Raw genomic sequence first — 43,101 nt, 5'->3', positions numbered from 1 at the left:
AATTTTTTCAAAATTCAAATATGATTCCTATAACTAATAACTAATAACTAATGACCAATGATTAATTTAAATCTTCTAATTTAATTCTGGGGTCAGCAGCTTTTAACATTAAGTCAGCAATCAAATTACCAAGAATCAATAAAACTGCACTCATCACTAAACTAGCCATAACTAAATATTGATCTTTTGCTAAAACTGCTTGTAAAGTCAACTTACCCAAACCTGGCCAATTAAAAAAGTTTTCTGTGATAAATGCACCACTTAACAAACTTGCTAATTCAAACCCCAACAAAGTAATTAAAGGGTTGATAGCATTTCGTAAAGCATGAACATAAATAACGCGGTTTTCTGGTAGACCTTTAGCACGAGCAGTCTGAATATAATCTTGCCGCAAAACATCCAATAATTGACCGCGCATAATCCGTTGTAAACCAGCAAAACTAGTAATACTTAAAGCAATTAACGGTAAAATTATATGCCAACTGATATCTAAAATTTTACCCAGCCAAGTTAGTTCAGCATGATCAATACTAGTCATGTTACCCACCGGAAATAGCGGGGTAGTGATTTGGGCTAAGAACAATAAAAATAAGGCAGTAATAAAACTGGGAACGCCTTGTCCAGCATAGCTTAAGACCTGTAAAATCTTGTCAGTGGGACGATTTTGTTTAACAGCAGCGAGAATACCCAGAGGAATAGCTATAGACCAGGTTATCAATAAAGAAGCGATCGCTAACAACAAAGTCGCTGGTACTCGTTCCCACAACAGGGAAGATACAGAACGTTGATAAATAAAACTTGTACCAAAATCACCCCTAGTAATAATTTGCCTCAACCAAAACCAAAACTGTTGCGGCCAAGACTTATCTAAACCAAATTGTTGCCGTATTTCTTCAATCCGTTCCGGGGAAATCTTCGGGTTTTGTCGTAGTGTATCCACATAATCCCCCGGAGACAACTTCATGATAAAAAACGACAAAGCCGATGCCAAAAAAATTGTCAACAGAGCTTGCAATAATCTTTTGATTACATAAACAAAAGTTTCATCTGTCACCAGCTTAATTAGCCAATCTCGACCCATCAGCAAAGAAATCTTTGTATTTGTCATTAGCTCAGTTATCAGTTGTCAGTTATCACTGTTCTCTATTCTCTCTTACACTGTCACCTGTCACCTGCCACCTGTCACCTGCCACCTGTTACTTGTCACCTGTTACCTGTTACCTGTCACCTGTCACCTGTCACCTGTTACCTGTCACCTGTTACCTATTCCTAATATTCAACTAGAGAGATAATTGGTGCATCGGGCAGATGTTTCCGTCCTTGCAAATCCCGTAGCTCGATGATAAACCCAAAGCCCACAAGTTCACAGCCAATTTTTTGTAACAACTTAGCCGTAGCACTTGCAGTTCCACCCGTAGCAATCAAATCATCAACAATCAAAACCTTGCTACCTGGACTTAAAGCATCCTGATGTACTTCTAAGCTGTCTGTACCATACTCTAGTTCATAATCAATACTGTGAACTGCTGCTGGTAACTTTCCTTTTTTGCGAATGGGAATAAAACCAGAACCTAATTTATAAGCCAGAGGTGCGCCAAAAATAAACCCCCGTGATTCCATACCCACAATACAATCTGCTTGGATTTCCAATTCAATACATTTTTGTGCTAAAAAGTCAATAGTGTAGCGTAAACCCTCTGGATCACGCAGTAGGGTGGTAATATCCCGAAATAAAATTCCAGGTTTAGGAAAATCTGGTATGTCACGAATCAGAGATTTTAAATCCATATTTGTCAGTAGTCAAGAGGTAAAACGCTAGAGCTAAAAGGCAAGAGGCAAAAGAAAGATAAATATTCTTTCTTCCTCAATCTCCAATTCCCTGAAAAATCGTACACTATAATGTCATCTTCTGGAGATTATTGCCCTCTGTTTCATGAATCATTGACAATAACTGAGAATTTAAACCAAGCTAGAGATGTATTTGTCCCGTTAACGTAGGTAGGTAGGTCAACTGATGCTTTAAAAGTTTCATTACAGTATACGGAAATCTTGGTATAACAAGAGTAAGTATTGTATATATTGGGATGTTGATGCCATAACCACAAGCCTAAGTTCTGGTTTGGCTATTTATCTTAAATTGTGTTTAATTTTGTTTTACTTATTTCACTCAGTTTGTTGGAATAGCACAAGGTATTTTAGAGAATGAATGTCTCCGCAAGCGTAACGTCATTGAATAGTCCAACTCCTGAAGTCATGCCGATGATTCTGGATACATTACCAGATCCGGCCATCGGTCCAAAGGGATGCCCTCGCAGAACCACATTGCAAATAGACCTAATGTTACTGGCAATTGAAGCTTTAGAGCTTGGGGGTTCTGAAGCCATTCTTGCCTTTGCCCAAGAATTAGACCTGACAGGAATTATTAAAAATCGGGTAAATTTATGGCGAATGCGAGCTTCTAATCCTTTGCGAAGAGCGCACAGCCGCCGTCCGTTGACTATCATAGAAGCAAAAGCTTTAGTCGTGATTGCTTGCTACATAGCGCGGCGATTAACGGTTGTCATCCGCCAGCTGCTAATGATATATCAGCAATTGTCTGAAAAGCAGATTCCACTAGAGCAAAATTTACGTCTAGCTAATTACCTAGAAAGGTTTAGAGCGCATTTTAAAAGCCGGATGAATGCCAAACGTTCTGTTTTAATAACATTAAACTCAGACGAAAAATTAAATGAACTGGCTATAGATTTATTAGCAAAATTACTATTCTGCACTGGTACAGCTGGAATGCAGCGTTTCTGGATTTCTCTTTTTGACGGTGAAGTAGAATGAATATTCAACGTAAGTACAGTTTACCTAATTGCACATTGCTGTTAGAGGGGTTAAGTGACGTAGCCATATCTACCAATTTTCAAGAACTGCGTCCAGAACTATCTATATTGGTAAATGCAGAATGCTATTTATCTAGTTATAGTCAACCTATAACCGGAGGTAGGGAATTTTTTGAAAGCTTGGTCAGGGCAGTAAGCGCCTATGCCCAAGAATTTTTAAGCACTGTACCCAACCCTCAAGCACACAACCATGAGTCAGAGTTAGTAGAGTTGCAAAAAATTGACAGCAACCGACATAGCTTAATTGTGCATTCAGAAATTACTGCTGATGGTTTGCAATCTCAATCAAATGAAGTTAAACAGTCATCTATTCAAATTGATTTGAATACAGTGCAGTTGTTTGATTTAGTCGAGGCGGTAGATCAGTTTTTTGCTGATACCCAAACCTTACCAGAGTTAACACTAGAACTACAACCTGTTACTAGGCGCTATGGTGGTGCTAGTCAAGTTTTATTGAAACAAGCAGTACCAGTAAGTGTGGGAGTATCAAGTTTGGCAGTAGCAGCGGTGGCTTTTAGTTTGATTCCACCTCCCCAGTTACGTCCACCCGAACCTCAGTTAGAGTCACAAACTGAGACTACAACACCCACAGTTTCACCGACACCAACAACTTCTCCTACAGACTCACCCACACCAACAACATCACCTACAGCCACAGCCACACCGATTATCAAAGATTTAGAAGCACTGCTAAATACAGTCCCAGAAATTACTGATCCTTCTCAACTACGTGCATTGAATCGGCAAGTATATAATCAAATTCACCCTGTTTGGAATAATCGCGAGGAAATTACAGAGGATTTAGTCTATCGCTTGGGTGTGGCCGCTGATGGTAGTATCATTGGTTATAAAGCCGTCAACAAAAATGCGAATGACGGCATAGAAAAAACTCCTCTACCAAAACTACTATACAACCCTACTAACCGTAGTATTACCAACGAACCCATCGCTCAATTCCGCGTAGTCTTTACTAGACAAGCTGTCTTGGAAGTTAGTCCTTGGCGTGGATATGCCAAAACACCAGAGGTAACTGGTGCCAAAATTACTGATTCCAGTACAGTCAAAGACTTAAACCAAAAGCTTTATAATACAATTCGCCAAAATTGGAGCGTTACACCTACCTTTAGCAGAGAATTAAAATATCGGGTAGCGGTAAACAAAATTGGTGTTATTGCTGACTATGAGCCACTCAACCAAGTCGCTTTTGACTTTTTTCGAGAAACACCTTTACCACAGATGTTCCAATCTGAGTACGGTTCTAATGCAGCTGCCCCTAATAACAAAGAACCTCTTGCCCACTTTCAAGTAATTTTTAAAGCTAACGGTACATTGGAAGTCAGCCCCTGGGAGGGATATAGGTAACTGGGGACTGGGGACTGGGGACTGGGGACTGGTGACTGGTGACTGGTGACTGGGGACTGGGGACTGGTGACTGGTGACTGGTGACTGGTGACTGGTGACTGGAAGGATGAATAACCCAATTACCAATTACCAATTACCAATTACCAATTTACTTAGTAATTCTCTTCATATAGTTTCCCCATAACTGAGCAGCTTGACCACTGCTACCAGAGGTGGGGGAATTATTGTCATTTCCTAGCCAAATGCCTGTTACAAGTTGCCGACTGGGAATAAAACCAATAAACCACAAGTCAACATTTTTATCAGTTGTTCCAGTTTTACCTGCTTCTTCTCCCAGTCCAATGGATGCACTACGACCAGTACCACTGGAAATTACCCTCTGCATCATATTAGTCATTGTATTGGCGATACTTGTTTTTAGCACTCGCTTATTACTATCTCGATCCTGGTCGTAGGAATAGACGACACGACAGGTCTTTAAATCATTGCGATCCTCACAATCACTACTGTCTAAAATTCTGCTAATAGCATGGGGACGATTCCATATACCACGATTGTTAATAGCGCCAAAAGCACCAGTCATTTCTAAAACATTGACTACACTTTGACCAAGAACTAAACCAGGAACACCTTCCAAAGAAGATTTAACTCCTAAACGCTGCGCCATTTCCACAACTTTATTTAATCCTACTTCTCTGGCAATTCTTAAAGCAATGGGGTTTTCTGAGAGTGCCAAGCTTGTGGCTACATCTAAACTACCCGCACCAGAGCGACAGGGTTTGTAAGTAAATCCCCCCCAAGGGAATGCAGCGCAGGAATAGGTTCTTGATGTTGGTATTCCTTGTTCTAAAGCAGCAGCGTAAGCAAAAATCTTGAAGGTAGAACCTGGTTGTCTTTGCGCTTGTACAGCCCGATTGAATTGGCTTTTTTTGTAATCGTTTCCCCCCACCATTGCCAAGATGCTGCCAGTTTTGGAGTCTAATGTCACTATTGCGCCTTGAGAAAACCGTAAGGTTGAACCAGCGTTACTTAGTGAATTTCGCAGGGCTGATTCTGCTTGGGCTTGAATTGCTTGATCTAACTGGGTTTCAATGATGTAGTTGCCTTCTCTTGCTGCTCCTTCCCCCAATATTGATTCCAGTTCCTGAAAAACGTAATTATAAAAGTAGGGGGCAACTGTTTGAGCTTGTCTTTCGCAAACTTTGGGACTAACTTGGACAGGGGAACGTCTGGCGCGGTTGGCATCTTCGACGCTAATTTTGCCCATGTCCAGCATCCGCCTAATTACACGATTGCGGTAATCTGCTGTATCCAATTTTCTTGGACTATCTCCACAAAAATTGAAGCCATTAGGTGCTGGTAAAATTGCTACTAGGGTTGCTGCTTCTGAGAGAGTTAATTCTTTGGCTGATTTTTCAAAGTAATATTTAGCGGCATCTTCAAAGCCGGAAGTATCCCCACCTAAAAACACTCGATTTAGGTAAGTGAGTAAGATATCATCTTTACTGTAAAAGGTTTCTAATTTCAGTGAAACAACTGCTTCACGCACTTTCCGCCCCAAGGAATCTTGTCTACCTACATAATCACGGAATAAACTGCGGGCAGTTTGCTGAGTAACTGTACTCGCTCCTTGTTGTACGCCACCTGTGCGGCTGTTGATTAATACGGCTCGCAAAATACCTAATGGATCAACTCCAAAGTGCCAGTAATAGCGACTATCTTCAGAAGCGACTACCGCAGCTGGTAAGTAAGGACCAAAGTCAGATAACTGTTTTAAGTCTACGTGAGCAATATTCCGGGGTTCTCTTAGTGGTGTAGAACCATCACGGGCATAAACGACTATAGGGGCGCTGGTGGCTGTAGGTAGGGGGCTGACAGAAAATTTTGTCCATTCTAGACCAATGGCTAGGGCAAATAAGGTGCTGACACCACCAACACCATAAAATCCCCATGTTGCTGCTTTAATATACCAGGCTGGCGGATCGATGTATTGCAGCCGTACTGAGGCAGCAAGTTCTGGTGGACCCAAGGTGAAAACGTCACCATGACGCAGTTCTAAAGATGTAACTCGTCGTTTGCCAATATAAATGCCATTGGTAGAATTTTCATCTTTGATGGTGAAGGTGGGAGTTCTTTGGCTGGAATCCCGTGATAGGGACAAATGTATTTGGCTAACTACTGGGTTGCGGACGACGATATCGCTAGATTTGGAACTCCGCCCTAATATGTAGCGATCGCCCAATAGGGGATATATTTCCGCTTTATCCGCCCCCGCATCCTGCACCCAGAGTTCTGGTACTTTGGCATTAGGCTTGAGCGCCAGTTTGGAAAAATCTACCCTGGCTTGAATGGTGTTTACTGCTTGCGTCAGTTGACCAAGTAAGGTTTGTGGCTTTTGCGGCGGTTGCGGGGAACTCATCGGCTATATCACATCACGGCTGTTGGTGAAGACAGAATCGCACGGATCGCAATTTTAATGCTAGTCTTACACCATTTTACTCGCAAGCTCAAAATAAATTCTTTGTACTGAATTATTTGAGTTACTTATTATACTTTGAGATACAAATAAAGTGAAATTAATCTGTGATTTTTTGCACTAGTTTCTCTATGGGAAAATGATTGTTATTTAAATCAAATGCTCATTTTATCTCAATATCAATATCTGTACAGATTCAACCACTATATCTAGTCTTGTATTCCTAAAAACTACTCTACAATAAACAAAAGATTTAAATGCTACCATCTTTAAATTCAACTATCATTAATACATGAAAATTACATCTTCCTTGAGGAAGATTTTGTCTAATCAATAGTTTGATTTAATTAGCGAATTGTTCCGTTGACCTTGAGGTTAATTTCAGAATGAAGGGAAAATCTCTGACCCTGATTGGTACAGCCATGACTTTAATGCTTACCAGCAATGTTGCTATGGCTGAATCAAGTAAATCTTTATTGACAGAATCGAGTGACTCATCTATGGGTTCGGCAGCGGAAATCAAAATGTCCCCAGAAGGAATGAAAATTCTCTGCAAACATTTCCCACTTAATTCCCGTTGTCCAAATGGTATACCACTGCATAATAATTTTCTAAGTCCTGCTCAAGCACCAGAAAGCAGTCCTGTTGAAAGCGATACTAATCTAGATACTACCACAGTACCAATAACGCCAACTACAGTATCACCTGAGAATTCTACTCAATTAACTCCAGCACCCTTGGTACCAACTACAGTATCACCTGAGAATTCTACTCAATTAACTCCAGTTCCAGAAAGTTCCTCTTTACAGGAATCTGGTAATTCAGGTAACAGCAGCGAACAAGTTCCTGTCAATATTTTGCCAGCAACTCCCCCATCTGGTATGTAAACCGGAATTATTTATAGCAGTCAACAATCAGCTTTTAAAAGTCTTGTCTAACAAAGATTCCAGAATTTAAGATTGTTTTCACTGCTGTGATGTTTGCTATAAATTAAAAACTGAGCATTCCTTAAGGAACAACTCTCGCTACGTTGATTTGTTCAACCAGGGAATTTTCCAAAACTTTGTATCAAAAAAATCTCTATTACTAAATCAGCGGATTTCTGAATATCAAGAAACCGCTGGTATTGGCGATAGAGATTTAAATCATTTTTAGTAACAGTATCTTATTAGCGTGATCTGTGACTAGACGTAGGTGTTTTTTGAAAAGATGCAATTAACAAGCAAATAATACCAATACTAATAAAAGAATCAGCCAGATTAAATACCGCAAAGTTAATGAGGCGAAAATCGATAAAATCAACGACGTAGCCTAATGCAAATCTATCAATACCATTACCTATTGCACCGCCTAAAATAAAACCATAACCTAACTGCTCCCAAAAGATTAAAATTGGTCCCCAGGATGCTATAGATATCAATATTAAACTTACCCCCAAAGATAGCCAGCGCAACCATTCAACCTTTCCACTGAAAAGACTAAAAGCTGCACCTGTGTTAGTGACATAGGTAAAGTGAAATATTCCGGGTAGTAGTGGTAGTGTTTGTCCTAAAGCAAAGGTTTTAACTACCCAGTATTTTGTCAGTTGGTCTGTAAAAAACGCAGTGAAAGCAACAATCCAAAAAAGGCGATTTTTTAAACGCATGGTAAATTATTTATTAGTCATTGGTCATTAGTCATTGGTCATTAGTTATGAGTTATTAGTTATTAGTCATTAGACAACTAATAATTGACGATTGACTAATAGAACATGATATGTCTTAGCACATAAGCTATGATGGTGACGGCACAAACCACAACTAATTGTCCTGGTAGTGATAACCAAGAATATTTAAGTATTGCTTGCATTAAAGGTAGATTGTCTGCAACTCTCCAGGGGAAAAGATAACTGATCACTAAATACGCAATACCGCAGATGTGAACAGTTAACAAACCGCAAAAACAGCTAAATGCTAGGGTTTCTAAACGAGGTCTGACTTTAAAGGCAAAATAACCGCAAATCCAAGCTCCGGGAATAAAGCCAAGCAGATAACCAAACTGGGATAGTTTAACATAACCGATACCGCCTCCTTCGGCAAATACAGGCAATAAGGTTAATCCCATGACTAAATACGCAATCTGCGAAAGCGCACCAGCATTTTTACCTCCTAAACAACCTACTAATAGCACCGCACCAATTTGATAGCTAACGCCTAAAGAAAGGGTTTTAATTCCTTGCTGACTCCAACTCCAAGGTAAGGTAGTGCCGTAGGCTTCTAGGAACGTGCCACCCATTGTTAGGAGTAAGCCAATCATGGACCATAATAATTGATTGGAAGCAGCAAACATTTATCAGGCAACAGGGGGAAATTCCCAAGGTAACACTAACAGCAACCAGTATAGGCGCATAATCTCAATGGCAGTCAGAATATTTTGGGTTTGACTATAAGGTTTACTTATAGGAACAGCCGGTAAGCGTAAAACTCAGCGGCTTTAGCCCTGAGATATAAGTGGCTTGTGTGACTTTAGTCACATTCATCTTTCTTGATTCAGTAATATAACCGTAATTTTGGCGAACTATCATATTATGTGAGTATAATTTTTAGCATAATCAAACAGCGAATCCCTAGAATAAATTTTGAATTTGTTAACCTTTTGTTTACCTAAAATTAAATATTTAACGGTATGTTAGAGGCGCTTATGTGGCAATTTACAAAATTTGGACAGCAATGCTATTACGTCAATTTTCCGTCAAAAATAATCGCCTGAGAAACTCAATCACCGTATTAGCACTGGCACTGGGTTTAGTAGCTTGCGGGGGAGAATCAAGCCCAGATAACACTGCTACTGACAATGGAGGAAATACCCAAAATACTACTGCCTCCAGTCCTACTAAGTTGGACTTAGGTGGAAATATTACATTGACTGGTGCTGGTGCATCTTTCCCCGCGCCACTTTACCAAACTTGGTTTGCTGAGTTGAACAAAAAATATCCAAGTTTGCAAGTTAACTATCAGTCAGTTGGTAGCGGTGCGGGTGTTGAGCAATTTATCCAAGGTACTGTAGACTTTGGTGCTAGTGACGTGGCAATGAAAGATGAGGAAATCGCCAAAGTACCCCAGGATAAAGGCGTGATCTTATTGCCTGTGAGTGCTGGTAGCATTGTTTTAGCTTATAACCTACCAGATGTTCCTGAACTCAAACTACCACGAGCAGTATATACTGATATCCTACTGGGTAAAATCAAGTCTTGGGATGATCCGGCAATTGCTAAAGCCAATCCTGAAGCCAAGTTACCCAAGCTGCCAATAGCTGTAATCTATCGTGCTGATGGTAGTGGTACTACAGGTGTGTTTACAAAACATCTCAGCGCCATCAGTCCAGAGTGGAAAACTAAAGTTGGTGAAGGTAAAAGTGTAAAATGGCCAGTAGGTGTTGGTGGTAAGGGTAATGAAGGTGTTACTGCCCAAATCCAACAAACTCAGGGATCAATTGGTTACATAGAATACGGCTACGCTAAACAAAGTAATCTGAAGTTTGCTGCTTTGGAAAACAAGAGTGGCAAAATTGTTACAGCTAATGAAGAATCAGCATCTAAAACTCTAGAAGCTGTAACCCTCCCAGAAAATCTCCGTGCCTTTATTTCTGATCCAGAAGGTGCAGATTCTTACCCCATTGTCACTTATACTTGGATTCTGGCTTATAAAAAGTATCCTGATGCGGCTAAAGCAAAGGCAATGGAAGCAACAATCGAGTATGCTTTGACTGATGGACAAAAACTGGCTGGTGAATTAGGTTACGTTCCTTTACCAGCAAATGTCGTGACGAAGGTGGCTGCTGCTGCTGATCAGATCAGTCCTGATTATAAAATTGCTGTTGGTGGTGCTACTAGTGCGAGTAAGTAGTTTCACTCTTTGATCGAGTCTCAAGATATCTAACCATTGAATTCACAAATCAGCTGGGAACCCTGATGAGTCCTTATGTGAGATTGAAAAGCAACGAAACAATAGTTTGAGTTTGAGTAAATCTGGTTCCCCTTCACATTTTTTCTGATTTTATTTTTACAGTCAGTATTCATGACTACAAATTCTCAAAATCTATCATCAGCAATTAAACAACGCTCTGAACTTGACAAATCTCTAGATCGGGGCTTTATTTGGTTGACACGCTTTTTTGCATTGGCGATCGCTGGTATACTCATCTGGATTTCCATACAAGTAGCTATTGGTGCTTGGCCTGCTATCCAAGAGTTCGGTTTGGGCTTTTTATTTAAAAGCAGTTGGAACCCAGTCAATGACACTTATGGCGTTTTACCAGCAATTTATGGAACTCTGATGAGTTCTTTTATTGGACTGTTAATAGCTATACCCATCGGTATTGGTACGGCCATTTTATTAAGTGAGAATTTTCTGCCATCTCAGGTGCGTTTGGTAATAGTATTTTTAGTAGAACTACTAGCGGCTATTCCTAGTGTGATCTACGGAGTCTGGGGAATTTTTGTTTTAGTCCCAATTTTAAATGATTTGGGTAAATGGCTACATACTCATTTAGGCTGGATACCATTTTTTAGTTCCCCACCTACAGGTCCAGGGATGTTACCCGCAGGAGTGATATTAGCAATTATGACTTTACCTATCATTACTGCTATATCCCGTGATGCTTTAATTTCTCTCCCTCCCAGCTTACGTCAAGCTGCTATCGGACTGGGAGCAACTCGGTGGGAAACAATTTTTCAAGTTCTCATTCCTGCTGCTTTTTCTGGTCTTGTCAGTGCAGTTATGTTAGCACTCGGCCGAGCTATGGGTGAAACAATGGCTGTAACGATGTTAATTGGTAATTCTAACAATATCAATATTTCTTTGTTAGCTCCATCTAATACCATTTCTTCCCTACTAGCAAATCAATTTTCTGAAGCTGGTGGTTTACAAGTAGCAGCTTTAATGTATGCAGCTTTAGTGTTGTTTATCTTGACTTTGGTAGTCAATATTCTGGCAGAATATATAGTTCTCCGGGTGAAGCGACTTTAGTCACAGCCGTTATCAGGATAATAATGACAAGTTTAAATTATAAAATCCTGATTATACAAGTGTTATCACTAACTGCTGACTGCTATATATTAGGTTGAATTATGACTTCTCTTTTTCCCACAAGCAGCCTGACTCGTTCCTCTACGTCTCCCCGCACCTTATTTAATACGGTGATGACCGTAGTAGCTTTTGGCTGTGGAGTATTGGCGCTAGTTCCCTTACTAGCTGTACTGTCCTATGTACTGTTTAAAGGCTTTAGCAGTCTCAATCTCGATGTATTTACCCAACTACCACCAGCACCTTTCAGAAAAGGAGGAGGTTTCGGTAATGCCATTTTGGGAACATTACTGATGGTTGGTATTGGCGCTCTTTTCAGTATTCCTACGGGGGTATTAGCGGCTATTTATTTAACAGAATTTAGCACTCCTAAGATTGCGAGAGGGGTACGCTTTGCTACTAACGTCCTGAGTGGAGTACCATCAATTATTGCTGGTGTATTTGCTTATGGAATTGTAGTTTTAACTTTAACTAAGCTCAACTTAGGCTCTTACTCGGCTTTGGGTGGTGGGTTTGCATTGGCAATTTTAATGCTACCAATTATTGTCCGCACCACAGATGAAGCTTTACAGTTAGTACCTCAAGATTTACGACAAGCATCTTTAGGGTTAGGAGCAACTAATTTTCAAACAGTCACTCAAGTAGTTTTACCAGCTGCTTTACCTGCAATTGTTACAGGATCTACTTTAGCGATCGCTAGAGCATCAGGAGAAACTGCACCATTATTGTTTACTGCGCTCTTTTCCTCTTTTTGGCCTAGTGGCTTACTCAAACCCACGGCTTCTCTGGCTGTCTTAGTTTATAACTTTGCCATTTCACCATTCCAAAATTGGCAGTCATTAGCTTGGGCTGCTTCTTTGATTTTGGTGTTGATGGTTCTGATTACAAGTATCATCGCTCGCTGGGCAACTAGGCAAAAGGCTTAACAAAACATCATCATTAAGATGCCCAAATCATCTTTACAACTTAACTCTAAACTATGGCTACTAATACTAGTACAATCAATGATACGGAATTAGTTTTACGTACAGAAAACCTCAACATTTTCTACGGCAATTTCTTAGCTGTACAAAATATTTGGCTAGATATCCCCAAAAACCAAGTTACGGCTTTTATTGGACCTTCTGGTTGCGGTAAGAGTACATTACTACGTTGTTATAATCGTCTAAACGACTTGATTGATTCTTTTCGTGCAGAAGGTAAGGTCTATTTTTACGATAAAAATTTGTATGCACCTGACATCGATCCTGTAGAAGTACGTCGTCGGATTGGGATGGTGTTTCAAAGACCAAATCCTTTTCCTAAATCAATTAAAGAAAATATTGCTTTTGGTGCAAAAATCAACGGCTATAGAGGCAATTTTGACGAATTAGTAGAACAGAGTTTGCGACAAGCGGCTTTGTGGGATGAGGTTAAAGATAAACTTAACCAAAGTGGTTTATCCCTATCTGGTGGACAACAACAAAGATTATGTATTGCTAGAGCGATCGCAGTTCAACCAGAAGTTATCCTCATGGATGAACCCTGTTCTGCTCTTGATCCTATTTCCACTTTGCGCGTTGAAGAACTAATTCACGAACTTAAACAAAAATACACTATCGTTATCGTTACCCACAATATGCAGCAAGCTGCACGGGTTTCTGATAAAACAGCTTTCTTTAACGTCAAAACCTCCGATAAAGGTGGACGTACAGGTTATTTAGTAGAATACGCCTCGACAGAATTAATTTTCAACAATCCACAACAAGAAGATACAAAAGCTTACATCAGCGGTAGGTTCGGTTAAATATAATAGTGATGTCACGGTTTCTATTTTGATGTGACAGCTATCTATTAAAAATAATCTACATCTACCTATCACTGGAAAATCTGTACAGTGATATTTTTTTATGCGTCTGTTGTTGATGTGTGATAGTTAGGGTGAAGAAGGTAGGATTGAAAATTGTGAGAATACAAATGGCTGTAAAGGCAGTTAAAATGCTGTTTCCACAATTAGTAAAAATGTTAAACTGAAATTCTAAATACAGAATCTAATCCTTAATTTTAACTATATTTTGAGGTTAACCGTGCGCTCACCTTCTCAAATCAGTATCCCAGAATCCGTAAATCACAAGCAGTCTCCTCTCTCTAGCTCGTCAGTTGTTACTCCTACAAGAGCTTCTGGCGGTTTTGCTTTGTTAGATAGTCTACTTCGTCATGGTGTTGAGTATATTTTTGGTTATCCCGGTGGAGCAATTTTACCGATTTATGATGACCTGTATAAAGTCGAAGAAAATGGCAGTATTAAGCATATTCTTGTGAGACATGAACAAGGTGCTTCCCATGCGGCTGATGGTTATGCCCGTGCAACTGGTAAAGTAGGAGTATGTTTTGGTACTTCTGGACCGGGAGCGACTAACTTAGTTACGGGTATTGCTACTGCTTACATGGATTCAATTCCCATGATTGTGGTTACAGGACAAGTGCCACGGGCTTCAATTGGTACGGATGCTTTTCAAGAAACGGATATCTACGGTATCACTTTACCCATTGTCAAGCATTCTTATGTAGTTCGCGACCCTAAAGATATGGCGCGAATTGTGGCGGAAGCTTTCCACATTGCCAGCACGGGCAGACCTGGACCTGTTTTGATAGATGTTCCTAAAGATGTGGCTTTGGAACAATTTGATTATGTACCTGTAGCACCAGGTTCTGTGAAGTTACCTGGTTATCGTCCCACAGTTAAAGGTAATCCCCGTCAAATTAACGCAGCTATACAGTTAATTAGAGAAAGTCGCCGTCCATTATTGTATGTGGGTGGGGGTGCGATCGCAGCTAATGCCCATACAGAAGTTAAACATCTGGCAGAATTATTTAATATTCCCGTCACTACTACTTTGATGGGTATCGGTGCATTTGATGAACATCATCCCCTCTCTTTGGGAATGTTAGGAATGCACGGCACGGCTTACGCTAACTTTGCTGTAACAGATTGTGATTTGCTCATTTGCGTCGGTGCAAGATTTGATGACCGGGTGACAGGTAAATTAGATGAATTCGCTTCCCATGCTAAAGTCATTCATATTGACATTGATCCGGCTGAAGTTGGTAAAAACCGTGTTCCTGAAGTTCCTATTGTCGGCGATGTCAAGAGTGTTTTAACTGATTTACTGCGGCGATGTCAAGACGCAAACAGAAAAACTACACCTGATCAAAACCAAGAATGGTTAAACTTAATTAACCGTTGGAAAAAAGATTATCCCTTGGTTGTGCCTCATCATGCTGATAGCATTTCTCCCCAAGAAGTAATTGTGGAAGTTGGTAGTCAAGCACCCAACGCTTTTTATACCACTGATGTTGGTCAGCATCAAATGTGGGCTGCCCAATTCCTCAAAAATGGACCCAGACGCTGGATTTCTAGCGCAGGTTTAGGCACAATGGGTTTTGGTGTTCCTGCGGCCATGGGTGTTAAAGTTGCCTTCCCCGATGAAGAAGTAATCTGTATCAGTGGTGATGCTAGTTTCCAAATGTGCTTGCAGGAATTGGGAACATTAGCACAATATGGTATAAATGTCAAGACCGTAATTTTAAACAACGGTTGGCAGGGCATGGTGCGACAATGGCAAGAAGCCTTCTATGGTGAACGTTATTCCTGCTCAAATATGGAAGTCGGGATGCCTGATATTGAGCTTTTAGCACAGGCTTATGGTATCAAGGGGATGGTGATTAGCAAGCGGGAAGAGTTGGCAGACAAAATCGCCGAAATGCTGGCACACAATGGACCGGTGATTGTCAATGTTCATGTTACCAGAGATGAAAACTGCTATCCAATGGTAGCTCCTGGTAAGAGTAATGCACAGATGTTTGGTTTACCTAAGCCAGCACCTACAGCTACGGTTGAACCAGTTTCTTGCAGTCACTGTGGTACAAAAAATCCACCTAACCATAATTTCTGCGCTGAGTGCGGAACTAAGTTGTAGTTAGATGCTATAGGGGTTTAGCAATGCTAAACCCTTACTCAATAATTATATATAAGATTCTTATTTAATTTGTTATGTACAGTTTTAGTATTGCTACAATATATTACGTTAAATTACGGCAATAGATACAAGTATTAATTGGGTCTAATATGTATAAAAATCATCTATTCCTGATTATATGAATCTCTTACTCAACCCTGCATTGACACTGAGTTATAACCAACTGAGCGCCTTTTCTGGTTTAGACAGTTCCTGGAATCTCTTCGATACGGCTTTTGGTACGCAGTATGATCGCACTGTGGCTGTAACGCTTCGTTCTCAATGGCAAGCAGGTGATTTTAGTCAACTTCCACAAATTGAGATTCTTGATAGCAGTAGCACGGTAACAATTACCAGCGCCATCTTACAGGCCACAGATGCCGATAGTTTTCCCGATCAACTGGTATATACCCTGACTGGCATCCCAACCGGAGGAAGCTTAAAACTAAATGGAACTTCATTGACAGTTGGTAGCACCTTCACTCAATTAGATGTCCTCCAAGGACTCGTCACCTACACCAATACTAACAACCTTGCAACTAACGATAGCTTTACCTTCAACTTTACAGATAACACCTTCGTTACCAAAGTTTCCGTAGGAATTAACGGATCACAAACTAACGGAGATTCTATTCTTCCAGGTATCTCCGCCAACGGACGTTATGTAACATTTCAATCTAATGCAACCAACTTAGTCAGTAGCGATACCAACAATGTTTCCGATGTTTTTATCTATGATCGCCAATTAGGAATCACCAAGCGCGTTTCCGTTGCCACGAATGGCACTCAAGCTAACAATGTATCAACTATCGAAACATCATCCATTTCCTCAGATGGTCGCTTTGTTCTCTTCCAATCCCTTGCCAGTAACTTAGTTAGTGGCGATACAAATAACGTTCAAGATGGATTTATTCGAGACACACAAGTAGGTACGACTAGCCTTGTCACCGTAGCTAATGATGGTAGTCAAAGTAATGGCTTATCATCAATTGGTTATTTATCTGATAATGGACGTTATGTTTCCTTTGTTTCAGATGCCACTAATTTAGTAAGTGGTGACACGAATAATGTCCGCGATGTATTTGTTCGTGATCGGCAAGTTGGAACAACCATTCGAGTTTCGGTTGCCTCCGATGGCACTCAAGCAAATGGAGTCTCAAATGGAGCCTACATGAGTCCAGATGGACGCTACGTTGTTTTTCGGTCTGATGCGACAAATTTGGTAGCTGGAGACACTAATGGATTTGCAGATATCTTTTTACGAGATTTGCTAACAGATACTACCACCCGTATTTCCAATGGCATCGGGGGTACTCAAGCTAATGGATCAAGCAATTTAGCGAGCATCTCTGCTGATGGTCGCTATGTGGTTTTTAGCTCTGATGCGAGCAACTTAGTTACTGGTGATACTAATGGCGTTAGGGACGTATTTCTGTATGATAGACAACTAGGACAAATTATTTTCTCTAGCATCCAAGGTAATGGAGTCACAGACAACCCTCGCATTTCTGCCGATGGTCAGTTAGTCACAGTTACATCCAGTGCAAGTAACGTCTTTAGCGTTGATACCAATGGGACTAGCGATGTATTTATTTATGATGCCGCTACAAAAACCATTGGGTTAGTCTCATTTAACAATTCTGAGGAGGTAGGTAATGGAGCTTCTGCCAACTTACGTTGAAAACCTTACCTTAACTGGAACAGCAGCAATCAACGGTACTGGTAATACAGGTAATAATATCCTCAAAGGTAACAACGCTAATAACATACTCTCAGGATTGAATGGTGATGACATCCTCTTCGGTTTCAATGGTAATGATACTTATGCTTTTGTTGCCAATACTGCTTTAGGAATTGACACTATTATAGAAACAACACCCGGAAGAATAGATACTATTGATTTCAGTGGTACTACTGCTGCTGTGAAGGTAAATTTGGGTGTCATCACATCACAAACTGTCAATAGCAATCTCAAACTCGTCCTTTCTGCTAACAACGTCATCGAAAATGCTATAGGTGGCACAGGAAATGACCGTTTCACGGGTAATTCACTGAATAATACCTTAAATGGTGGAAATGGAAATGATCAACTGCAAGGGTTAGCAGGTAATGATATTCTCAACGGTGGAACTGGTAATGATATTCTCAACGGTGGAACTGGTGATGATAATTTGATTGGTGAAATTGGTGATGATAATCTGATTGGTGGAACTGGTAATGATAGACTCTGGGGGGGAGCAGGTAATGATATTCTCAATGGTGGAACGGGTAATGATAAATATCTGTTTCAAAGTGATAGTGCCTTTAGTACCAGCTTAGGCGTTGATTACATTAGCGAGTTTGAAGCGGGAATAGACCAGATTGTATTAAGTAAAACCACTTTCAATGCCTTACCAATGCTGTCGGACAGGCTTTAACTGACTTTGCAGTTGTTGCTGATGATGAATTTGTAGACGCTAGTAATGCCCATGTTGTCTTTAGCCAAAGCACTGGTAGTCTATTCTATAACCAAAATGGTAACGTTTTGGGTGCAGCAGCAGTGTTTGAGTTTGCGCGTTTAGGTAATGTTGGTATAACTCTCGCTAGTAGTGATTTTAGCTTGGTTGTCTAGGTTTTGAGGATTATCTTGTCACAGAAACTCCTACCTGTATAGAGACGTTTCTAGGAACGTCTCTATAATATACTGCCGAGAGAACTATTTTTTGTGTTAATGTGATTATCAAAAAACTTAGGTACTGCAATAAAACCCTTGGATATCTATGTTAAAAATATTACTGTCTTATAAATGTATGAAAAAAAGTAACAGCCTCTGTGATTTTCTGCAATGATTTGGGAATCTAAGAAGTTAGCTCAATCAAAAGGATAATCATGTCTAAATCTGAGTTGGTTAAAAGCAGCAGCAGCACTCCAGTTAAGCTAGAAGCAGAGGTAGCGATCGCTATCATTGGGCTTTTTTCAGCTTCTAGTGAAGATGAAGGGATTATTTCCCCTGAAGAATACCCCTTACCAGAAATGCTAGAAGGTATTGATTTGTTTGAAAATTTCTCTGAGGAAGACTTTGACAAGTTAACAGCCAAAGTTAACGCCTTAATAGGGGAACAAAAAGTAGAGAATTTAATTCCTAGTGCGATCGCATCTTTAACAAAAAAGAGCAATCGTGAAGCTGCTTACATCACAGCTATCTTGATAGTGGGGATGGAAGAAGAGATACCAGAATCAGAAGAAGATTATCTCTTTGATCTTCAGGAAGTATTAAAAATTTCCGATGATCGAGCAGAAGAACTGATAGACGAAGTTTTCGAGGAATACGAAGAGGAGGAAGAGGAATAATTATTTGTTTATGTTCTGATCAGAAACTTCGATTTAAAAAAACTTAATACCCAGATCCCCAACTTATCAAAGAAATTGGGGATCAACTCCAGATAAATAAGTTTATTTAGCTCATGAGTCGCACATAATAGGATATCATGGGCTTTTTGTCTAGGGTACTTCCAAGAAATAAATTATCCAAATTAACATATCGCTAAAGCGAAAGCTACGCAAAATTACAAAATTATGATGAGGTTTAGCAGAAATAAAATGATTTCCCAAAGAATTTCTATGAGCTTGATTTCGCTATTTGTAAGCATTCAAATTGCTGTTAATCAACAAATCGCTCAAGCACAAACCCCAGAAGTAAAAACTACTGCAAAATATACTTGTCCTGCTCAAATAGAATCATCTATTAATTCTGTAATTAATCGTCCTTTATTTAAAAGAATGCGTTGGGGAATTTTAGTAAAACCCATATCGTCTCAAAAAACTCTTTACAATCGAGATGGGGAAAAATATTTTATTCCTGCTTCTAATACTAAACTTCTCACAACAGCAGCAGCATTACAAAAATTAGGGGCAAATTTTCGTATTCGTACTTCTGTTTATCAAGACATTAATGGTATTTTACGTGTTGTTGGTAGAGGAGATCCGAGCTTAAAAGATGCTCAATTAACAATATTAGCAAAACAACTATATCAACAAGGAATTCGGGAAATTGATCAGTTAATTGCTGATGATAGTTATTTTCAAGGTGAAGTTGTTCATCCTAGTTGGCAATGGGAAGATGTACAATTTTATTATGCTGCACCTGTGAATAGTTTAATTGTCAATGAAAATGCTTCTGTTTTAACTTTTTTACCTCAAAAAATTGGACAACCATTAAAAATTAAATGGGCTAATCCCCTAGAAGCATATAGTTGGGAAATCAAGAATGATTCTGTGACTACCCAAGAAAACGAACCAGGTTTTATAGAAGTTAACCGTGATTTAAAAGGACAGATATTAAGCATTAAAGGACATTTAGCTGTGAATGCAAAACCAGATATCACAGCCATAGCTGTTTTTGATCCTGTTAAAAATTTCTTACGACATTTCCAATTGAGTTTAGCAAAAGAGGGAATTAAAGTTAAGCAGACATCGCATATCAATGGAGGCAAAAATGAACAAGAAATAGCCGCTGTTGAGTCTCCAGTATTATCGGAATTATTAACAGAAACAAACGTCAATAGTAATAATTTGTATTCTGAAGCTTTACTGAAAACTTTAGGTAATCAACAAGCATTAGCAAAAAATCAAACTAGTTTTGATACTGGGTTAGAAGTGGTTAAATCAACTTTAACTGAATTGGGAATTGAAGCCAATAGCTATATGATTGTAGATGGTTCTGGTTTGTCTCGGAAAAATCTAATTAGTCCAGAAGCTGTAGTGCAACTTTTGCAAATCATGGCTAAATCTGACCAAGCAGAAGTATTTCGTGCTTCCTTACCTGTTGCTGGTGTTAGTGGTAGTTTAAAAAATCGGTTTCTGAATACATCTGCACAGGGAATTGTGCAAGCCAAAACAGGTACAATGATGGGTGTAGTTGCTCTATCTGGATATGTCAACGTTCCTAATTATGAACCTTTAGTTTTTAGTATTATCGTCAATCAATCTGAACAACCTGCAAGTGTTATTAGGAAAGCAATGGATGAAATTGTAGTGTTATTAACACAGTTAAAAAGATGTTAATTTATCTGAATCAGGATTTTCAGGATGTTGTTTGATGATTGTTGGGGGAGGAGTTTTTAAATTTGTGATATTTTAGAAATGTTATTATATTAGGAGTTACACATTGACCGAATACACCAAATATATATGGTGGTAAAAACCACATTTTTCGTAAGGGTTTAGCACTGCTAAACCCCTACAGAACGGGTATATTTACCATTAACATAATCATTAATCAAAAACTGAAACGACCTATTTCGGTAAAAGCATCCCATGATTATTTTGTAAAGTGCGTAAGTCCTATATATGATGTTTTTATATGATTTATGTGAGATAATTGTTAAAATTACGATTTACGATTTACGATTTACGATTTACGACTTAATTTACTAAGTATCTCATCCTGTAAATCCTTAAATCCTGGACATCCTGATTCAGACAATCATAAAGTCTCTGCATCAGAATTGTGAATATTTAAAAACGAACATACATATTTTAAGTAATTCAGTAAAAATACCGTATTCAATACATCCAGTATAATTGAGTATGAATATATATTGATATGTAAAAATCTAAACCTATGGCAACCATCAAACCCATCATTGATATATTTGATGTCAGCATCATCGAAGGTAACAGCGGTACAAAACAACTAGTTTTCTCCGTCACCCTAAACCAAGCAACTACCGAAACCATTAGCATTAGATATACTACCCAAGACGGCACTGCTACAACTGCCAACAACGACTACACAGCCGTTACAGGCACATTAAACTTTGCACCGGGAGAAACCTTTAAAACCTTTGCCATCACCATCAGAGGGGATGCACAAGTTGAGGCAAATGAAACCTTCAAAGTCAACCTGAATCTGCTTTCTGGACAGGCAATATTCAACAAAACCCAAGGTATAGGCACAATAGTCAATGATGATAAATCCTATTTTGGTTATAAATCCTTTGTCCAGTTTGGGACGAGTGATAATGATAATGCCAGAGGCATCAGCGCGGACAGTAGTGGCAATGTCTATGTGACTGGCTACACTTATGGCTCTCTACCAGGTAACACCAACCAGGGTGATTTTGATGCCTTTGTAGTCAAATACAACAATGATGGTACTCAAGCCTGGGTGAAGCAATTTGGTACTGCTGGTTATGACGAAGCCAACGGTATTAGTGCTGATAGTAGTGGCAATATCTATGTCTCTGGCAACACTTTTCGCAGTCTTGCTGACAATGCCTACATCGCCAAATACAACACCAATGGAACTCAAGCCTGGATCAAGCAGTTTGGCTCTAATAATAGTGAAGCCAGCAGCATCAGTACAGACAGCAGCGGCAATATCTATGTCGTAGGTCAAACGTCTGGCACTTTACCAAGCAATACCAATCAAGGTGGTGATGATGCCTTCATTGCTAAATACAATACCGATGGCACTCAAGCCTGGATCAAGCAGTTTGGTACGAGTAGTTATGAAGAAACTTCTGGCATCAGTACAGACCGTAGTGGCAACATCTGTGTCGTTGGTAATACCTCTGGGAGTTTGCCAGGTAATACCAATCAGGGCAATAGTGATACCTTTATTGCCAAATACAATAGCGATGGTACACAAGCCTGGGTGAAACAGTTTGGCTCAAACAGTATAGATGAAGCCAGAGATATAAGCACCGACAATAATGCTAATATCTATGTCACTGGCTGGACTAATGGCAGTCTGGCAGGGTACAGCAATCAGGGCTATTATGATGCCTTTGTTGCTAAATACAACGCTGATGGTACTCAAGCCTGGATCAAACAGTTTGGCACGAGTGATTATGACCTAGCCTATGGTATTAGTGCCGACAGTAGTGGCAATATATATGTTGTAGGTGAAACAGGTGGCACTCTACCGGGTAATACCAATCAGGGTACTGGTGATGCCTTTGTTGTCAAATATAACGCCGATGGTACTCAAGTTTGGTTAAAACAGTTTGGCACAAATTATGATGACGCAGCTAATGATGTCACTGTAGATGTTAGTGGTAATATTTATGTTACAGGCTATACTAGCCGTACTCTACCAGGCAATACTAATCAGGGTGGTGATGATGCCTTCATCGCTGTATTCGACAGCAACGGCAACCTGATATCACCCACCATCACCGTCCAAGCAACCGACAACCAAGCAGCCGAAACCCTCACTGGTACAACTCCCAACCCCGGAGTATTCACCCTCACCCGCACCGGCAACCCTGGACAAGCCATCACCGTCAACTACACCCTCACAGGCAAAGCCATCAAAGGTACAGACTATACCACCGTCAGCAATAACGTTACCTTTGCCGCAGGTAGCAGCACTGCCACAGTCACCATTAACCCCATTGATGACACCATCTACGAAGGTACAGAAGCCGTTACCCTCACCCTCAGCAATGGCAATAACTACTTTTTAGGAACTGCCAAAACTGCCACAGTCAATATCCGCGACAACGACAACGCACCTCCAGTTAACAAAGTACCCACAACCCAAACCATCAACGAAGATACAACCCGCATCTTCTCCACTGCTAACGCTAACGTCATCAGAATCAGTGATGTGGATGCAGGTAGCAAACCGGTCAAAGTCACCCTCACCACCAATAACGGTATCCTCAACCTCGCTTCCACTACAGGACTGACGGTAACAGGGAACGGTACAGGCAGCATCAACGCTACAGGTACGATATCTGCCATTAACACCGCCCTCAATGGACTTTTATTTACACCAACCGCCAACTTTAACGGTAATACCAGCATCCAAATAGTCACCAATGACCAAGGCTATTCCGGTGCTGGTGGGGCAAAAACCGATACTGACACTGTTGCTATTAGGGTAAATGCGGTTAACGATAGTCCAGTTAACACTGTACCCAGCAGCCAAACCATCAATCAAAATACATCCTTGGTTTTTTCCGCTGCTAACGCTAATGCTATCAGCATCAGTGATATTGATGCAGGTAGCAACCCGGTCAAAGTCACCCTCACAGTTAATAACGGTATCCTCAACCTCGCTTCTACTACCGGACTCACCTTCACTGGTAACGGAACAGGCAATCTTAATGTTACAGGTACAATATCTGCTATCAACACCGCCCTCAATGGACTGACTTTCACTCCTAGCAACAACTTTAATGGTGCTGCTAGTCTGCAAATAGTCACTAATGATCAAGGTTATTTTGGTGCGGGTGGGGCATTAACTGATACTGACACCGTGGCAATAACTGTCAATGCTGTTAGTCAGACTGTCACCACCACTCTCAACACAGATGTGATTAATACTGGTAACGGTGATGATACGGTTACTGCCAATTTTGAAGAATTACTGCAAAACGACCAAATTAAAACAGGTGCAGGAATTGATACCCTAGTTCTCAAAGCCGGAATTGCTACGAGTTTTATTAGCATCAACCTGAATAATGCCACAAATCAACTACAAAACATCACTGGAACTACTCTGTTAAACTTGGAAAAATTCGACTTTAGTGCTTTTGTAGGCATGACGGAATTTTACGGAGGTGCTGGTAATGACTTTATTAAAGCTGGTGCTGGTCAAGACTACTTAGATGGTGGCAGTGGTGACGACTCTCTCAACGGTGGTACAGGTGCAGATAACCTCATTGGTGGTCTTGGTAATGATATTTACACTGTCGATAATACAGGAGATCAAGTTTTAGAAGGTTTTAATGCTGGTATAGATACTATTCAATCTTCTGTCACCAGGACATTAGGCAATAATCAAGAAAATCTGATATTACTTGGAATTGCAAATATTAACGGTACTGGTAACACTCTCAATAATACGATTACTGGCAATAGTGGTAATAATGTGATTAACGGTGGTACAGGTACAGATACCATGATTGGTAGTTTAGGTAATGACACTTACACAGTTGATAATATTAATGATGTTGTCACCGAAAATGCTAACGCTGGTACTGATAGAGTTCAATCTTCCGTTACTTGGGCTTTAGGCAACAACCTAGAAAACCTGACCTTAACCGGAAGTGCTAATATCAATGGTACAGGTAACAACCTCAATAATACCATCATTGGCAATGGTGGCAGTAATATTCTCATCGGTGGTTTAGGATCTGATATCCTAACAGGTGGAGTGGGTAATGATTTCTTCCGCTTTAATAATTCCAGTGAAGGAATTGATACGATTAAAGATTTTACTGTAGGTAATGACGTAATTCAAATATCTGCAAGTGGTTTCGGTGGTGGTTTAGTTGTAGGTACGCTTTCTAGTTTTGCTTTCCGTTCTGGTGCAGGTATCACCACTGCCAATGATAGCTTACAGCGGTTTATTTACAATAATAGCAATGGGGCTTTGTTCTTTGATGCTGATGGTAATGGCGCTAGTTCGTCTAGTGTGCAAATAGCAACTCTTTCCGGGCTGCCGGGTTTGAGTGCTAACCATATCGTGACTGTATAAAATATAGCTATAATTCAACTTCAGAACCATAAGATCCCCGACTTCTTTTTTGAACTTGTCAATAAATGATGACTTGATGTTAGAAGTCGGGGATCTGTATATTGCGTTACAAAACAAAATTATTAGCCGCTTTGAATTGTTACAAAGGAGGTTTTTTTGGCGTTTGCTCAAGATATGAATCAAGTCAAAAGTGGGTAGTCTCAATACAGGAGGAATCAAACCATCCCTTGATTAATAAGAAAAACTTGTGAATATGATGAGTTGTCCACAGTTGAACTTTTAGGTATGCTTTCTCGGAAAAATAGCATCCTCTGCTGTAGTTATTCAGTAGCGATTGTTCATAAAGACTAACCAAGGGCTTAACAGCCATTCATAATTCTTGTAACTAGATATTCAAGAAGTTGAATTTGATAACTAATAACCGTTAGAACCATGAAACCAGAAGAATTTAAAAAAATTATAGGCTATTTTGTTGATGAATCTCAAGATCACCTGAACACAATCTACAAGGGTTTATTTCATCTGCAAAATACAATTGATAACCGAGATGAATTAGGTGAATTGTTCCGTGCTACCTTTTGTCTCAAAGGTGGTGCAGCAATGCTAGGATTTACGAGTTTACAGAAACTTGTATATCATTTAGAGGATTGTTTAAAGTTACTTCGTTATCCAATAATTGCCGATGAACCTCTACAATTATTATTTTTAGATATCTATCATGCAATTAAAAGGTTAGTTTTAGAAATAAAAACTCCTGCTGGTTTAACCGAAGCTAAAGTCAATGATATTACTTTGAATATCGATACTATTTTTACTATTCTCAATTCTCATTTATTGTTTTTGATTGATAAATCAAACTACAAAGCCAAAGTTACCAACACAGATGCCTGTCAAACCTGGGGTTATGACATACCATTAAAATTAATTCTACTAGATACTAAAACTTTTTTGTGTAGAACTTTTGCGGATTATTTTGCAGGATTACCTCATGTACAAATAATCAATGGCACTTTTGAAGACTTGCCTTTTTTTGATTGTGTAGTTACTGCGGCTAGTTCTTTAAATTCTGCTCAAAATAATAGCGATACCGCAATTCTTAAATTTTTCGGTGAAGATGTAGAAAAACTATTGCAAAAACATATTCAAGAAGAGTATTTAGGAGATCAACCTATAGGTACATCTTTAATTGTAGAAACAAATCATTCTTTACATCCTTTTATTGCTCATGCGCCTACTTTGAGAATGCAGATGTCTGTAGCTGGCAAAGATCATGTTTATCAAGGTCTGTGGGCAACTTTATTAGCTGTCCGCCAACATAATAGATTATACTGCAATTATATACAAAAACAGATTAATATAATTGCCGTTCCCGGTTTAGGAACTAGTCTTGGTTGTGTACCTATTGATGAAGTGGCTAGACAAATGTCTATGGCATATCAAAATTTTCTTTTCAGTCTTCGTCCCTTCCCAAATTCTTATCACCAAAAAAGTCAGGATTTATTTGCTTTTTCTTAAAAGCCCAAAAATAAACTTTTCTTAAATTTCGCTATTGTCAGCACTACAATTGGAAAGTATTAGTTTATTCTTGAATAATAAAGGTATTAGTAGTTGAAATTTATTTAACAAATGAATTTTTTAAATGAAATTGCAACTACCGCTGAATCAATTTTATAGTATTATGTTCCTCCTATGAACTCCAAATACACAAAAATTAAATTTCCTCTTTGGCATTATTTGAACCAACCCTTATTTAGTCGTGATGCTAAATTGATTTTGAATCCTCGTCAGTTCGCAATACTCTGGAGAATTCAACTTTTAGAACGGTGTTGGGCTAAACATTCCGATGCCAAAGGACCTCAACAGTCTTAGGTAATAGGTGATTGATCAATGGCAACTGAAAAGTATCTCAACTTAAAACAACGTCATACCCAGATCATCAATTTCTCAGAAAATAAGTTGGTGATCTGTCCCCTGAGTCTTTACAATTAACATAACTGATAACTTTTTTTAGCCTCGTCTACAGAATGGGGCTTTTTTCATTAAATAAAGCACTAATATTTATATCTGTGGTAAGTATTCAGCTATAGCAATCGTTCGTATCCAGATCCCCGACTTCACCAGAGCAATTTATCATTGATGGACACAATAAATAAAAGAAGTCGGGGAGATCTTATCGCCTTACCTGAATTCTTACTATCTTTGCTAAATTAGGCTTTTCTGCCCTCTACACCGGGGAGTTTGCCAAAGATTCTCACTTTTGATCATGCTAGATGCTATGAAATAACTGTAACCCTAAAAATACCACCAACGACGATCAAAATTTTGGGAATAGGAAAGGGGTAATTTATGGTAAAAACTGTTAAGCTGTTACTGCATGATGAATTGTTAATTTTTAATCATTAACTTTGAATTTTTAATTGCTTATGTCTTTTGTACCTTTGCATATTCATAGTGACTATAGTTTGCTTGATGGGGCAAGTCAACTACCAGAATTAGTAGATCAAGCGATCGCATTAGGAATGAAAGCGATCGCCCTCACAGATCATGGTGTCATGTATGGGGCAGTTGAACTAATCAAAATCTGCCGCAGTAAAACCATTAAGCCAATAATTGGCAACGAAATGTATATCCTCAACGGCAATCTTGAACAACAAGATCGTCATCGTCCTAAATATCATCAAGTTGTTTTAGCTAAAAATACTAAAGGTTATAAAAACTTAGTTAAACTCACCACAATTTCTCACCTCCAAGGTGTGCAAGGCAAAGGTATTTTTTCCCGTCCTTGTATTAATAAAGATTTACTTAAACAATATAAAGAAGGTTTGATTGTCACCAGTGCTTGTTTAGGTGGAGAAATTCCCCAAGCAATTCTCAGTAATAGACCAGATGCAGCCCGAAAAGTTGCTAAATGGTATAAAGAAGTATTTGGTGAAGATTTTTATTTAGAAATTCAAGACCACGGTTCACAAGAAGACAGAATTGTGAATGTCGAAATTGTGAAAATTGCCCGTGAATTAGGAATTAAATTTGTTGCTACTAACGACTCTCATTATATTTCTTGCTTTGACGTAGAAGCACATGATGCTTTACTTTGTATTCAAACTGGCAAGCTAATTAGTGAAGACAAAAGAATGCGATATAGCGGCACAGAATACCTGAAATCTGCCCAAGAAATGCAGATGCTATTTCGTGATCATTTACCCGATGATGTCATTGCCGAAGCAATAGCCACCACAGAAGAAGTAGCAGATAAAGTCGAGCCTTACCATATCATGGATGAGCCGAAAATTCCTACTCCTGATATTCCTTCTGGTCATACTCCTGACACTTACGCAGAAGAAATTGCATGGCAAGGACTATTAGAAAGATTAAATCGCAAATCCCGCAGCGAAGTAGATCAGGTTTATAAAGAAAGATTAGAATATGAATTAAAAATGCTGCAAAAAATGGGGTTTTCTACCTACTTTTTAGTAGTGTGGGACTACATCAAATTTGCGCGAGATAATAATATTCCTGTCGGTCCAGGACGTGGTTCTGCGGCTGGTTCTTTGGTTGCTTACGCCATGCGAATTACAAATATTGATCCTGTACATCATGGGTTACTATTTGAGCGATTTTTGAACCCAGAACGCAAATCAATGCCTGATATTGATACAGATTTCTGCATTGAAAAACGAGATGCAGTCATTGAATATGTAACTAATAAATATGGTGCGGATCGAGTTGCCCAAATTATCACCTTTAACCGTTTAACATCTAAAGCAGTATTAAAAGATGTCGCCAGAGTCTTAGATATTCCTTATGGGGAATCTGACAAAATGGCGAAAATGATTCCGGTTGTACGGGGAAAACCAACTAAACTCAAAGTCATGGTTTCTGATGAAACACCAGCACCAGAGTTTAAAGAAAAATATGATCATGATCCCAGAGTTCGTCATTGGCTGGATATGGCTATGCGAATTGAAGGAACTAACAAAACCTTTGGTGTTCATGCTGCTGGTGTGGTCATTTCCGCAGAACCTTTAGATGAAATTGTGCCTTTACAACGTAATAATGATGGTTCTGTAATTACCCAGTATTTCATGGAAGATTTGGAATCACTGGGTTTGTTAAAAATGGATTTTTTGGGTTTACGCAACCTGACACTAATTCAAAAAACCTTGGATTTAATTGAAGAAAGTAAGGGTTATCGGGTTGATCCTGATGAAATTACCCATCAAGAAAGAAAAGCCCAAAAAATATTAGCTAAAGGCGAACATAGCACTTTACCTAAAGATGTATCTAAAGCTTATGCGTTATTAGAATCAGGTGATTTGGAAGGTATATTTCAATTAGAATCTTCAGGAATGAAGCAAATAGTAAAAGATTTAAAGCCTTCTAATATTGAAGATATTTCTTCTATTTTGGCACTTTATCGACCAGGACCATTAGATGCAGGGCTAATTCCTAAGTTTATTAATCGCAAACATGGACGGGAACAAATTGAATATGAAACTGGAATTTTAGAACCAATATTAAATGAAACCTACGGAATTATGGTCTATCAAGAGCAAATTATGAAAATTGCTCAGGATATGGCTGGTTATACTTTAGGACAAGCTGACTTACTGCGTCGCGCTATGGGTAAAAAGAAAGTTACAGAGATGCAGAAGCAGGAAGAAAAGTTTATTGATGGGTCTACAAAAAACGGCGTAAGAAAGCAAGTAGCTGAAAAGTTATTTGCGGATATGTTGAAGTTTGCTGAATATTGTTTAAGTTATGAAACGGAAATTTTAACCGTTGAATATGGCTTTTTACAAATTGGGGAAATTGTCGAAAAAAGGATTGAGTGTAGTATTTTCAGTGTCGATAAAAATGGAAATGTTTATACACAACCAATTGCCCAATGGCATCATCGAGGAGTACAAGAAGTGTATGAATATTGTTTAGATGATGGTTCAAAAATTAGGGCAACAAAAGACCATAAATTTATGACTATTGAAGGGGAAATGTTGCCCATTGATGAGATATTTCAAAAGGGATTAGATTTGTTAAAAGTGGCAGGTTTACCGGAGTAAATACTCTGAGGTAAATAAAGTCTTATTTTCCTCATTCCCATACAGAGTATGGGAATGAATTTTCAAGGCTTTGCCTTGAGTGACAGCAGAGGCCGAGCCTCTGTGATGACATTCCCAGTTAAAAACTGGGAACGAGATCAAACGAGATCAAGCCTATATAAAGTTATTCCATAACAATCTACATTTATGCCTCTGTAATTTTAACTCCAAAGTGCCAATCTCCAGAGCGTGATAATGCTCAATAGCACAATAGAGAAAAATAGAAACGTGGATACAAAAGTTCTCATTTCTCCCCCAGAACTCTCTTATTTATTAACAGAAAAATCCTCGAAAGTTGTAATTGTAGATACGCGAAGTCCAGAAGAATATGCTATCTCTCACCTTTCCTGTGCTATCAATATTCGCACATTTTTTACTTATCTTTTGGATAACTCTTCACCAGAAGGATTAAGAAAATTACAAGAATATTTTGCGGAAATTATGAGCAAAGTTGGAATCTCTGGTACAGAAAAGTTAATTGTTTATGAAGATGCTTTAAATAAAGGCTATGGTCAATCCTGTCGAGCCGCTTTTTTACTTAAATACTTGGGTTGTCCTGAAGTATCTATTCTCCACGGGGGATATCAAGGATGGCTTGCTGCTGAATTAGCCACTACCAAAGAATTAACCACAACCGAAAGTAGCATATTTAGATTGCATACCAACCCTGATATTATGGTGACAAAAAATGAAATGTTGGCTGCAATTGACAATCCTGCAATTATCAAATTAGATGTCCGCGATCGCATAGAATGGCAAGGACTGAGTTCTTCTCCTTACGATCCAGATTTTTGTCCTCGCAAAGGGAGAATCCCTAACTCTGTGTGGTTAGAATGGCATCTATTGATGAATTCTGAGGCTAATATTCCCATGTTCCGCTCACCAGATGAAATCCTCAAAATTTGTCAGTCAGTGGGTATTAACTCAGATTCTATTGTCTATATTTACTGCTTTAAAGGTTCAAGGGCTGCTAATACACTAATTGCTCTGCAACAGGTAGGAATTCAAGCCAAAAATTATTTTGGTTCTTGGAATGAATGGTCTCGTGATTTCTCATTACCAGTTGATAACCGAGTCATTTAAGTTTTTAGATAAAAGTCTTTTGGGGTCAGACGGACAGGCTATTGGAATTAGGGAACACCAGAAAATAAATCATCAAATATTGTGGGATAGGCATCCTGTCCTTTATTAATTAGTGGGCGTTTAAAATTGACCGCAACTTAGCAGATCAAGCAATTCAACAAGACCAACAAATGGCTTACAAACTAGGACTTTCGGGTACACCTTCTTTCATCATCAATAGCAAGAATGTTACAAGTACAGTTCAGTTATCAGAAATTGAAAGTATCCTGACTGTAGAGAAATAATATAGCAACAGTCATCCGATTTTAGATTTTAGATTTGCAATTTTAGACAGACTACACCTACAAGGTAATGTAGTTGGAACTAAAAAAGTAATCCCAAGTCTAAAATCTCAAATTGGTACTATCAATAAATCTTGAGGTCATCAATGAGTCAGTTTAAATTTTGGTTATTACTACCTATTACCTTAGTAGTTGGTTATTCTCATCAAATACTGCAATCTCAACAATCAATAGAACAACCAACAACAGCAATATTTAAATCTCATGATTCCAGTTTGTTAGCCAAAGCTAGTTATCTCTCAACTTTGGAACAACAAGTCATTAATGAAACTAACAAAGTGAGAACAAATCCTCGCTCATATATACCCATTTTAGAAAACTATCGCCAACGTTTTCAGGGTAATAGAGTGAAGATTTCCAACAATACTTATTTAATTACTCAGGAAGGTGTAAAACCTGTTGATGAGGCGATCGCATTTCTTAAATCAGTACGTCCTGTAGGTTCTTTAAAAACATCTAAGGGAATGTCTTTAGGTGCTAGAGATCATGTCAAAGATCAAGGTCCAAAAGGTGCTTTAGGTCATGATGGGAGTGATGGTAGTACCCCTTTTACTCGCATCAATCGCTATGGTAGATGGCAAAAGACAGCAGCGGAAAATATCAGCTATGGTGTAAATAATGCTCAAGAAATCGTCATGCAGTTAATTATTGATGATGGTGTACCCTCACGAGGTCATCGCACCAATATTTTTAACCCTGCATTTAAGGTTGCTGGTGTTGCTTATGGTACTCACAAATCCTATAGAAATATGTGTGTGATTACCTATGCTGGGGGTTATATCGAAAAGTAAAAACTGGGGACTGGGGAATGAAGAATGAAGAATGAAGAATGAAGAATGAAGAATGAAGAATGAAGAATGGGCATTGGTAAAAATCTTGTCTTCCCCTCACGACAATGTAAAATACCTACCCTTGTGAGGGACTGGGGACTGGGTAATCAATTTTATTTTTCTCAATTACCAATTATGAATTATCAATTACCTCTTAACGTTTACATCCAAGGTGAAGGATTTCCCATACTCGGTTTACACGGACATCCGGGTACCGGAGGTAATCTTTCTGTTTTTACTAATCATCTATCAAAACGCTTCCAAACTTTTGCCCCAGATTTGCGCGGATACGGTAAAAGCCGCTGCAATCAAGATTTTGTCATGCAAGACCATTTAGAGGATTTAGAAGCCCTCCTAGACCGCTTTGGGATTGAAAAATGCTTAGTCTTAGGATGGTCACTGGGTGGAATTTTGGCGATGGAATTAGCACTGCGTTTACCACAGCGAGTCACAGGGCTGATTTTAGTCGCTACCTCAGCTAGACCTTGGGGGAATCATCCGCCTATTTCTTGGCAGGATAATCTTTATACCGGCGTTGCGGCGCTATTGAATTATATAAAACCTGGTTGGGATTGGAATATTGAAACTTTTGGCAAGCGATCGCTTTTTCGCTATCTAATCCAACAACATACACCCACAGCTTATAGTTACATTTCTAAGTCAGTCCTACAAGCTTATTTACAAACTTCTCAATACTCTACTCGCGCCCTCTATAGCGCCATTAAAGCCGGATACAATCGACTTCCAGACCTACAAAAAATAGAATGCCCCAGTTTGGTACTTGCTGGGGACCAAGACCGCCATATTACTGCTGATTCCAGCTTAGAAACAGCGCGACATCTCAAAAACTCTCACTGGCAATGTTACCCCCACACCGCCCATCTTTTCCCCTGGGAGATTCCCCAACAGTTGCTGGGTGATATTGACGTTTGGTTAGAAGCACATCCACAGGTAATTGGTAATTGGTAATTGGGGATTGGGGATTGGGGATTGGGGATTGGGGATTGGGGATTGGGGATTGGGGATTGGGGACTCGGAAATAGATATTAAAGTTATTCTCCCCTGCTCTCTTAACTGTCACCTGTCACTAAAAAATTGGGATGTTGTTCATCATTCCCAGAATTCACCCAGGAATGATGACAGCCTATGGATTTGTATTACACTTGACCGCTAAAGGCAGGCTTTACTTTACGGTCAATCCTTTCCCCCAAGTCTTCAGCAATAGTTAAAACAAACGGTTTGCACCGCTTGACATTGACTATAATTCCTTGCGCTCCTTCGATTTCCAAATCTTCTAAGTAGCCTTTGCTGGCCAAGGTTGCATCTACTGAGCTTAAAAAGGGACCGAAGTAATATGTACAACGAGGATTCTGGGTGACAATTTCCACCCACCAAGCCAAGCCTAGACCATTAGATGCGCTAATTAGCCCTTCTTTAAGGTTATGCCAAATGTTTTTCATGGTTTTCACCAATTTATAAACGTGTTATCGGGTGTAAAAGAATATGTTGGATTGATTTTGTTTTACATTTCTTTATACTCTTTTAGGTTTATTTTTTCAAAGAAAATGTGTGTAATTTATCAAGATAGTGGGTATTTAATGACCGTTGACGATAAATTTCATAAAGTGCCATCCCTGCTGCCACTGAAGCATTCAGGCTAGGAGTCTTACCCTGTAAGGGAATTGACACTAAAACATCGCAGGATCGTTGTGTCAACATACTCAGACCTTCGCCTTCACCACCAATTACCAAAACAACGGGTCCGCTGAATTTTACTGTATGCAGAGCTTCACTACCAGTGGCAGCTGTTCCGTAAATCCAAAAACCCGCTTCTTTGAGTTGTTCTAAAGAGCGGCTGAGGTTAACAACTCGAGCTACAGAAAAGTTTTCTAAAGCACCTGCGGCCACTTTAACAACAGTGGAAGTGATCCCCGAAGCCCTTCTTTGGGGAATGACTAATCCTTGTGCGCCTATTGCTTCCGCTGTGCGAATAATTGCCCCCAAGTTGTGAGGATCAGTGATGCCATCAGCAACAACAATCACGGGATCACTAACTGATTTGGCTTGAGTAATCAGATCCTCTAATTCCGTATAGTCATAAGGAGCAACTTGAGCAGCGATACCTTGGTGATTAGCCCCATCCGTAATTTGGTCTAAACGCTTAGGTTCAACTTCATCAATAACTGTGCCATTGTCTTTAGCTTGGAGAATCAAATGATGAAATCGAGGATCGTAGCGCAAACGAGTAGTAATCCAAAGACGGTTGAGATTACGCTGATTTTCCAATGCGCTTAATACTGGATGACGACCGTAGATGAGATCATTTTCTTCGGTCGATTTAATCTCCGTCAATTTGATCTCTAAAGATGGATGGGAAAATTGGCGAGATGGACGCGGTTTACCAGAAATGGGTTTGACTTCTGTCTTGCTTTGATTACGAATAGGATTGGCAATAACGCGCTTACCTTTGATTTTGATGGGTTGCCCACGTTTTGGTTCGCCAGCATGATTGATTTTTCTTGGTTGGTTAGTCATGAGATTATTGAATTTAGTGAATGGGTGAGCATAACGATTCCCTCAATTTAATGAACCATTAAGACTGTTTTTCCTATCGTGAGATTGAGCTACTTACTATGTCTCTAGATGGAGTTTTTGCAACAGTTCTGTTAACCGGGGGTAATCGGTGAGATATAAATAGCCAACTAAAGTTTCTAGACTAGTTGCCTGTTGATAAATTTCGGGATTAAGTCGCTTGGGGCGGCCTGTGGCAGCATTGCGACCCCGGCGGACAATTTCTAATTCGTTACTCCTTAAATGAGGAGTTAGCGATCGCAAATGTAGGGCTTGTGTTTCCGCTCTGACCTGCGCCACTACCAAACGATGGTAAATTTCTGGCCGTTGCTGTGGCCACAGAAAAAACATTCTAACATATAATTCGTAAATTGCATCACCCAGGTAGGCTAAGGCCGAAGGAGAAATTTGTTGCACTTGTGCCTGGGATATGGGTTGGGGTGCTTGCCCCGTGTTTACCAACAATGCTGGAGTATTTGATGAATCCGGCATTGCAGTTGCATCTTCTCCATTTTTAGCTTTTTCCTGCTGGGGATTCACCTGTTCATCATTCCTTGACCTACTAGCATTGGGAAGATTATATTTACGAACATTTATTTACTTATTTTTCGTGCAGTACGCCATCATAGCATACCTAGCATATTCAACACTAACAAATATTACTGAAATTATATATATTCTTGATCATGAAGAGGAGATGAAGGAGATAGAGAATTAATCTATTCTTTTTCTCCCTCACCTTCGGCCTCATCATCTAGATAGCCACATTAATTTTCTTTGCTCAAGCAATCAAGACGACTTAATGTTTTCTAGAGCCGCGTCAACTGTAGATTGTAAGGCAAGGAATTTCTCCAAGCGAACAAGCTTGACTGTTTGAGTAACGCGGGCATTAGTGACAATCTGCAAAGTGCCTTCGGCATTTTGAGCTTGCTTGGCTAATTGTACTAGCGCACCCAAGCCGGAGCTATCAACAAAGTCAATTTGTGAGAGATCCAAAATTATGTGCTTTGGACCTTCTTCAATTTTACCAGACAGAATCTTGCGAAATGTCGGCTCAGAAAAAGCGTCTAACAAACCGGTGAGGCGGAATAGCTGGCAGTTATCCCGGACTTCGCGAGTACCTCTCAGGCTCACCGTTAGATTCAGTGGTTCAGCAATAACTCCCTCCTCGTCCTCTTAACTGAAAGTAAACGCTCAAGTATAGATGGTTTTGACGTAAATTGTCTACGTTGGGGATTGGGGATTGGGGACTGGGGATTGGGGATTAGGGATTAGGGATTGGGAAAGACTCTTACCTATTACCCATGACCTATTACCCATGACCTATTACCCATTACCCATGACCTATTACCCATTACCAATTACCCATTACCAATTTTTACGTTACTTAAGCGATCGCTGTTTGACGTGCTGTTTGCATTTCTAGCACAAATTGCTCAAATAAGTAATCAGCGTCGTGGGGTCCGGGACTAGCCTCTGGGTGATACTGTACAGAAAACACAGGTAGAGACTTGTGACGTACCCCTGCAACAGTACGATCATTTAAGTTCAGATGACTAACCTCTACCACTGCTGATGGTAATGAATCCGGATCAATAGCAAAACTGTGGTTTTGGCTAGTAATTTCTACCCGTTGTTGTAAACCCGCAGGTTGATTTAAACCCCGATGCCCAAATTTCAGTTTAAAGGTTTCTGCGCCCAAAGCATGACCCAAAATTTGGTGTCCCATACAAATACCAAACATGGGTTTTTCACTTTCTAGCAGTGCTTTAGCGGTGCTAATGCCTTCTGTAACTGCGGCTGGATCACCAGGACCATTGGAAAGAAAAATCCCATCTGGATTATATTTAAGGATTTCTTCTGGTGGTGTATTGGCAGGAACAACTATCACCCGACAACCATAACTAGCCAAACGACGCAGGATATTACGTTTTACGCCAAAGTCTAAAGCAACAACGGTGAAAGTTTCGCCAATCTTAGCTACGGCTTCTGAGTTAAATTCCCAAGCTTCTGTAGTAGCTTGGGACCATTCATAAACTGTTGGGGTGGTGACTTCCCGCACCAGATTTAATCCTGTCATGTTGGGAGCAGCTTGCACCAGTTCTAATAATTCACTTTCATCCTGGATAGAGGTAGAAATACCGCCATTCATAGCCCCAAACATTCTTATTTTGCGGGTGAGGGCGCGGGTGTCTATGCCGAAAATACCGGGTACTTGGTGCTGTTTGAGGTAATCTGGTAAGGATTGTGTAGAGCGCCAGTTACTGGGTTTGTGACAGATATTGCGAGCGATCGCTCCCTTCACATGAGGTTTTGTTGATTCCTCATCTTCGGGATTAACACCAGTATTTCCCAATTCGGGATAGGTAAAAATCACAATTTGACCTGTATAACTTGGATCGGTCAATACTTCTTGATATCCAGTCATCCCAGTATTGAAAACCACTTCGCCAATTGCAGTTTCCATTGCACCGAAGGACCAACCGCGATAAGTAGTACCATCTGCTAGGACAAGTAAAGCCGGTATTGCATCAGATAAAGACATAAATAATAGGGAATTGGTAATTGGTAATTGGTAATTGGAGTAAACAACGGTTTCCTCTCTTCTATCATTTAAATTTAGTTCTTTAGAAGAGTACAAAATTATCGAATATGTTTCGCAACCAGGCACTACTATCCTCCGGCTTTACTTTTGGAATATGTTCGTAATTTAAACGCAATTCCTCTAAAGTATCAGATAGAACAGCCTGATAGCCGGGATCATCTTGCTCAATACAATCAAGAATTGTATCAACTAAGAAATCAATAGCATCAACACAAGCATCATAAGATTCTCTTTGGGAGGTAAGATTCAAAAAAAGCAAATAAATTTTTGCTTTGAGGATATCCAAAAACCCTGTAAATTCTTCCGTTGGCTCAATTAAAGAGTATGCGAAATCTCCTAAAGCATCATGTTGTTCAGAAGAAAAATTGCTCCACTGAGTCTTTATCTCCCTAGACGCTTTTTTAAAATATGAAGCATATTCATCAAACTTTGCAGCAGAACTAACCTTGTTGCCTCGAATTTGATAAATTTGCTCAAAATCAATTAAAACTGCGCTAGACATGGTTAATACATCTACTTATACATGAATGACAATCTTAAATATTTCTATATTCATCGGCAACGAAGAACCTTCCTGTATTTATTATACAATCCTTTACAAAAAGTAATACATTTGTATATAAAAATATAAAAAACTCCTATTTATTGAAAACTTTGATTTGAAAATCATTAAACCTGAACCATTTTTAATTGGGTGGGGACGCTACACTTGGAGAGAGCCAGGGCGGTTAACCTGAAAGTCATTATGCTTAAGTCTTTTTTATCCCGCACAGCCCTAATTTTTTTTTCCGGTAGTTTAGCGATTTTGACTGTTGCCTGTAGTGACAACAAACAGACAACTGGGTTTGGTGGTGATCGGCCATCTGCGCCTGTGGGCAATTTGGCAGCGATCAAGCCGCCAATTAAGCAGCCAAGATCATTACCAAGCAATCAAAAACCACAACTAGAACCACCATTAACAGAACCAAGTGCTTTAGAATTGGCGCTGGATAAAGCTACTGGTGCTGTGAGTATCAGTCAATCTGCCCAATCTCCAGATGATTGGAATTTGGTGGTGAGTAAGTTTGAGGATGCGATCGCATTGTTGCAACAGGTGCAACGAGATAGCCCCAATTTTCCCTTTGCTCAGAGAAAAATTGCCGAATATGATGGTCACATTAAATTAGCTAGACAGAACGCTAATGCCAATAAGTTAGCATCTCCTGTAGTACCAGATCAACAGGTAGTTGTTGCAGTTCCCAAACCAAAACCGAAAATACAACGTTATTCAAGTCCCAATTCTGGGAGAACAGTACAACCACTACCACCACCAGAACTGATTTTACCTTCATCGGAAACCCTCGCCTACAATAATCAGGTATTTGTAGTACCGATTAAGCGGCGAGTTGGTGGTACTCCCATTGTGGAAGTTACCTTTAATGGTAGGCAGCGTTTTGAGATGATTGTGGATACGGGCGCTAGTGGTTCTGTGATTACTCAAGAGGTAGCAGCGGCTTTGGGTGTAGTACCTGTGGGAATTGCCAAAGCTAACACAGCTAGTTCTAAAGATGTGGAGTTTGCGGTTGGCTATCTGGATTCGATGGAAGTTGGCGGGGTAACAGTAGGTAAAATTCCTGTGGCGATCGCTGGTGTAGAACTGGAAACGGGATTGTTAGGACATGACTTTTTTGGTAACTATGACGTTACTATCAAACGCAATGTCGTAGAATTTCGTCCCCAAACCCACTCAGATACTAATCCTTCAGGAATTCAACTAACTGTTCCAACTTTTTCCAGGGGCTACCGCTTTGTAGAATTTCCTTAGCGACGGCTACACCTTGAGCATGATTTAATAAGGGAACTACACCCGCTATTTGCAAGGCTAAGGAAGCATTTAGCGCCACTGCATCCTGTTGTGCCTGAGTTCCCTTTCCTTGGAGTACGTTGGTGAGGATTTCTGCATTTTCTTGCACATCCCCACCCTTTAAGGCTGTAATGGGTGCTGGTGTGATACCCGCTGCTTCTGGGTTGACGGTGGTTAACTGTACTTTACCATCAGATAAAACCGCCAAATCAGTTAGATCCCCTAAACCCGCTTCATCTAATTTTTCTCGCCCATGTAAGACTATTGCCTTTTGTGTTCCCAACTGGTTTAAGGCTTGAGCGATGGTTTCGATCAATTTGGGATCAAATACTCCAATTACTTGGCCAGTGGGACGCATGGGGTTTACTAAGGGTCCAAGTAAGTTAAATACTGTTCTCACTTTTAAATTTCGCCGCAATGGTGCAACGGCTTTAAGCGCGGGATGCCAGCCAGGGGCAAATAAAAAGGTAATTCCCACTGCTTTCACTGCTGCTTGTACTTTGTCACTGGCTGCATTCAAGTTAACGCCTAAAGCTTCTAAAACGTCAGCACTTCCGGTTAAACTGGAGGCGGAACGACTGCCATGTTTAGCTACAGGTACACCACCAGCAGCGGTGACAAAGGCCACGGCGGTGGATATATTAAATGTTGATGCCCCATCTCCACCGGTTCCGCAGGTGTCAACTAGGGGGATCGGGTTTTGGGTATTATCCCCAGAAGTCTTGATAGACAGAGATTTTAATACTTCTGCCATTCCTGTTAATTCTTCAGCAGAAATGCCTTTAAAGTGCAGTGCTGTTAATATTGCTCCCGATAGTTCTGGGGGGATGGTTTCGTTGATCCATCCTTGCATCAGTTCTGCTGCTTGGGTGCGGGATAATGATTGGTTTTCTAATAATTGTTTGAGTAGGTTTGACCAGGTGGTAGGATCTGGTAAGTTTGTCATTTTGGCAGTTCTGTAATTAGGCTGTGTGTGATTTTACCGAAAAATGAGGATTTTTTGTTTGAGATGAATATTTTTGTTTCGCGCCAAGATACAAAGGCGCAAAGGAAGAATTAGCAGGACTTAAAAAATATATCTCTCAAAATCTCATTTATTCGTGTCCTATTGTTTCTTAATAACCCGACTTGGAGTTATTAAAATACTTTAAGTAAGCTCTTCAGTTATACGCACTACCCAAGTAGTTTCACCTCCTCCTCCTCTTTTTGGACGCTTTTCGGACTTCCAATACTTTCCTTCTTCACCCAATGTTTCACTGAGTGTCCGTTTTATACAAGTATTTATTGTACTCGTATTACTTTGTAATTCATCTGGGAGAAAACTTTTAATAAATCCCAACAAAACACCCCAAGGTAGACCTTGACCATTAATGACTTTTAGTTGAAATTCATCATGTTGTTTAAGCTGTTGGATTGCGTAATTGATACTATTAACATAAAAATCACCTGTTTCTGGTGCGGGATTACTTCTTGCTTCCTCTTCTGAAATTTCACCATTTTCTTCTAAATCTTGAGCATCTATATCCGATATACTATGTGCTGGTTTGTTAGATTCTGCTTTCAGCTTAGTAGCAAAAGTTTCAACAGAGTCTTTATCATATTTGGGATCTAGAGGTTGTGGATATATTTTTTCAAATGAAAGCGCACGAAATGAAACAGGATAAGGATTAGCACTTACACTACTCCACATTACTCCTTGTCCTGGTAATGGTTCATTTAAAAGACCACCAAGTAAATCATCACTAAAGTGAGAATTAGCTCTTTGTAAACTCTTTAAATCTGAAGCAGATAGTAAGTGAAATACAAACCAATTATCACCTTGACTGAGTAATTCAACAGGAATACTACCAGGTTGCTGAGTAATCATCACAGCCCCTAAATCATATTTTCGTCCTTCTTTAAACCAATCTACAAATGGTCCATCACTTGAATCACTGCCTTTACTTAGAACACTTTGAGCTTCCTCTAAAACAGCAATAGTAGGAATAGTTTTAGCATCTTTTTCAGTAAACTTATCCTGGTTATGATTAAATATTTCTTGAAGAATCAGGCTTGACAAAGTTAATCCTTGTTGTCCCCGCATCTGTGAAATATCGACAATACAAAGTTTACCTTCTCTCAAACTTTTGAACAAGAAATCCATTAACCGACTGTGAGGATCATGCAAGGTTCTCACAATATAAACTATGTTACTTAAAGCTGCCCCAGCTTCAGCGTCAGATCCATCACCTATACTTAATAACGTCTTGACCTGACCTATATTTGTGTTATATCCATCTTTGTAGGCTAAATTAACAAGTTGCGTCCACTTATCATGAGATAATCCTCTAAGTTTGCGAACATTTTGCTGTTCTTGTCGTTCTGGTGACAATGCAACGCCAATAATATCAGCAGGTTTTAAGCGGCGAATATCGAGTTTAACACCACCTGCAACAAAAGAACCATAGAAGTTACTGGGAGCTTGGCGACGGGTAAAAATTACAAGTTGATCTTGTAAATGTGGAACATCCGTAAAACCAGGTTTTCCATTGTCATCTGGCCAGAAATATTCTCCTTCTGGATCAAAGATTAAAGTACCAACAGGTACATCTTGATCTCGTTTCTTTTTAGTTGGTGTTGTTTTGTATAGTTCACTAAACAGCAATTTGATTAAGTTAGACTTTCCATAACCAGCTCGCGCAAATACAAATGATCTTCGGGAAACTAAATTCTGTACTGGAAAATGAGTAACAATTTCTGGAGATTTAACCTGCATCCAGTCAGCAACTCCAAGTCGTGGATCAGTACCAGCGTAAACAAATTCTCCTAGTGCAAAAAAACCAATGTCTGCTCCTGTAATATTGTGTCCTGTTATTTCTCTGAGAATTTCATTACTTGGAAAAGCAACCTTACTACCAACATGAGGAAGACGACGATGAGAAGCTACAAAGACAAATTTTCCATTTGAATGACGTATTACTCCAAGAACTCGGATATTAACTCGATATTTTACATATTGTTCACGCAAATCTTCTGGAATTTCTCGATCTTCTCCCATCGCTCTCAAACTGAAATCCTCACCATGTTCTCTAGTAAGTTTTCCGTCTGAATAGAAAGATGTAATTCTTCCTAAAACTGCTTCATCTTCAGTAGCTAGTTGTACCAGAAGAAACTGTCCGTGCATAGGAATACTTTGAAAATCATTGCGGTAAGGCAATACAATATCCGCATGAAATTCAAGCCCTCCTTCACTGAAACCTCGAAAGATGCCTGATATATTTTCTTTGGGAAATAAAGGTGTGTTATTCATATCGCAACATACTTACATCAGATTGTAGTCTAACTCTATCTACAACATTTTGTTCCTCAGAAGTGAATGATTGACGTACAGCATTAACAATCATATCTTCCATCACGTCCATGTCAAAACCAACTAGCGCAGCTTCTTCATGGGCTTTCTGTAAACATCTAGGATAGAAAGGAACAGGGAAACG

The 43,101-nt window shown here is 39.6% G+C and carries 34 protein-coding genes; 20 read left to right on the top strand and 14 right to left on the bottom strand.

What is annotated here, in order from left to right:
• Window positions 1-61: 61 nt before the first annotated feature.
• Together VB694_RS22050 and VB694_RS22045 are read right to left on the bottom strand one after the other, a co-directional pair.
• Window positions 62-1,108 carry an ABC transporter permease gene (locus VB694_RS22050; protein WP_323362480.1) on the bottom strand — a complete coding sequence of 349 codons (1,047 nt, stop codon included), beginning with the start codon at window positions 1,106-1,108 and terminating at the stop codon, window positions 62-64.
• A 161-nt stretch (window positions 1,109-1,269) separates the two neighbouring features.
• The gene (locus VB694_RS22045) at window positions 1,270-1,788 is read right to left on the bottom strand and encodes an adenine phosphoribosyltransferase (RefSeq protein ID WP_323362479.1); all 519 of its coding nucleotides are present in this window, start codon (window positions 1,786-1,788) and stop codon (window positions 1,270-1,272) included.
• Between the two features lie 414 nt (window positions 1,789-2,202).
• Here VB694_RS22045 and VB694_RS22040 point away from each other — a divergent pair, with 414 nt between their 5' ends.
• Both VB694_RS22040 and VB694_RS22035 read left to right on the top strand, forming a co-directional pair.
• On the top strand, window positions 2,203-2,829 hold the full coding sequence (locus VB694_RS22040) for a DUF3038 domain-containing protein (RefSeq protein ID WP_323362478.1): 627 nt from the start codon (window positions 2,203-2,205) through the stop codon (window positions 2,827-2,829).
• Window positions 2,826-4,250 carry a DUF4335 domain-containing protein gene (locus VB694_RS22035; RefSeq protein WP_323362477.1) on the top strand — a complete coding sequence of 475 codons (1,425 nt, stop codon included), beginning with the start codon at window positions 2,826-2,828 and terminating at the stop codon, window positions 4,248-4,250. The genes VB694_RS22040 and VB694_RS22035 overlap by 4 nt, the downstream gene beginning before the upstream one ends.
• Before the next feature lie 148 nt (window positions 4,251-4,398).
• On the opposite strand, the gene VB694_RS22030 is transcribed toward VB694_RS22035, so the two are convergent.
• Entirely contained in the window at window positions 4,399-6,669 is a 2,271-nt protein-coding gene (locus tag VB694_RS22030; protein ID WP_323362476.1) for a transglycosylase domain-containing protein, read from the bottom strand.
• Window positions 6,670-7,112: 443 nt separating this feature from the next.
• Between VB694_RS22030 and VB694_RS22025 the strand changes: the two genes are divergently transcribed.
• The gene (locus VB694_RS22025; RefSeq protein ID WP_323362475.1) at window positions 7,113-7,613 is read left to right on the top strand and encodes a hypothetical protein; all 501 of its coding nucleotides are present in this window, start codon (window positions 7,113-7,115) and stop codon (window positions 7,611-7,613) included.
• A 281-nt stretch (window positions 7,614-7,894) separates the two neighbouring features.
• Here VB694_RS22025 and lspA read toward each other — a convergent pair whose 3' ends face one another.
• A complete protein-coding gene (lspA, locus tag VB694_RS22020; protein WP_323362474.1) occupies window positions 7,895-8,371 on the bottom strand; it encodes a signal peptidase II in 477 nt (158 codons plus the stop codon).
• A gap of 95 nt (window positions 8,372-8,466) precedes the next feature.
• Window positions 8,467-9,054 carry a biotin transporter BioY gene (locus tag VB694_RS22015; protein ID WP_323362473.1) on the bottom strand — a complete coding sequence of 196 codons (588 nt, stop codon included), beginning with the start codon at window positions 9,052-9,054 and terminating at the stop codon, window positions 8,467-8,469.
• A gap of 380 nt (window positions 9,055-9,434) precedes the next feature.
• Between VB694_RS22015 and pstS the strand changes: the two genes are divergently transcribed.
• From pstS to VB694_RS21935, 16 genes are all read left to right on the top strand, one after another.
• Window positions 9,435-10,610 (top strand): phosphate ABC transporter substrate-binding protein PstS, encoded by a 1,176-nt coding sequence (pstS, locus tag VB694_RS22010; protein WP_323362490.1) that lies wholly within the window; start codon window positions 9,435-9,437, stop codon window positions 10,608-10,610.
• Between the two features lie 171 nt (window positions 10,611-10,781).
• The gene (pstC, locus tag VB694_RS22005) at window positions 10,782-11,732 is read left to right on the top strand and encodes a phosphate ABC transporter permease subunit PstC (RefSeq protein WP_323362472.1); all 951 of its coding nucleotides are present in this window, start codon (window positions 10,782-10,784) and stop codon (window positions 11,730-11,732) included.
• Window positions 11,733-11,833: 101 nt separating this feature from the next.
• A complete protein-coding gene (gene pstA, locus VB694_RS22000) occupies window positions 11,834-12,715 on the top strand; it encodes a phosphate ABC transporter permease PstA (protein ID WP_323362471.1) in 882 nt (293 codons plus the stop codon).
• A 53-nt stretch (window positions 12,716-12,768) separates the two neighbouring features.
• Window positions 12,769-13,575, top strand: coding sequence for a phosphate ABC transporter ATP-binding protein PstB (gene pstB, locus VB694_RS21995; protein ID WP_323362470.1), 807 nt, complete (start codon window positions 12,769-12,771; stop codon window positions 13,573-13,575).
• 280 nt (window positions 13,576-13,855) lie between these two features.
• Window positions 13,856-15,748 carry a biosynthetic-type acetolactate synthase large subunit gene (gene ilvB / locus VB694_RS21990; protein WP_323362469.1) on the top strand — a complete coding sequence of 631 codons (1,893 nt, stop codon included), beginning with the start codon at window positions 13,856-13,858 and terminating at the stop codon, window positions 15,746-15,748.
• Window positions 15,749-15,926: 178 nt separating this feature from the next.
• Window positions 15,927-17,468 (top strand): cadherin-like domain-containing protein, encoded by a 1,542-nt coding sequence (locus VB694_RS21985; protein WP_323362468.1) that lies wholly within the window; start codon window positions 15,927-15,929, stop codon window positions 17,466-17,468.
• Complete coding sequence (locus VB694_RS21980) at window positions 17,443-18,204, top strand: calcium-binding protein (RefSeq protein WP_323362467.1); 762 nt, start codon at window positions 17,443-17,445, stop codon at window positions 18,202-18,204. The genes VB694_RS21985 and VB694_RS21980 overlap by 26 nt, the downstream gene beginning before the upstream one ends.
• A 451-nt stretch (window positions 18,205-18,655) precedes the next feature.
• Window positions 18,656-19,117, top strand: a complete 462-nt coding sequence (locus tag VB694_RS21975; protein ID WP_323362466.1) for a hypothetical protein — start codon at window positions 18,656-18,658, stop codon at window positions 19,115-19,117.
• A 252-nt stretch (window positions 19,118-19,369) separates the two neighbouring features.
• Window positions 19,370-20,830: a D-alanyl-D-alanine carboxypeptidase/D-alanyl-D-alanine-endopeptidase gene (gene dacB, locus VB694_RS21970; protein WP_416233496.1), complete on the top strand. Its 1,461-nt coding sequence runs from the start codon at window positions 19,370-19,372 to the stop codon at window positions 20,828-20,830.
• Window positions 20,831-21,389: 559 nt separating this feature from the next.
• Window positions 21,390-25,259: a beta strand repeat-containing protein gene (locus VB694_RS21965; protein WP_323362464.1), complete on the top strand. Its 3,870-nt coding sequence runs from the start codon at window positions 21,390-21,392 to the stop codon at window positions 25,257-25,259.
• A 432-nt stretch (window positions 25,260-25,691) separates the two neighbouring features.
• The gene (locus tag VB694_RS21960; RefSeq protein ID WP_323362463.1) at window positions 25,692-26,774 is read left to right on the top strand and encodes an Hpt domain-containing protein; all 1,083 of its coding nucleotides are present in this window, start codon (window positions 25,692-25,694) and stop codon (window positions 26,772-26,774) included.
• Between the two features lie 908 nt (window positions 26,775-27,682).
• The gene (locus tag VB694_RS21955) at window positions 27,683-30,316 is read left to right on the top strand and encodes a DNA polymerase III subunit alpha (RefSeq protein WP_323362462.1); all 2,634 of its coding nucleotides are present in this window, start codon (window positions 27,683-27,685) and stop codon (window positions 30,314-30,316) included.
• 267 nt (window positions 30,317-30,583) lie between these two features.
• A complete protein-coding gene (locus VB694_RS21950; protein WP_323362461.1) occupies window positions 30,584-31,438 on the top strand; it encodes a sulfurtransferase in 855 nt (284 codons plus the stop codon).
• A 125-nt stretch (window positions 31,439-31,563) separates the two neighbouring features.
• Window positions 31,564-31,722 (top strand): thioredoxin domain-containing protein, encoded by a 159-nt coding sequence (locus tag VB694_RS21945; RefSeq protein WP_323362489.1) that lies wholly within the window; start codon window positions 31,564-31,566, stop codon window positions 31,720-31,722.
• Window positions 31,723-31,865: 143 nt separating this feature from the next.
• Window positions 31,866-32,570: a CAP domain-containing protein gene (locus tag VB694_RS21940; RefSeq protein WP_323362460.1), complete on the top strand. Its 705-nt coding sequence runs from the start codon at window positions 31,866-31,868 to the stop codon at window positions 32,568-32,570.
• 174 nt (window positions 32,571-32,744) lie between these two features.
• Window positions 32,745-33,578, top strand: a complete 834-nt coding sequence (locus tag VB694_RS21935) for an alpha/beta hydrolase (protein WP_323362459.1) — start codon at window positions 32,745-32,747, stop codon at window positions 33,576-33,578.
• A gap of 188 nt (window positions 33,579-33,766) precedes the next feature.
• On the opposite strand, the gene VB694_RS21930 is transcribed toward VB694_RS21935, so the two are convergent.
• From VB694_RS21930 to VB694_RS21905, 6 genes are all read right to left on the bottom strand, one after another.
• Window positions 33,767-34,069 (bottom strand): DUF1816 domain-containing protein, encoded by a 303-nt coding sequence (locus VB694_RS21930; protein ID WP_323362458.1) that lies wholly within the window; start codon window positions 34,067-34,069, stop codon window positions 33,767-33,769.
• An 88-nt stretch (window positions 34,070-34,157) separates the two neighbouring features.
• Window positions 34,158-35,144, bottom strand: a complete 987-nt coding sequence (rlmB, locus tag VB694_RS21925; protein WP_323362457.1) for a 23S rRNA (guanosine(2251)-2'-O)-methyltransferase RlmB — start codon at window positions 35,142-35,144, stop codon at window positions 34,158-34,160.
• A gap of 96 nt (window positions 35,145-35,240) precedes the next feature.
• On the bottom strand, window positions 35,241-35,672 hold the full coding sequence (locus tag VB694_RS21920) for a Mini-ribonuclease 3 (protein ID WP_416233495.1): 432 nt from the start codon (window positions 35,670-35,672) through the stop codon (window positions 35,241-35,243).
• Between the two features lie 297 nt (window positions 35,673-35,969).
• Window positions 35,970-36,314 carry an STAS domain-containing protein gene (locus tag VB694_RS21915; RefSeq protein ID WP_323362455.1) on the bottom strand — a complete coding sequence of 115 codons (345 nt, stop codon included), beginning with the start codon at window positions 36,312-36,314 and terminating at the stop codon, window positions 35,970-35,972.
• Window positions 36,315-36,567: 253 nt separating this feature from the next.
• Window positions 36,568-37,725, bottom strand: a complete 1,158-nt coding sequence (carA, locus tag VB694_RS21910; RefSeq protein WP_323362454.1) for a glutamine-hydrolyzing carbamoyl-phosphate synthase small subunit — start codon at window positions 37,723-37,725, stop codon at window positions 36,568-36,570.
• An 82-nt stretch (window positions 37,726-37,807) separates the two neighbouring features.
• Entirely contained in the window at window positions 37,808-38,287 is a 480-nt protein-coding gene (locus VB694_RS21905; protein ID WP_323362453.1) for a hypothetical protein, read from the bottom strand.
• A gap of 243 nt (window positions 38,288-38,530) precedes the next feature.
• On the opposite strand from VB694_RS21905, the gene VB694_RS21900 reads away from it, so the two are divergent.
• Window positions 38,531-39,589: a retropepsin-like aspartic protease gene (locus VB694_RS21900; protein WP_323362452.1), complete on the top strand. Its 1,059-nt coding sequence runs from the start codon at window positions 38,531-38,533 to the stop codon at window positions 39,587-39,589.
• Here the strand turns inward: VB694_RS21900 and trpD are convergent.
• From trpD to VB694_RS21885, 3 genes are all read right to left on the bottom strand, one after another.
• Window positions 39,519-40,574, bottom strand: a complete 1,056-nt coding sequence (trpD, locus tag VB694_RS21895) for an anthranilate phosphoribosyltransferase (RefSeq protein WP_323362451.1) — start codon at window positions 40,572-40,574, stop codon at window positions 39,519-39,521. The genes VB694_RS21900 and trpD overlap by 71 nt on opposite strands.
• A gap of 201 nt (window positions 40,575-40,775) precedes the next feature.
• Entirely contained in the window at window positions 40,776-42,917 is a 2,142-nt protein-coding gene (locus VB694_RS21890; RefSeq protein ID WP_323362450.1) for an ATP-binding protein, read from the bottom strand.
• Window positions 42,910-43,101: hypothetical protein (locus tag VB694_RS21885; protein WP_323362449.1), on the bottom strand; the 192-nt coding region annotated here is incomplete at its 5' end. The genes VB694_RS21890 and VB694_RS21885, both read right to left, overlap by 8 nt.

The organism is Anabaena sp. UHCC 0451 (genome assembly GCF_034931405.1).
Classification (GTDB): Bacteria; Cyanobacteriota; Cyanobacteriia; order Cyanobacteriales; family Nostocaceae; genus RDYJ01.
The sequence above is the reverse complement of the archived record's forward strand: the minus strand, read 5'-3'. Positions and strand labels throughout refer to the sequence as shown.

What these genes read in the sequence shown, in the direction of transcription:
- VB694_RS22050 (WP_323362480.1), bottom strand. Translation starts at nt 1,108, where the DNA reads ATGACAAATACAAAGATTTCTTTGCTGATGGGTCGAGATTGGCTAATT.
- VB694_RS22045 (WP_323362479.1), bottom strand. Translation starts at nt 1,788, where the DNA reads ATGGATTTAAAATCTCTGATTCGTGACATACCAGATTTTCCTAAACCT.
- VB694_RS22040 (WP_323362478.1), top strand. Translation starts at nt 2,203, where the DNA reads ATGAATGTCTCCGCAAGCGTAACGTCATTGAATAGTCCAACTCCTGAA.
- VB694_RS22035 (WP_323362477.1), top strand. Translation starts at nt 2,826, where the DNA reads ATGAATATTCAACGTAAGTACAGTTTACCTAATTGCACATTGCTGTTA.
- VB694_RS22030 (WP_323362476.1), bottom strand. Translation starts at nt 6,669, where the DNA reads ATGAGTTCCCCGCAACCGCCGCAAAAGCCACAAACCTTACTTGGTCAA.
- VB694_RS22025 (WP_323362475.1), top strand. Translation starts at nt 7,113, where the DNA reads ATGAAGGGAAAATCTCTGACCCTGATTGGTACAGCCATGACTTTAATG.
- lspA (WP_323362474.1), bottom strand. Translation starts at nt 8,371, where the DNA reads ATGCGTTTAAAAAATCGCCTTTTTTGGATTGTTGCTTTCACTGCGTTT.
- VB694_RS22015 (WP_323362473.1), bottom strand. Translation starts at nt 9,054, where the DNA reads ATGTTTGCTGCTTCCAATCAATTATTATGGTCCATGATTGGCTTACTC.
- pstS (WP_323362490.1), top strand. Translation starts at nt 9,435, where the DNA reads ATGCTATTACGTCAATTTTCCGTCAAAAATAATCGCCTGAGAAACTCA.
- pstC (WP_323362472.1), top strand. Translation starts at nt 10,782, where the DNA reads ATGACTACAAATTCTCAAAATCTATCATCAGCAATTAAACAACGCTCT.
- pstA (WP_323362471.1), top strand. Translation starts at nt 11,834, where the DNA reads ATGACTTCTCTTTTTCCCACAAGCAGCCTGACTCGTTCCTCTACGTCT.
- pstB (WP_323362470.1), top strand. Translation starts at nt 12,769, where the DNA reads ATGGCTACTAATACTAGTACAATCAATGATACGGAATTAGTTTTACGT.
- VB694_RS21985 (WP_323362468.1), top strand. Translation starts at nt 15,927, where the DNA reads ATGAATCTCTTACTCAACCCTGCATTGACACTGAGTTATAACCAACTG.
- VB694_RS21980 (WP_323362467.1), top strand. Translation starts at nt 17,443, where the DNA reads ATGGAGCTTCTGCCAACTTACGTTGAAAACCTTACCTTAACTGGAACA.
- VB694_RS21975 (WP_323362466.1), top strand. Translation starts at nt 18,656, where the DNA reads ATGTCTAAATCTGAGTTGGTTAAAAGCAGCAGCAGCACTCCAGTTAAG.
- VB694_RS21965 (WP_323362464.1), top strand. Translation starts at nt 21,390, where the DNA reads ATGGCAACCATCAAACCCATCATTGATATATTTGATGTCAGCATCATC.
- VB694_RS21960 (WP_323362463.1), top strand. Translation starts at nt 25,692, where the DNA reads ATGAAACCAGAAGAATTTAAAAAAATTATAGGCTATTTTGTTGATGAA.
- VB694_RS21955 (WP_323362462.1), top strand. Translation starts at nt 27,683, where the DNA reads ATGTCTTTTGTACCTTTGCATATTCATAGTGACTATAGTTTGCTTGAT.
- VB694_RS21940 (WP_323362460.1), top strand. Translation starts at nt 31,866, where the DNA reads ATGAGTCAGTTTAAATTTTGGTTATTACTACCTATTACCTTAGTAGTT.
- VB694_RS21935 (WP_323362459.1), top strand. Translation starts at nt 32,745, where the DNA reads ATGAATTATCAATTACCTCTTAACGTTTACATCCAAGGTGAAGGATTT.
- VB694_RS21930 (WP_323362458.1), bottom strand. Translation starts at nt 34,069, where the DNA reads ATGAAAAACATTTGGCATAACCTTAAAGAAGGGCTAATTAGCGCATCT.
- rlmB (WP_323362457.1), bottom strand. Translation starts at nt 35,144, where the DNA reads ATGACTAACCAACCAAGAAAAATCAATCATGCTGGCGAACCAAAACGT.
- VB694_RS21920 (WP_416233495.1), bottom strand. Translation starts at nt 35,672, where the DNA reads ATGCCGGATTCATCAAATACTCCAGCATTGTTGGTAAACACGGGGCAA.
- carA (WP_323362454.1), bottom strand. Translation starts at nt 37,725, where the DNA reads ATGTCTTTATCTGATGCAATACCGGCTTTACTTGTCCTAGCAGATGGT.
- VB694_RS21905 (WP_323362453.1), bottom strand. Translation starts at nt 38,287, where the DNA reads ATGTCTAGCGCAGTTTTAATTGATTTTGAGCAAATTTATCAAATTCGA.
- VB694_RS21900 (WP_323362452.1), top strand. Translation starts at nt 38,531, where the DNA reads ATGCTTAAGTCTTTTTTATCCCGCACAGCCCTAATTTTTTTTTCCGGT.
- trpD (WP_323362451.1), bottom strand. Translation starts at nt 40,574, where the DNA reads ATGACAAACTTACCAGATCCTACCACCTGGTCAAACCTACTCAAACAA.
- VB694_RS21890 (WP_323362450.1), bottom strand. Translation starts at nt 42,917, where the DNA reads ATGAATAACACACCTTTATTTCCCAAAGAAAATATATCAGGCATCTTT.